General features: G+C 63.4%; 45 protein-coding genes and 1 pseudogene. 14 read left to right on the plus strand and 32 right to left on the minus strand.

What is annotated here, in order from left to right:
• The 3 genes from D3260_RS18195 to D3260_RS15690 all read left to right on the plus strand — a co-directional run.
• Positions 1 to 116, plus strand: a 116-nt coding sequence (locus D3260_RS18195; RefSeq protein ID WP_370456270.1) for an integrase core domain-containing protein, incomplete at its 5' end; no start/stop codon positions are given.
• A 10-nt stretch (positions 117 to 126) separates the two neighbouring features.
• Positions 127 to 1,017 (plus strand): TIGR01777 family oxidoreductase, encoded by an 891-nt coding sequence (locus D3260_RS15685; RefSeq protein WP_120099557.1) that lies wholly within the window; start codon positions 127 to 129, stop codon positions 1,015 to 1,017.
• Between the two features lie 13 nt (positions 1,018 to 1,030).
• Positions 1,031 to 2,464 carry an FAD-binding oxidoreductase gene (locus D3260_RS15690; RefSeq protein ID WP_120099558.1) on the plus strand — a complete coding sequence of 478 codons (1,434 nt, stop codon included), beginning with the start codon at positions 1,031 to 1,033 and terminating at the stop codon, positions 2,462 to 2,464.
• 123 nt (positions 2,465 to 2,587) lie between these two features.
• On the opposite strand, the gene nuoN is transcribed toward D3260_RS15690, so the two are convergent.
• The 13 genes from nuoN to D3260_RS15755 are packed head-to-tail and all read right to left on the minus strand — an operon-like array spanning position 2,588 to position 17,342.
• A complete protein-coding gene (gene nuoN / locus D3260_RS15695; RefSeq protein WP_120099559.1) occupies positions 2,588 to 4,051 on the minus strand; it encodes an NADH-quinone oxidoreductase subunit NuoN in 1,464 nt (487 codons plus the stop codon).
• Positions 4,052 to 4,063: 12 nt separating this feature from the next.
• Positions 4,064 to 5,599: an NADH-quinone oxidoreductase subunit M gene (gene nuoM, locus D3260_RS15700; protein WP_120099560.1), complete on the minus strand. Its 1,536-nt coding sequence runs from the start codon at positions 5,597 to 5,599 to the stop codon at positions 4,064 to 4,066.
• Positions 5,600 to 5,611: 12 nt separating this feature from the next.
• Positions 5,612 to 7,462 (minus strand): NADH-quinone oxidoreductase subunit L, encoded by a 1,851-nt coding sequence (nuoL, locus tag D3260_RS15705; protein ID WP_120099561.1) that lies wholly within the window; start codon positions 7,460 to 7,462, stop codon positions 5,612 to 5,614.
• Positions 7,459 to 7,767 carry an NADH-quinone oxidoreductase subunit NuoK gene (gene nuoK / locus D3260_RS15710; protein WP_120099562.1) on the minus strand — a complete coding sequence of 103 codons (309 nt, stop codon included), beginning with the start codon at positions 7,765 to 7,767 and terminating at the stop codon, positions 7,459 to 7,461. Before nuoK ends, nuoL begins: the two co-directional genes overlap by 4 nt.
• A complete protein-coding gene (gene nuoJ, locus D3260_RS15715) occupies positions 7,767 to 8,324 on the minus strand; it encodes an NADH-quinone oxidoreductase subunit J (RefSeq protein WP_120099563.1) in 558 nt (185 codons plus the stop codon). The genes nuoK and nuoJ overlap by 1 nt, the downstream gene beginning before the upstream one ends.
• 10 nt (positions 8,325 to 8,334) lie before the next feature.
• On the minus strand, positions 8,335 to 8,883 hold the full coding sequence (gene nuoI, locus D3260_RS15720; protein ID WP_120099564.1) for an NADH-quinone oxidoreductase subunit NuoI: 549 nt from the start codon (positions 8,881 to 8,883) through the stop codon (positions 8,335 to 8,337).
• A 57-nt stretch (positions 8,884 to 8,940) separates the two neighbouring features.
• A complete protein-coding gene (nuoH, locus tag D3260_RS15725) occupies positions 8,941 to 9,918 on the minus strand; it encodes an NADH-quinone oxidoreductase subunit NuoH (RefSeq protein ID WP_120099565.1) in 978 nt (325 codons plus the stop codon).
• Positions 9,915 to 12,605 (minus strand): NADH-quinone oxidoreductase subunit NuoG, encoded by a 2,691-nt coding sequence (nuoG, locus tag D3260_RS15730; RefSeq protein ID WP_120099566.1) that lies wholly within the window; start codon positions 12,603 to 12,605, stop codon positions 9,915 to 9,917. Before nuoG ends, nuoH begins: the two co-directional genes overlap by 4 nt.
• An 18-nt stretch (positions 12,606 to 12,623) precedes the next feature.
• The gene (gene nuoF, locus D3260_RS15735) at positions 12,624 to 13,943 is read right to left on the minus strand and encodes an NADH-quinone oxidoreductase subunit NuoF (protein WP_120099567.1); all 1,320 of its coding nucleotides are present in this window, start codon (positions 13,941 to 13,943) and stop codon (positions 12,624 to 12,626) included.
• 19 nt (positions 13,944 to 13,962) lie between these two features.
• The gene (gene nuoE, locus D3260_RS15740; RefSeq protein ID WP_120099568.1) at positions 13,963 to 14,430 is read right to left on the minus strand and encodes an NADH-quinone oxidoreductase subunit NuoE; all 468 of its coding nucleotides are present in this window, start codon (positions 14,428 to 14,430) and stop codon (positions 13,963 to 13,965) included.
• A complete protein-coding gene (gene nuoC, locus D3260_RS15745) occupies positions 14,430 to 16,178 on the minus strand; it encodes an NADH-quinone oxidoreductase subunit C/D (RefSeq protein WP_120099569.1) in 1,749 nt (582 codons plus the stop codon). The genes nuoE and nuoC overlap by 1 nt, the downstream gene beginning before the upstream one ends.
• Before the next feature lie 3 nt (positions 16,179 to 16,181).
• Positions 16,182 to 16,835: an NADH-quinone oxidoreductase subunit B gene (locus D3260_RS15750; protein ID WP_120099570.1), complete on the minus strand. Its 654-nt coding sequence runs from the start codon at positions 16,833 to 16,835 to the stop codon at positions 16,182 to 16,184.
• A gap of 33 nt (positions 16,836 to 16,868) precedes the next feature.
• Positions 16,869 to 17,342 (minus strand): NADH-quinone oxidoreductase subunit A, encoded by a 474-nt coding sequence (locus D3260_RS15755; protein ID WP_120099571.1) that lies wholly within the window; start codon positions 17,340 to 17,342, stop codon positions 16,869 to 16,871.
• Between the two features lie 301 nt (positions 17,343 to 17,643).
• Here D3260_RS15755 and D3260_RS15760 point away from each other — a divergent pair, with 301 nt between their 5' ends.
• On the plus strand, positions 17,644 to 19,575 hold the full coding sequence (locus tag D3260_RS15760; RefSeq protein WP_120099572.1) for an aconitate hydratase: 1,932 nt from the start codon (positions 17,644 to 17,646) through the stop codon (positions 19,573 to 19,575).
• 174 nt (positions 19,576 to 19,749) lie between these two features.
• Positions 19,750 to 20,358, plus strand: coding sequence for a class I SAM-dependent methyltransferase (locus D3260_RS15765; protein WP_120099573.1), 609 nt, complete (start codon positions 19,750 to 19,752; stop codon positions 20,356 to 20,358).
• Positions 20,359 to 20,816: 458 nt separating this feature from the next.
• Here D3260_RS15765 and D3260_RS15775 read toward each other — a convergent pair whose 3' ends face one another.
• The gene (locus tag D3260_RS15775; protein WP_147418237.1) at positions 20,817 to 21,176 is read right to left on the minus strand and encodes a hypothetical protein; all 360 of its coding nucleotides are present in this window, start codon (positions 21,174 to 21,176) and stop codon (positions 20,817 to 20,819) included.
• A gap of 372 nt (positions 21,177 to 21,548) precedes the next feature.
• A complete protein-coding gene (locus D3260_RS15780; protein ID WP_120099576.1) occupies positions 21,549 to 22,421 on the minus strand; it encodes an AEC family transporter in 873 nt (290 codons plus the stop codon).
• Between the two features lie 133 nt (positions 22,422 to 22,554).
• On the opposite strand from D3260_RS15780, the gene D3260_RS15785 reads away from it, so the two are divergent.
• Positions 22,555 to 22,857 (plus strand): antibiotic biosynthesis monooxygenase, encoded by a 303-nt coding sequence (locus D3260_RS15785; protein WP_120099599.1) that lies wholly within the window; start codon positions 22,555 to 22,557, stop codon positions 22,855 to 22,857.
• A 29-nt stretch (positions 22,858 to 22,886) separates the two neighbouring features.
• On the opposite strand, the gene D3260_RS15790 is transcribed toward D3260_RS15785, so the two are convergent.
• Positions 22,887 to 23,795, minus strand: coding sequence for a DNA ligase (locus D3260_RS15790; protein WP_120099577.1), 909 nt, complete (start codon positions 23,793 to 23,795; stop codon positions 22,887 to 22,889).
• 196 nt (positions 23,796 to 23,991) lie between these two features.
• Here D3260_RS15790 and D3260_RS15795 point away from each other — a divergent pair, with 196 nt between their 5' ends.
• Entirely contained in the window at positions 23,992 to 24,600 is a 609-nt protein-coding gene (locus D3260_RS15795) for a superoxide dismutase (protein WP_120099578.1), read from the plus strand.
• 318 nt (positions 24,601 to 24,918) lie between these two features.
• Here the strand turns inward: D3260_RS15795 and D3260_RS15800 are convergent, their stop codons facing one another.
• On the minus strand, positions 24,919 to 25,518 hold the full coding sequence (locus tag D3260_RS15800) for an NADPH-dependent FMN reductase (RefSeq protein WP_120099579.1): 600 nt from the start codon (positions 25,516 to 25,518) through the stop codon (positions 24,919 to 24,921).
• 66 nt (positions 25,519 to 25,584) lie between these two features.
• On the opposite strand from D3260_RS15800, the gene soxR reads away from it, so the two are divergent.
• Together soxR and D3260_RS15810 are read left to right on the plus strand one after the other, a co-directional pair.
• On the plus strand, positions 25,585 to 26,049 hold the full coding sequence (soxR, locus tag D3260_RS15805) for a redox-sensitive transcriptional activator SoxR (RefSeq protein ID WP_120099580.1): 465 nt from the start codon (positions 25,585 to 25,587) through the stop codon (positions 26,047 to 26,049).
• Positions 26,050 to 26,264: 215 nt separating this feature from the next.
• A complete protein-coding gene (locus tag D3260_RS15810; protein WP_120099600.1) occupies positions 26,265 to 27,155 on the plus strand; it encodes a polysaccharide deacetylase family protein in 891 nt (296 codons plus the stop codon).
• Positions 27,156 to 27,370: 215 nt separating this feature from the next.
• Here the strand turns inward: D3260_RS15810 and msrA are convergent, their stop codons facing one another.
• The 4 genes from msrA to D3260_RS15830 form a co-directional block, all read right to left on the minus strand.
• Complete coding sequence (msrA, locus tag D3260_RS15815) at positions 27,371 to 27,877, minus strand: peptide-methionine (S)-S-oxide reductase MsrA (RefSeq protein ID WP_120099581.1); 507 nt, start codon at positions 27,875 to 27,877, stop codon at positions 27,371 to 27,373.
• Positions 27,874 to 28,320 carry a peptide-methionine (R)-S-oxide reductase MsrB gene (gene msrB, locus D3260_RS15820; RefSeq protein ID WP_120099582.1) on the minus strand — a complete coding sequence of 149 codons (447 nt, stop codon included), beginning with the start codon at positions 28,318 to 28,320 and terminating at the stop codon, positions 27,874 to 27,876. Before msrB ends, msrA begins: the two co-directional genes overlap by 4 nt.
• A gap of 83 nt (positions 28,321 to 28,403) precedes the next feature.
• Entirely contained in the window at positions 28,404 to 29,438 is a 1,035-nt protein-coding gene (locus tag D3260_RS15825; protein WP_120099583.1) for a proline racemase family protein, read from the minus strand.
• Positions 29,439 to 29,489: 51 nt separating this feature from the next.
• Positions 29,490 to 30,617 (minus strand): zinc-binding dehydrogenase, encoded by a 1,128-nt coding sequence (locus tag D3260_RS15830; protein WP_233544109.1) that lies wholly within the window; start codon positions 30,615 to 30,617, stop codon positions 29,490 to 29,492.
• An 837-nt stretch (positions 30,618 to 31,454) separates the two neighbouring features.
• On the opposite strand from D3260_RS15830, the gene D3260_RS15835 reads away from it, so the two are divergent.
• Entirely contained in the window at positions 31,455 to 31,781 is a 327-nt protein-coding gene (locus tag D3260_RS15835) for a hypothetical protein (protein ID WP_120099585.1), read from the plus strand.
• Positions 31,782 to 31,852: 71 nt separating this feature from the next.
• Here the strand turns inward: D3260_RS15835 and D3260_RS15840 are convergent, their stop codons facing one another.
• From D3260_RS15840 to D3260_RS15850, 3 genes are all read right to left on the minus strand, one after another.
• On the minus strand, positions 31,853 to 32,848 hold the full coding sequence (locus D3260_RS15840; protein WP_120099586.1) for an NAD(P)H-binding protein: 996 nt from the start codon (positions 32,846 to 32,848) through the stop codon (positions 31,853 to 31,855).
• A 19-nt stretch (positions 32,849 to 32,867) separates the two neighbouring features.
• Complete coding sequence (locus D3260_RS15845; RefSeq protein ID WP_120099587.1) at positions 32,868 to 34,286, minus strand: dynamin family protein; 1,419 nt, start codon at positions 34,284 to 34,286, stop codon at positions 32,868 to 32,870.
• Positions 34,287 to 34,417: 131 nt separating this feature from the next.
• On the minus strand, positions 34,418 to 34,675 hold the full coding sequence (locus D3260_RS15850; protein WP_120099588.1) for a hypothetical protein: 258 nt from the start codon (positions 34,673 to 34,675) through the stop codon (positions 34,418 to 34,420).
• A 154-nt stretch (positions 34,676 to 34,829) separates the two neighbouring features.
• On the opposite strand from D3260_RS15850, the gene yghU reads away from it, so the two are divergent.
• Positions 34,830 to 35,717: a glutathione-dependent disulfide-bond oxidoreductase gene (gene yghU, locus D3260_RS15855; RefSeq protein ID WP_120099589.1), complete on the plus strand. Its 888-nt coding sequence runs from the start codon at positions 34,830 to 34,832 to the stop codon at positions 35,715 to 35,717.
• 77 nt (positions 35,718 to 35,794) lie between these two features.
• Entirely contained in the window at positions 35,795 to 36,775 is a 981-nt protein-coding gene (gene gnd, locus D3260_RS15860; protein WP_120099590.1) for a phosphogluconate dehydrogenase (NAD(+)-dependent, decarboxylating), read from the plus strand.
• Positions 36,776 to 37,059: 284 nt separating this feature from the next.
• Here the strand turns inward: gnd and D3260_RS15865 are convergent, their stop codons facing one another.
• From D3260_RS15865 to D3260_RS15895, 7 genes are all read right to left on the minus strand, one after another.
• Positions 37,060 to 37,518, minus strand: a complete 459-nt coding sequence (locus D3260_RS15865; RefSeq protein WP_120099591.1) for a DUF3429 domain-containing protein — start codon at positions 37,516 to 37,518, stop codon at positions 37,060 to 37,062.
• A 163-nt stretch (positions 37,519 to 37,681) separates the two neighbouring features.
• Positions 37,682 to 39,652, minus strand: a complete 1,971-nt coding sequence (locus tag D3260_RS15870; protein WP_120099592.1) for a hypothetical protein — start codon at positions 39,650 to 39,652, stop codon at positions 37,682 to 37,684.
• 289 nt (positions 39,653 to 39,941) lie between these two features.
• Positions 39,942 to 40,823 carry a sulfite exporter TauE/SafE family protein gene (locus tag D3260_RS15875; protein ID WP_120099593.1) on the minus strand — a complete coding sequence of 294 codons (882 nt, stop codon included), beginning with the start codon at positions 40,821 to 40,823 and terminating at the stop codon, positions 39,942 to 39,944.
• A gap of 120 nt (positions 40,824 to 40,943) precedes the next feature.
• Positions 40,944 to 41,597 carry a YceH family protein gene (locus D3260_RS15880; protein WP_120099594.1) on the minus strand — a complete coding sequence of 218 codons (654 nt, stop codon included), beginning with the start codon at positions 41,595 to 41,597 and terminating at the stop codon, positions 40,944 to 40,946.
• Between the two features lie 103 nt (positions 41,598 to 41,700).
• Positions 41,701 to 43,155, minus strand: a complete 1,455-nt coding sequence (gene sbcB / locus D3260_RS15885) for an exodeoxyribonuclease I (RefSeq protein ID WP_120099595.1) — start codon at positions 43,153 to 43,155, stop codon at positions 41,701 to 41,703.
• Positions 43,152 to 45,059 (minus strand): ABC-F family ATP-binding cassette domain-containing protein, encoded by a 1,908-nt coding sequence (locus D3260_RS15890; RefSeq protein ID WP_120099596.1) that lies wholly within the window; start codon positions 45,057 to 45,059, stop codon positions 43,152 to 43,154. The genes sbcB and D3260_RS15890 overlap by 4 nt, the downstream gene beginning before the upstream one ends.
• A 109-nt stretch (positions 45,060 to 45,168) precedes the next feature.
• On the minus strand, positions 45,169 to 46,593 hold the full coding sequence (locus D3260_RS15895; protein WP_120099597.1) for a DEAD/DEAH box helicase: 1,425 nt from the start codon (positions 46,591 to 46,593) through the stop codon (positions 45,169 to 45,171).
• Positions 46,594 to 46,782: 189 nt separating this feature from the next.
• Between D3260_RS15895 and moaB the strand changes: the two genes are divergently transcribed.
• Positions 46,783 to 47,301 (plus strand): molybdenum cofactor biosynthesis protein B, encoded by a 519-nt coding sequence (gene moaB / locus D3260_RS15900; protein WP_120099601.1) that lies wholly within the window; start codon positions 46,783 to 46,785, stop codon positions 47,299 to 47,301.
• Between the two features lie 121 nt (positions 47,302 to 47,422).
• Positions 47,423 to 48,973: an OprO/OprP family phosphate-selective porin gene (locus tag D3260_RS15905; RefSeq protein ID WP_120099598.1), complete on the plus strand. Its 1,551-nt coding sequence runs from the start codon at positions 47,423 to 47,425 to the stop codon at positions 48,971 to 48,973.
• 306 nt (positions 48,974 to 49,279) lie between these two features.
• On the opposite strand, the pseudogene D3260_RS15910 reads toward D3260_RS15905, so the two are convergent.
• Positions 49,280 to 49,405 (minus strand): annotated as a pseudogene (locus tag D3260_RS15910) (IS481 family transposase); the annotation flags it as partial.

Consider the following 49,405-nt stretch of genomic DNA (forward strand, 5'->3'; position numbering starts at 1 on the left):
TGCCGGCCTGGTTCGACGACTACAACAACACGCACCCGCACAAGGCGCTGAACATGCGCTCACCGCGGGAATTCAGACAGGCTCAGGCAAGTAAGAATGCGTGTCCGGTTTTATAGGGGCAACTCCATGAAGAAACTACTCATGACAGGCGGTACCGGCTTTGTCGGTCGCCATCTCATTCCGGTTCTACTCGACGACGGTTGGCAGATCGAAGTGCTGACACGAGACGCCGATCGCGCACGTCGGGTTCTGCCGGCCGATGTCACCCCGATCGAAACACTCGACTCAGCCACTCCGCCGCAGGCTATCGTCAACCTGGCCGGGGAGAATCTTGGCGACGGTCGTTGGACAGCAGCGCGCAAGCAGGAAATGCGTGATTCGCGTCTGTCGATCACCCGTAGGCTGGTTGCGTTCATTGCGGGAAGCAGTGTGAAGCCGGCTGTACTCGTCAGTGGGTCGGCCGTCGGATATTACGGCGCTCGCGGCGATGAGATTCTGGATGAATCCAGTGCCGCGAACGATGAATTCCAGTCCAAGCTGTGTGCGGACTGGGAGGCTGAAGCCCTGACCGCGCAGGACCACGGTGTGCGGGTGTGTCTCGTTCGGACCGGTGTCGTGCTCGGCGCAAACGACGGGGCGCTGGCGCAGATGGTCACGCCCTTCAAATTCGGACTTGGTGGGCGTTTCGGTTCCGGGGATCAATACATGCCCTGGATTCATATCGACGATGAGGTGGGGGCAATCCGGTTTCTTCTGTCGAACGAATCGGCCAGTGGCCCGTTCAACCTGACAGCGCCCGCACCGGTTACCAACCGTGTCTTCACCAAGACGCTGGGGCGTGTATTGAATCGCCCGGCGATCGCCTGGATCCCGGGACCGGCCTTGAAGCTGGCAGTGGGCGAAATGGCGCGTCTGTTATTGACCGGTCAGCGAGCGGTGCCGAAAGCGCTGGACGGGGCGGGCTACAGTTTCCGTTATACACAGCTTGAACCGGCACTCGCTGATCTGCTTGGCTAAAAAAGGGGAACCCATGGCGAATGCTGACCGTGCCGACTGGCACGCGGCGTTGTGCGCAATTGTTGGGCACACCCATGTGCTCGACAGTGACGACGAGGCCGCGCGCTCGTATCTCAAGGAATGGCGAGGTACGTTTTCGCCCGTTGCGCGTTGCATCGTTCGGCCCGAGTCCACCGAGCAGGTTGCTGCGGTTGTCCGCCTGGCTGCGGCGCATGATCTGTCGATCGTGCCGCAGTCTGGCAATACTGGCACTGTCGGTGGGACAGCGGCCGATGATGCCAACGGCCAGATCCTGCTCAACGTCGATCGCATGGAGGTCATCCGCGAAATCGACCCCGACAATGCGACGATGACGGTCGAAGCGGGTTGTACGTTGGGCAAGGCTCAACGTGCGGCTGCGGATGCCGGGTTCTATCTGCCGATTGCCCTGGCGTCGCGTGAGATGTGTTGTCTCGGTGGCAATCTGGGTAGCAATGCCGGCGGCCTTAACGTCATTCGGTACGGCAATACCAGAGACCAGGTGCTGGGCCTGGAAGTCGTCACTGCCGACGGACGCGTCTGGGACAACCTGAGCGGGCTTCGCAAGGATAACAGCGGTTACGATCTCAACGATCTGTTCGTTGGCTCGGAAGGGACTCTCGGCGTCATCACCGCGTGTGTGCTGGGCCTCGCGTCGCCGCCGCGTCAAAGGGCGGTCGCCTTCTGTGCGGTATCCGATGTCGAGGCTGCCGTACGTTTCCAGCGTCGAATCCGACAGGATACAGGGGATCAGGTCACCGGCTGCGAATTGATGTCGGCGCAGGCGCTGTCGTTGGCATTGGCCTACGCGCCTGACGCCGAATGCCCGATCGAGGCGTCGCAGGCCTGGTATCTGCTGATCGAGGTCGCGAGTGCCGCCCGCGGGCGTTGGCTGAGCGGGATTTTTGCCGAGGCGTTGACCGCCGGCCGCGACGCCGGTGAGATCACGGCATACGCCATCGCCGACGATGAACCCGGCATGGACGCATTATGGCACCTGCGTGAGTCAATTCCGCCGGCACAGAGCGCAGAAGGCGCTTCGATCAAGCACGATATTTCGTTGCCTGTGTCGCGCCTGCCGGCCTTCCTTCAGGTGGCGCTGCCGGATGTGGCGGCCGTGGTTCCGGGCATCCGACCCTGTGTATTCGGGCACGTCGGCGACGGCAATCTGCATTTCAACCTGACACGGCCCCAGGACATCACCGATGCGGATTTTCGTGAATACGAGGCCCATCTTCATCGCGTGGTGCACGATCATGTGGTGGCCATGCGAGGCTCCGTGGCTGCCGAGCACGGGGTGGGCCGCCTGAAAGTCGATGAAATTCAGCGCGTGAAATCGGCGGTTGAGATCGACATGCTGCGGGCCATCAAACGTGCGCTTGATCCGCATGGTCGGATGAATCCGGGCGCGGTCGTGCGTCTGACTTGAGCGGGGTCACAGGCTTTGGGCCGACAGCCCCAAAAGAAATATGGCCTCGGTTCACGCGGTGAACAGGTGCCAAAAAAAAGCCCGCTTTCGCGGGCTTTTTCGTGGGCTGCGGGCGTGGCGCCGTCAGGCGGGAATGACGATCCCGGCAGCCGATGCGAGCCAGATCAGCGGCGACGGATAGATGCCGATCAGGACGGTCAGGGCTGCCAGAAGCCAGATGATGAACTGGCCGTAACGCAGTCCGGGCGCATCGGCGACCAGTTCGCGGGCACTGGCCGGCCGATCCATGAACAGCACGGCCATCACACGTAGATAGTAGAACAGTGCGATGCCGCTGCCGATGATGATGGCGCCCGCCAGCCACCAGAGGCCGCTGGCCATGGCGACCGATAGGATGAAGAACTTGCCGATGAAACCCATCGTCAACGGGATTCCGGCCAGAGAGAGCATCATCAACGCCATCGAGACAGCCAGTACGGGGCGCTTGTAATACAGGCCGCGGAAATGGTCGATATGAGCCGCGTCCTTGCCCGAGAACGGACTGGATACGAGCGCGACGACGCCGAAGGCGCCGAGACTCGTGCCGACATAGGTCGCCAGATAGATCGCCACGGCCTCGATGGACAGCGGCGCACCGGCCACGATCGCGGTCATCAGATAACCGATGTGGGCGATCGAGGAATATCCGAGGATGCGTTTGACGTTGTCCTGACGCAGAGCGAGCAGGTTGCCGACCAGCATCGAGACGACCGCGATCACGCCGATCAGGAAGATCAGCCAGGTGTTGTCGGTCACCGGTGAGACAACGAAGAAACGCAGCAGCACGGCGAACACGGCGGTCTTGCTGACGGTGGCCAAGAACGCGCCCACCGGTGCCGGGGCCCCTTCGTACACATCCGGTGTCCAGATATGAAACGGCACGAGCGAGAGCTTGAACATCAGGGCGACGAGCATCATGCCGACGCCCATCAGCAGCCAGGCATCGCTGCTGGTGCCCAGACCGGCGGCCGCGGCCACTGACAGGCTGTGGTAGGTCAGCTGGCCCGAGGCGGCGTAGAGCAGTGCCATGCCGAACAGCAGGAACGCCGAGGCCGCGCCCGAGAGAATCAGGTACTTGAAGGCGGCTTCGAGTGCAGCACGCGTGCGGAAGGTGTAGGCGATCATGCCGTAAAGCGGGATCGACAACAGCTCCAGTCCGATGAACAGGCCGGCGAAATGGCGGCTGGCGATGAGCGCCATGGCGCCGAGAACCGACGTGACGAGCAGGATGTAGAACTCGTCTCGTCGGTCCTCGAACCCGGCGAGATACGGACGGGCGAAGGTGCTGCCCGCCAGACCGGCGATGAGGACCACGGCCCAGAAGAACAGGGCATAGGGGTCGACTTCGAAAAGCGGCCCGACCGCGATCGGCGCGAAAGCCACGAGGCCGATCAGCGATAGCAGGCTCAGGTTCAGCCCGACCACGGTCACGGCATGCGTGACGCGCGGATCCCGCTTGATCGTGACGGCAAGAAACTGCGCCAGAATCGTGATTGCTACGAAGATCGTCGGCAGTGCGCCGAGGACTTGGTTCCAGGTGTCGTTCATGTCGGCTATCGCTTAACTTGCCTGCGACGCGGCGATCACGCCCGCGGCGAACCAGTGAGAGATGTCGTTCATCGTGCCCTGTGTGACCGAGAGCACCGTGTTCGGGAACAACCCGACGATGAGCGTGATGACGACGAGAGCCATCATGATCGCGTACTCGCGAGCACGCATGCGGGCGATCGTCTCCTGACCCTGCGGCGTGCCCCAGTAGACCCGGTGCATCAGATACAGCGCGTAGACGGCAGCCAGGATCATGCCGCCGGAGGCGACGACGACAACCCACGGCATCACGCTGAAGGCCCCGAAGAGGATCAGGAACTCGCCGATGAAGTTGGCCGTCGCCGGCATGCCGAGCGAGGCCACGACAAAGATCAGCGCGAAGCCGGGCAGGGCACCGAGCCGTCCGAACAGGCCGCCGAGCTGACGCATGTCACGCGTGCCCATGCGCTCGTAGAGCTGGCCGGCCAGTATGAACAGTGCCGCGGTGGAGATGGCCGAGGCCACCACTTGCACGATCACGCCCTGGAGGGCGAGGAACGTACCGGCATACAGGCCGATCATCACGAAGCCCATGTGCGAGATGCTCGAGTACGAGATCAGACGCTTCATGTCGTTCTGGGCGAACGCCATGACCGCGCCGTAGTAGATCGAGATCAGGCCGAGCGCGATGGCGAACGGCGCAAACTGTGCCGAGGCTTCGGGGAATAGCGGCAGGGTGAAACGCAACAGGCCGTAGGCTGCTGTCTTGACCAGGATGCCGGACAGATCGGCAGCGCCCGACGAGGGCGAATTGGCCTGGGTATCGGCCAGCCAACCGTGGAAGGGCACGCTGGGCAGCTTCACCGCGAAGGCGATGAAGAAGCCCAGCATCAGCACGAATCCGAAGGTACCGGAGACATGCGCGCCGAGCAGCTGGTTGTAGTCGAAGGTCAGGATGCCGGTTTCGCTGTAGTAGGCGAAGACCAGACCGAGAATGGCCGCCAGCATCAACAGACCTGATGTCTGGGTATAGATGAAGAATTTGATGGCTGCCCGCATGTGGGCGCCGCGGTCGTATTCCTCATGCCCCCACAGGGCGATCAGGAAATACATGGGGATCAGCATCAGTTCCCAGAAGAAGAAGTACAGGAATAGATCGATCGCCAGGAAAATGCCAATGACGCCGCCGAGCGTCCACAGCAGGTTGGCGTGGAACAGCCCGACCCGGGACCGTACCGAGGACCACGAGGCCGCGATTGCCAGCATGCCGAGCACGCTGGCGAGCATCACCATGATCAACGACAGCCCGTCGAGACCCAGATGGAAGGCGATGCCGAATTGCTGGATCCACGGCACGCTGAGCTCGCGGTTCCAGTCCGGCGAGGCCGACAGATGCGACGGCAGGCTGAAGTCGCCGCCGAACCACAGGCTGAGTGCCGGAAGGAACACCAGCGCCATGCTCGCCAGGGCGATCCAGCGCGCAGCATTGCTGTCGGGATTGCGGCGGCTGACGAACCAGCATGCCAGGCCGCCGATGAAGGGGATGAATAATAGCCAGCAGAGGAGCATCGATCGTCCTTCTTATCCGAACATCAACAGCGCCAGAAGCACCGCGGCGCCGGCGAACATGACCATGGTGTAAGTGCGTACGCGCCCGGTCTGGCCGACCGTGAGGCCCGTGTTGAGTGCCGAGGCGAGCCCCGGAATCACGTTGACCACGGCCTCGATCCAGTCGCGACGATGAGCGCGCGTGACGGCGAGATAGGGTTTGACGAACACCCGGTCATAGAGCGCATCGAAACCGAGTGCGTTGTGGAAGAACTGCCACGCCTCGGCGCCGCGTCCCTTCGCGACGCTCTTCGTGATGAAGTCACGCTTGCCCAGATAGAGCGCCATGGCCACGGCCAGGCCGCCCAGTGCCACGAGGCTGGAGACGACTTCGAAGAACAGTTCGATCCACGGATGGCCTTCGACCACGCCGGACGGCAGCACGCCGGCCAGCGGCTGGCCGATCAAAGCGCCGATGAACGTCGACAACACGGCCAGTACGGCCAGAGGCACGTGATGGGCGAGCCCGCGACCGGCATGCGCTTCGGTCTTCTGTTCGCCATGGAAGACGATGAAGATCAGGCGGAAGGTGTACACGGAGGTGATGAAGGCGCCGATGATCGAGAACAGCCACAGCACCGCGTGGCCGTTGGCCAGCGACAGCCAGATGATGGCGTCCTTCGAGTAGAAGCCGGCCGTGACGAGCGGCAAGGCAGACAGTGCCGCGCCGCCGATCACGAACATCCAGTAATCAAAGGGCAGCTTCTTGCGGAGACCGCCCATCTTGAAGATGTTCTGCTCGTGATGGCAGGCGATGATGACCGAGCCGGCGGTCAAGAACAGCAATGACTTGAAGAACGCATGGATCATCAGATGGAAGATCGCCGCATGCCAGGCGCCGACGCCGAGCGCCAGGAACATGTAGCCGATCTGGCTCATGGTCGAGTAGGCGATCGCACGCTTGATGTCGGTCTGGGCCAGGGCCGCGAAGCCGGCGATCAACAGCGTGACGGCACCGATGATGCCGACCAGTTCATGGATGCCGGGGGCCAGCAGGAAGATGCCGTAGGTGCGGGCGATCAGATACACGCCCGCGGTGACCATTGTCGCGGCGTGAATGAGTGCGGAGACCGGGGTCGGGCCGGCCATGGCGTCCGCGAGCCACGTCTGCAGCGGGAGCTGGGCGGACTTGCCGCACGCACCCAGCAGCAGCATCAGTGCGGCGATATCGGCCAGCGTATCGCCTTCGCTCCAGACCTGCGGCGCGAGATGCAGGATCGCCTGGATGTTGAGCGTACCGAATACGGCGTAGAGCAGGAACAGACCGATCGCGAGGAAGACATCACCGATGCGGGTGATCAGAAAGGCCTTGAAGGCGGCCCAGGCGTTGGCCGGCGTCTCGTAGTAGTAGCCGATCAGCAGATAGCTGCACAGACCGACACCTTCCCAGCCCAGATACAGCAGCAGCAGGTTATCACCGAGCACCAGCAGCAACATCGCCACGATGAACAGGTTCATGTAGGCGAAGAACCGCGCCATGCCCGGCTTGCCTTCCAGGTCGTGGACCATGTACCAGGCGGCGAACAGGTGGATCAGAAAGCCCACACCCGTGATCACGCCCATCATGGTGATCGACAGGCCGTCGAGATACAGCCCGAAATCGACCTGGAAGTCGCCGACCGAGATCCACTGCCACAGCGTGGTGATGTACGGGAACCCGCCGGACCAGAACCAGAACAGGGCGACAAACGCCGTGCTCAGCGCCGACAGGCCCACCGAGGCCGCGCCGATGGTCCGAGCGGTGCCGTCGGCCATGCGCGGGAACAGGCTCAGCGAGATGGCGCCAAGCAGCGGAAAGATCAATGTAAAGACTAGAAGACTCATCCGTGCATCTCGCTCGCTGCGTCGATGTCGATGGTGCGGAACCGTTTCTGGAGCTGGAGCAGCAGCCCGAGGCCGATCGCGGCCTCCGCGGCCGCGACCGTGATGATCAGAATGAACATCACGTTACCGTCGGCCGCCTGCCACTGCGCGCCGGCGACGATGAACGCCAGGCCGGCCGCATTCATCATGATCTCGAGACACATCAGGATGAACAGGGTGTTGCGGCGGATCACAAGGCCCGCAAAGCCCATGAGAAACAGCAATGCGGCTAGGCCGATGCCGTAGGAAATGGGTAGTCCCGTCATCAATGGTCTCCCGGATGATTGGTCACGCGTTCACCGTGTTCGGCGCCTTCTGCGGCCAGATCACGATCTTCCCGGCCGATATGTGCGGCCACAGCCAGCGCGGCGAGCAACAGGAAGGCCGAGAGTTCGACGACCACCACATACGGGCCGAACAGCGCCATGCCGACTTCGTTGGCCGACAGCTCGGTGCCGACGATGCGACCGCTCGCCGGGCTGCCCGTGACCAGCGCCCAGATCATGGCCAGCAGCAACAGGCCCGCCGCGATCGACGGACCGGTCCACAGCTGCGGCCGCATCCAGCTCTTTTCGCGCGCCACAGTCTCGTTGTTGAGGTTGAGCATCATGACCACGAACAGGAAAAGCACCATGATCGCGCCGGCATAGACCACGACTTCCAGGGTCGCGGCAAAGGCCGCGCCCAGTGCATAGAAGTCCACGGCGAGCGCCAGCATCGACATGATGAGATAGAGCAGGGCATGTACCGGGTTCGCACAGGTGATCACCCGCAGCGTGGTCGCGAGCGCGATGATGCCTGCCAGAAAGAAGGTGAATTCCACGATGATCCTCTTACGGCAGCAGTGTCTTGATATCGACGGGCTTGGCTTCGTTTTCGGCCTCGCCCTTGTCCTTGCCACCGACTGCCATGCCGGCGACGCGGTAGAAGTTGTAGCCCGGACGCTTGCCGACGCCGGAGATCAGCAGATCGGACTTTTCATAGACCATGTTCTGACGATCGAACTCGCCCATCTCGAAATCGGGCGTGAGCTGGATCGCGTAGGTCGGACAGGCGTCTTCGCAGAAGCCGCAATAGATGCAGCGCGAGAAGTTGATGCGAAAGGTCTCGGGATACCAGCGCCCGGTTTCGTCTTCGGTCTTGACCACGCTGATGCAGTCGACGGGGCAGGCCACCGAACACAGGTTGCAGGCCACACACCGCTCGGCGCCGTCCGGATCGCGGGTAAGCACGATACGGCCGCGATAACGCGGTGGCAGGTAGGGCTTTTCCTCCGGGTACAGGATCGTGTCCCGCTTGCGGAAGGTATGCATGAACGTCATGCCGATCGTGCGCAGCACGCTCGACGTGGCGGAGAAAGCGTTTTGTGCGGCGTTTTTCATAAACGACTCGATGACGACTCGCAAGCGGACTGCCCGGCCGGCCGGGCAGTTCCCGGGTTAACTCTGTGCGACGACGATGGCGCCGGTGATGGCGACATTCAGAAGCGCGATCGGCAACAGCACCTTCCAGCCAAAGGCCATGAGCTGGTCATACCGCGGGCGCACGGTGGCCGCGCGCAGCAGGATGAAGAAGCACATGAAGAAGAAGGCCTTCAGGAAGAACCAGACGAAGCCCGGCAGCACAGGGCCGAGCCAGCCGCCGAAGAACAGCACGGTCACCAGGCAGGAGATCAGCACGATGCCGAGATACTCCCCGACGAAGAACATGCCGAACTTCATGCCCGAATACTCGGTGTGATAGCCGGCAGTGAGTTCCTGCTCGGCCTCGGGCAGATCGAACGGCGCACGGTGAATCTCGGCACAGCCGGCGATGAAGAAGATCACGAATGCCGGGAACTGCGGGATCACGTTCCACATGCCGCGCTGGGACTCGACGATGTCGCCCAGGTTGAAGCTGCCGGCCAGCAACACGACGCCGAGCAGCGACAGACCCATGAAGACTTCATAAGAAATCATCTGCGCGGCGGTACGCATCGCGCCGAGCAGGGCGTATTTGTTGTCCGAAGCCCAGCCGGCGAAGATCACCGAATACACACCGAGCGAACTCATCGCCAGCAGGAACAGTACGCCGACGTTGAGGTTGGCGATCGTCCAGGTGGGGGAGAACGGGATCACGGCAAACGCCAGAAGCGACGTCAGCATGATGATGGCCGGGGCCACGACGAAGATGAACTTGTCGGCGAACGGCGGGATCCAGTCTTCCTTGAAGAAGATCTTGATCATGTCGGCGGCGACCTGGAGCGACCCGAAGGGCCCGACCCGGTTCGGCCCGTAGCGATCCTGCCAGAGTCCGAGCAGGCGACGCTCGATCGGGATCATCAGAGCCGCCATGATGACGGCGCCCAGCAGAATCACGATCGTCTTGACGGCAGTGCCGACGATGCCAAGCACGTCGGCGTCGGTGAATTCCATCATTCGGGCTTAACTCCCACGGGCAGGCGCAGACCACAGACACCGTGCATGCCCACCGGCACACTGATCGTCTGTTTCGGCAGGGACGGGTCGACGGCCAGCGGGAAGCGATGCGTCTCGCCATCGATGCGCAGTTCGAGCGTCTCGCCGGGGGTGACGCCGAGTGTCTTCGCGCCGTCGGCGTTGACACGGAATTCGGCGGCCGGCATGCGCTCGGCGATCGCCGGAGCGCGCGCCGACTGCGATTCGCTGCCGAAGATGTGATACGCCGGTACGACCTGCCAGCCGTCGACGGCATGGACCTCGGCCGCGATGAAGTCCGGCGTACTGTCGCCGTTCTTGCGGACCAGATGCACCCCGGGGTCGCCCCCCTTGAGCGGGCCACCAACCTCGTCCTGGAAACGCGTGATGGCGGCCTGGTTGGAATCCCAGCCGGGCGACCAGGCATAGGCCAGCGTCGACGGCGGCTGCGATTCGCCGTAATAGCCTTCCATGGAGTAGGACAGCGGGCTATCGGCATCGACCGTCGGTCGACGCTCGCGCACGTCAACGTTGGCATACATCGCGGTGCGGCCCGAGAACCGATGCGGGCTACGCGGGAAGCGCATGCCGAACTTGCGGAACGACTGGCTCGGTGCCGCCTCCTCGATGCCGGCCAGTTGCGGGCAGTCGGCGACAATCTTGGCGATCAGATCGTCCATGCCCTGCCATTCGGGCTTGTGCCCGGCGACCTCGGCCAGATCCGCAGCCCAGCGCCAGCCTTCCTGCATCGGCGCATCGGGGATGAAAACCTGGAAGAAGCGCTGGGCACGGCCTTCATTGTTGACCAGCGTGCCGTCGGCCTCGGCGAAACTGCCGGCCGGCAACACATGGGTGGCTTCGCCGACGGTACGCGTGAAACTGTGATCGAGCACGACCACGTTCTTGGCCTGCTTGATGACCGCATCCACGCGCGACTTCGGGGCCCGCTCGTAGAGACAGTTCTGCATCACGACGAGTGTGTCGGCGGCGCCACTTTCGATGGACTCGAACGCGGTTTCTACGTCGTTGCCACCCAGCATCGCCAAGCCGAGGCTGTTGGCCTCGGCGAACGTGACGAACAGGCGAGCGGCCTCGTTGATCGCACTCAGCGCCTGCATGGCGTTGTTGGCGGCGTTGATGATCGCCGGGTCGCCAAGGCTCGTACCGGCGATGATCAACGGCTTCTTCGCGCTCTTGAGGGTCGTGGCAATGGCATCGACCAGCGCCTGCGTGTCCTTATCGAGCTGCTTGACCGCCGGCGCGGTGTTGTCGAGCGCATGGGCGACGGCGAAGCCGAGCTCGGCGATCGCGTCGGGGCGCAGACGCTGAGGCGACATGACGATATCGTCCAGACGCGTGGCCTGGGTCGTCGCCGAGAATATCGGGCTGTTGTTGTACTGGCCGATATCACGTACGGCGCGGGCATGCCATTTCGGAATCTTGTTGGCCGCCGCGTATTCCAGGTGCTTGTTGCGCCGCGCCTGGCGCAATGACAGGGCCACGCGCGCTGCGGTTTGCGTGAGGTCTTCACCGAGGATCAGCACCGCATCGCAGGACTCGATCTCGCGCAGCGTGGCCAGACGGTCGGCGTGGCTCTGCAGCGCCGCCAGACCGGCTTGGCTCGCGCGCTGATTGTGACCTGCCATGCCCGTGGCGAAATGTTCGGCGCCGACCAGATGTCGCAGGGCGAAGTTGTCCTCCAGCGAGGCACGGGGCGAGCCGATGCCGACCACGCCCTGGGCATTGGCGAACACATCGGTCATGACGTCGTGCATGACGTCCATTTCGCGCGGCTCGAGCACGCCGTCGGCGTTGCGAACCAGCGGCTGGCGGGGCCGATCCTCGCGGTTGACGAAGCCGGCGCCGAACCGACCGCGGTCGCACAGGAAATAGTGGTTGATTTCGCCGTGGTAACGGTTCTGGATGCGCTTGAGGATGCCCTGACGAGAGCCGGGGCTGGTATTGCAGCCCAGCGAGCAGTGGCCGCAGATACCGGGCGCGTTCTGCATGTCCCACTTGCGGTTGTAGTGGGCGCCGAGCGTCTTGTCGGTGAACACGCCGGTCGGGCAGACCTCGACGAGGTTGCCGGAGAACTCGTTGTCGAACGCGCCGTCGGACTCGCGACCGAAGTACACGTTGTTGTGCGAACCGAGCGCGCGCAGGTCGTCGCCGTCGGCGTAGTCACGGTAATAGCGCACGCAGCGATAGCAGGCGATGCAGCGGTTCATCTCGTGATTGATGAACGGGCCGAGATCCTGGTTCGTGTGCGTACGCTTGGCGCCGCGATAGCGACGCTGCGTGTGACCGGTCATCAGCGTCATGTCCTGCAGATGACACTCACCGCCTTCCTCGCAGACCGGGCAGTCGTGCGGGTGGTTGGTCATCAGCCATTCAATGACCTGCGCCCGCATTTCGGCGGCTTGCTCGTCATCGATCTCGAAGCGGCCGCCATCCGAGCAGGGCGTCATGCAGGCCATGACGATCATGCCCTGTTCGTCCTCGTCGTTGCGATACGACTTGACGGCACACTGCCGGCAGGCGCCGACGCTGTGCAGCTCGGGGTGCCAGCAGAAATAGGGCAGGTCGAAGCCCTTGGACAGGGCCACGGCCAGCAGATTCTCGGTGTCGTCGACGTCGAATTTCTGGCCGTCGATCGTGATTGTTGCCATGACTAAACCGTGCGCTGTCTAGAGAGGATTGGCATTGGCCGATTCGGTGAGCGACAACGTCTTCGCGTCATCGGGAATCAGAGCTGCCAGTTCTTCGCGGTAGTACTTCAGGCCGGCCTCGAGCGGGCCCATCGCGCCGGGCGCGTGGGCACAGAAGGTCTTGCCGGGGCCGAGCAGTTTGACGTGCAGATCGAGCAGCTCGATGTCGCCCGGCTGCCCGCGACCCTCCTCGAGTCCGATGAGCATCTTCTCCACCCAGGGCAGGCCGTCGCGGCACGGCGTACACCAGCCGCAGGACTCCTGAGCATAGAAATGTTCGAGATTTTTGAGCACCCCGACGATCGGCGTCTGGTCGTCGAAGACGATCATGGTCGCGGTGCCGAGCCGGCTGCCGGCGGCGCCGACGCCGTCGTAATCCATCGGCGTGTCGAGATGCTCGGGGGTGAGAAACGGCGTCGAGCCGCCGCCCGGCAGCAGGCCCTTGAGCTGGCGACCGTGGCGAATGCCGCCGAAGTGCTCCAGCACATCGCCAAGCTTCACGCCGAGCGGGAACTCGGCCAGGCCCGGCTTGGCAACGTGGCCGGAGGCGCCGAACAATTTCGTGCCGCCGTCCTTGTTCAGGCCAAGACCCTTGTACCACTCGGCGCCGTTTTTGACGATGTGGGGCACGTTGCAGATGGTCTCGACGTTGTTGACCGTCGTGGGCTGGCCGAACAGGCCGGACGCTGCGGGAAACGGCGGCTTGTGGCGCGGTACCGCGCGCCGGCCTTCGAGCGCCGACAGCAGGGCGGATTCCTCGCCACAGATGTAGCGTCCGGCACTCATGTGCAGATAGAGCTGCAGATTAAAGCCGGAGCCCAGGATATCCTTGCCGAGGAAGCCTTTTTCGTGCGCTTCGTCGATCGCACGCTGCAACCGGCGCTGGCACTCGACGTATTCGCCGCGGATGAACACGTAGGCGATGTCGGCGCCGATGGCATAGGCCGCGATGATCATGCCCTCGATCAGCTGGTGCGGATCGCCTTCCATGATCATCCGGTCCTTGAAGGTGCCGGGCTCCATCTCGTCGGCGTTGACCACGAGATAGACGTGCGCGGGGCGCTCGTCCGGGCGCTCCTCAAAGCGGGGCATGAAGGACCACTTGACGCCGGTCGGGAAACCCGCGCCGCCGCGGCCGCGCAATCCGGCTTCCTTGATCAACGGGCCGACTTCGGTCGGGCCGAAATCGGACAGTGCCGTTTTCAGTGCCTCGTAACCGCCCTCGGCCATGTAATCGTCGATGAAGACCGGCGAGCGGTCGGGACGAATGCGCTGGGTCAGTACTTTCGTCTCTTCCATTGCTTGTTCTCCGCGAGCCTTACTTGTACTCGGTCAGAATGGCGTCGATGCGTTCAGGCGTCAGATCACCGTGGTAATCCTCGCCGACGCGCATGGCCGGGCCGCGGTCGCAGTTACCGAGACAGCAGATCGGCAATAGCGTGAAACGCCCGTCTTCGGTGGTGCCGCCGAAATCGATACCAAGGCTCGATTTCAGGTGATCCCGCGCTTCCTCGTAACCTGTCAGATAGCACGAGATCGAATCACAAAGCATGATCACGTGTCGGCCCACGGGCTGGCGGAAGATCAGGTTGTAGAACGTGGCGACCGCTTCCATCTGCGTCGGGGTGACGCCCACGACCTTGGCCGCGGCGGCCATGGCTTCGTCGGAGACCCAGCCGCGGTGCTCCTGTACAACCTTGAGGGCCTCGATGGTGGCGGCACCCGAGTCCTCGTAGAGGGACATCTCGTGCTGGATGGCCTCGATTTCGCCTTGGCTGAGTTCCATTATCGATCCACGTCTGCCATTACAAAGTCGATGGAACCGATGATCGCGACCAGATCGGCCACCAGGCCGCCTTGCGAGATCAGCGGAATTTGCTGCAGATGCGCAAAGCTCGGCGTGCGAATGCGCGTGCGATAGCTCATCGTGTTCTTGTCGGAGATCGAGTAGTAGCTGTTCAGCCCCTTGGTCGCCTCGATCATCGTCGCCGACTCCATGGCCGGTACCACCGGGCCCCAGCTCACGGTCAGAAAGTGCGCGATCAGGGTCTCGATGTCGTGCATCGTGCGTTCCTTGACCGGCGGTGTGGTCAGGGAATGATCCGACTTGTACGGGCCCTCCGGCATGTTCTTCATGCACTGCTCGATGATGCGGCAGCTCTGGAACATCTCCTCGATGCGCACGTCGAGCCGGTCGAGACAGTCGCCGGCGGCCCCGGTCGGCACTTCGAAGTCGTAGTTCTCGTACCCGGAGTAGGGGCGGTCGCGTCGCAGGTCGAAGTCGAAACCGGTGGCACGCAGCCCCGGGCCGGTGATGCCCCAGTCGATGGCTTCATCCTGCGAGTAGGCACCGATGTGCTTGGAGCGCTCGACCAGCATGCTGTTGCGCGCCATCGCCTTCTTGTACTCGGCCAGGCGCTTGGGGAACCAGTCGAGGAATTCCTTGACCTTGCGATCCCAGCCGCGCGGCAGATCCATGGCCAGGCCGCCGATGCGGAAGAAGGCGGGATGCATACGAAAGCCACAGATGGCCTCGATGACGTCGTAGGCCTTCTGGCGATCCGAAAACATCCAGAAGATCGGGCTCATCGCGCCGATGTCCTGCACGTAGGTGCCAAAGAACATCAGATGACTGGTGATGCGGAAGAACTCCGACAGCATCACCCGAACGCACTTGACCCGTTCCGGGACCTGAATCCCCAGAACATGCTCGATGTTCATCACATAGGGCAGCTCGTTCATCACGCCGCCCAGGTAATCGACCCGGTCCGTGTAGGGGATATAGGTGTGCCAGGACTGGCGTTCCGCCATCTTCTCGGCACCGCGGTGGTGGTAACCGATATCCGGCACCGCGCCCACGATCTCCTCGCCGTCGAGCTGCAGCACGATACGGAAGACGCCGTGAACCGAGGGATGGTTCGGGCCCATGTTGAGGAACATGAACTCGTTGTCCTCGGACTGGCGCGCCATGCCCCAATCCTCGGGCTTGAACTGCAGGGCATCTTCCTCGATGTCCTGGCGTTTCGGGTCCAGATGCAGCGGCTCGAACTCGGTTGCTCGCGCCGAGTGATCCTTGCGCAGCGGATGCCCCTGCCAGGTCGGCGGCATCATGATACGGCGCAGGTTCGGGTGCCCGTCGAAGGTCACGCCGAACATGTCCCAGACTTCGCGCTCGTACCAGTTCGCGTTCGGCCAGACGCCTGTCGCCGTCGGCGTATTCAGATCGCCTTCGGCGAGGGCGACTTTAAGCCGGATTTCGGCAACCGGCTTGAGACTCAGCAGATGGTAGACGACCGTGAAATCGGATGCCGGCTGCCCGCGACGGAACTGACGGGCGCGCTCGTCGATCGCGGTCAGGTCGTAGAGCATCCGGTAGGCCGGGCTTGTGTCCTGGCGCAGATACTTCAGGACCTCGATGATCCTGTCGCGCCCCACCCAGAAGGTCGGGGTGCCATCGGCGGTGATCTGCGGGACGAGCGTGTCCTGGCCGAACCGGTCGGCGAGCTGCTGCTGAATATCGACGGTATCGAGCACGAATTACACCTCGTCCGGGGTGCGGAGCGTCGTCGTGGTCAGCCGGTCGGCGCGCTTGCTGTCACGCTGCGACAGTTTCGGCATTTTGGTCACGCCCTGCGGGCCGATCATCCACGACAGCGGGCGTTTTTCGGATGAAATCGATTCCTGCAACAGCAAAAGGCCTTCGAGGAAAGCTTCCGGCCGCGGCGGGCAACCCGATACGTAGACGTCCACCGGAATGAACTTGTCCACGCCCTGGACGACGGAATAGATGTCGTACATGCCGCCGGAATTGGCACACGACCCCATTGAAATGACCCAGCGCGGTTCCATCATCTGTTCGTACAGACGTTGGATCACGGGTGCCATCTTCAGAAAACAGGTGCCGGCAACGACCATGACATCCGACTGACGCGGCGTGGCGCGGATCACCTCCGAGCCGAAACGTGCCATGTCGTGCGGCGCGGTCAGGGCAGTGGCCATCTCGACATAGCAGCAGGACAGCCCGAAGTTGAACGGCCAGAGCGAGTTCTTGCGGCCCCAGGCGATCATATCGTCGAGCTTCGCAGTGACCACGTTGCGGGCCATCGCGTCCTCGATGGTGCCGCCGTCGTCGCCGGGCGTGCCCGAGCCGGGAGTGGGTTTGGAGTCAACGCTGGTAAGTGACCAAGCCATGGCTTGCTACCGTTTGATGCAAATTTAGTGGCGTTACGAGCCCATGGGAACGTCGTTTTCGGCGTTCTCGCTGGGCAGATTGCGACGCTTGTTACTTTCGATGGCGGCCAGCCGGAACTGGCGGGGCGCACGCGGCGACCAGTCGAGCGCGCCGATACGCCAGGCATAGGCAAGCCCGAGCGCGAGATCGAAGAGGAAGGTCAGCAGCGCTTCGTAGCCGGTCCAGCCGAGCTCCGGTGCCGCGATGGCCCAAGAAAATATGAAGACCACTTCCAGATCGAACAGAACGAAGATAATCGCCACCAGATAGAATTTGGCGGAGAACTTCATCCGGGCGTCGCCGGTCGGTTTGATGCCTGACTCGTATGGCTGATTGCCCAGGCGCTCGTCGTGTCGGCCGCCCAGCATGTAGGACAGACCGAGCATCAATGAGACGAGGCCGAGTGCAGCGACGAGGAACAGGATCAGCGGCCAAATCACGACGGCGTGTTGCGCAGCGGGTTCCATAGCTGTCTCTATCATACGCGACGCCCGCGCACTGGATGCAGCGCGCGAAACGCCTGGCTAGTAGTGGTCGGGTCCGGAGGGTGGGCCGGGCCAATGTCCCGTGGGCGTCCCTCGCTGTTGTATATCCAACATAGCCGAAGTCGCATTGTCTTGGCGAGCCGGCAACGCGGAAGCCCATGAAACCGTGCGATTAAATGCGAATGATTCGCAATCAGCGCAAAAGCCCTGGATTTCTTTCATTTCGTCCAGCCCGCTCGGCGAGCTAGAGTTGTCTGATCGCTCTCATGGAGGATCTCAGACCATGGCTCGGAACGTTACCCAGAAGCTCATTGAATCCCATCTTGTCGACGGCGAGATGACCGTCGGCGAGGAAATCGCCCTCCGCATTGATCAGACGCTCACCCAGGATGCGACGGGCACTCTGGTCATGCTCGAGCTCGAGGCCATGGAACTCGATCGGGTCAAGACCGAGATCTCGGCGCAGTACGTCGATCACAACCTGATCCAGGAAGACAACAAGAACCCGGACGATCATCTGTTCCTGCAGTCTGCCTGCGAACGTTTCGGCGTGCATTTCTCGCGGCCCGGCAACGGTATCTCGCACGCCGTGCACATGGAGCGTTTCGGTCGCCCGGGCAAGACGCTGCTCGGTTCCGACTCCCACACGCCGGCCGGCGGGTCGATGGGCATGCTGGCCATCGGCGCTGGTGGGCTCGAGGTCGCCATGGCGATGGCCGGCGAGCCACTCTATACCAAGATGCCGCAGGTCTTCGGGGTGAAGCTCACGGGCGAGTTGCCCGACTGGGTCTCGGCCAAGGACGTCATTCTGGAGATGCTGCGCCGGCACGGGGTTTCGGGCGGCGTGGGCAAGATCATCGAGTACTACGGCCCGGGGCTGGACAACCTCGATGCCATGGACCGTCACGTGATCGCCAACATGGGGGCGGAGCTCGGTGCCACGACGACCGTGTTCCCGGCCGATGACGAGATCCGGCGTTTTCTCAAGTCACAGGGGCGCGAAGACGAATACGTCGAACTCGTCGCGGACGCGGATTGCGAATACGACGCACATGACGAGATCGATCTGTCCAGGCTCGTGCCCCTGATCGCCAAGCCGACTTCGCCCGGCAACGTGGTGCCGGTCGAGGAACTGGCCGGCGAGGATCTGTATCAGGCGTATATCGGATCATCGGCCAACCCCGGCTATCGCGATTTCGCCATGGCCGCCGAGATGGTTCGCGGACGACAGGTCTCAAAGGATGTGTCGTTCGATGTGAACCCGTCATCGCGTGCCATGCTTCAGACGCTGGCCCGTGACGATCGTCTCGGTCTCTTGATCGGTTCGGGGGCGCGTATCCATCAGGCCGGCTGCAACGGGTGCATCGGCATGGGGCAGGCGCCGGCCTCCGGCCGCAACAGTCTGCGCACGACACCGCGCAACTTCCCCGGCCGGTCGGGCACCAAGGAGGACTCGGTCTTTCTGTGCTCGCCGGAGACCGCCACGGCCTCGGCACTGATGGGCTGTATCACCGATCCGCGCACGCTGGACTTCGACTACCCGCAGGTCACCAATCCGGATGACCCGGTCATCAATGACCAGATGATCGAGAAGCCGCTGTCGGTCGAAGACGCGCGTCAGGTCGAGCTGGTCAAGGGCCCGAACATCAAGTCGCTGCCTGACTTCGAGGGGCTGCCGGATGCCTTCGAACTGCCGGTGCTGCTCAAGGTCGGCGACGATATCTCGACCGACGAGATCATGCGTGCCGGGGCCGAGGTCCTGCCGTTTCGTTCCAATATTCCGGCGATCGCCGAGTTCGTCTACGACGTCGTCGACGAGGATTATCCGGCACGTGCCAAGGATACGGGCGATCACGCGATCATCGGTGGGTCCAACTACGGCCAGGGCAGCTCGCGCGAGCATGCCGCGATCGCGCCGCGCTATCTCGGTCTGCGTGTGGTCGTGGCCAAGGACTATGCCCGTATCCACTGGCAGAATCTGGTCAACTTCGGGATCCTGCCGCTGACGTTCGCCGACGCGGCTGACCTCGACAATCTCAAGCAGGGCAGCAAGCTGAAGGTCAGCGGCCTGCACGAGGCCTTGGAACAGGGCGATACCGTCGAACTGACGGTCGAGGGCGGCAGCCCGATTGCATGTCGCCATGCGTTGTCGGCACGACAGATCGAAATACTGCGCGCCGGCGGCTTGATCAACTGGAAGCGCGATCAGGGCTGAGCAAGGTTGACCCGGTGGATTCCCTTGCTTGATCAGTGCGTGGCCCGCCTCGACGTGGCTTGGGGCGGGTCACTGTTTGAGAAAAGATGCTTTTTTTTGTCACAAGGCGCGGTTCGGCGTATTCTCCGGCAGCTTGGCCCGAGGCCGTGACTCGAACACCAATAGGTATGCGCCATGGATGAACGCTCTGTCGTGACGGCTTACCGACGTCTGTCAGGCACTTATGACCGCTTTTTCGGTCCTGTCTTCGAACAGGGGCGGCAAGTCGCCGTCGACCGCATGGGCTGTGAAGCCGGAGATCGCGTGCTCGAGGTCGGCGTGGGCACCGGATTGTCACTGGCGCATTACGCAGACGGCGTCGATGTCGTGGGCATCGATGTTTCTCCGGACATGCTCGAGCATGCGCGCAAGCGCGTGAACGGCAACGCCGAGCGCGTCACGCTGGAAGTCATGGATGCCCAGTCCATGGATTTTCCCGACAACAGCTTCGACAAGGTCGTAGCGATGTATGTCGTTTCTGTCGCGCCCGATCCCAAGAAGGTCGTCGACGAAATGAAGCGGGTATGCAAGCCCGGGGGCGATATCTACATCGTCAATCACTTCAGCCAGAAAGGCCCGATGGCTCGACTGGAGCGGCTGGCCTCGCCGCTGTCGAAGCTCGTGGGTTTCCGGCCGTCGTTCCCGTTGGATGATTTCCTGGCCATGGCCGAACTCGACGTCATCGAGCAGAAGCCGGTCAATGCGTTCGGTTACTGGACCTTCATCCACGCGCGCAATATCTAGGGCCCGTTAACACGTCCCGCGTGCGCCGCGCCGGCGCTCGTTTTTTGCAAGACAAGGCATCGGGCGCGTACGGCCGTCATTCTGACGTCGCGAACGACAATGCCGGATTGCCGTAAAACAGCACTTGTCCCGAAGGGTTGGGCCACAAATCGCGCCCGGCGGCGTTGCGAGCCTTGCCGGACACACTGTGGTCTCTCGACGAAAAGGCGCTCGAACGAAACCTCAACAGGCCCGAGCACGCGTCGGGTTGGAATCAGGACGCGGAAAGAGCCGGCGTTTGCCGGCTTTTTCGTTTGCGCATCGCGGGGGGGGGCCCGGATGTGATGGCCCGGAAGACGCGCGCGGCGGTCGACGAAAGAGTCGCTCACTCGGTGATATGAACGCCTTCGTTTGCAGTGCGGTTTGCCTGAAACGCCGCGCTGTGGACGCGTTGGCGATTGCGGGCATGAGAGAACGGGCTATGTGCCTGTCACCACGACGCCCGGAAAGAGCGCGGACGCCCAGGATTGCAGTTCGTCGATCGACGAGCATGAAACGAAACGGCCGTCTTGTGGGCGGTAAAGGGAGAGTGACGCGCCGGTAGCCAGGCGATTGGCCAGAACACGAAGCTTGGCTTCAACCCAGCCCACCGTGCTGGCGGCCCCGTATCCGTAAGCGTCGTCGAGGCGAAAGTAGAGCGCTGCCGACACGATGCCAGTGGCGAAGAGCTCGGCATCCAACTGTTTGTTGAACTGGCTAGGGCCTGTTGATGTTTCGTGCGAGCCCGCGCCAAGCGCTGTTCTGCGGCAAGACGAGGCGTAGCAGGCATAGCGTGTCATTCTGCGCCAGCCTGCTAGAACGCTGTATTGCCGCAAAACAGCACCTGTCCCTTCGGGTTGGGCCGCAAATCGCGCCCTGCGGCGTTGCGAGTCTGGATCGTGGCACGCCACGATCGGCAACTCGCGCCTTGCAGGACACGATTTGCGGTCTCCAACGCGGCGCTCGCACGAAACATCAACAGGCCCTAGTGTCCATGGCAGTCCGACAATTGATAGCGCGCCGTCGCCGGACAGTCGCGTGCGATACCGCGGGCGCATTGGATCGCGAAGGTGGCGCGGATCGGCCTGCTCGGTATGTCGCCCTGCCAGCATAGTGATCGCGCCAGCGTCCAGCAACGCTTGCCGGTGCTGACCGCTGGCCTTCGGTGTTGTTTACAGCACAAAGGCCAGCGTGAGCGGGATGCTCGCCAGCGCCACGACATGGCCGACTGCCACGATCGCTGCCACCTGTTCCGGGTCGACATCATATTGCTCGGCCAGCATGTAATTGAGCACGGCCGGTGGCATGACGCCGAAAATGATCACGAGGGCGGCCAGCGGCGCATCCGGCCGGGTCAGTGCGACGAAGGGGATGGCCACGGCCAGCCCGACGATCGGAGCCGCCAGCCCGCCGATGAGCCCGGCACGCCACTGTCCCTTGGCGCCGGCCGACAGGCGCACGCCCAGGGCGATAAGCATCAGCGGGATCGAAACCTCGCCAAGCATCTTGATGGCCGGTGCGATCATGGCCGGGGCGTGCCAGTCGAAGGCCATGCAGGCCAGTCCGGCCACCGTCGCCAGTATCATCGGATTGGAGGCCAGTCGTCGGGGCGACATGCGCTCGCCGAGCAGCCAGAGCCCAACGGTGAACTGCAGCGTGTTCTCGACCACCATCAGTACGACCATCAGCGCCAGTCCCTGATTGCCGAAGGCCAGGTGGGCGACGGGCAGGCCGAGATTGCCGCAGTTCGGAAACATCAGCGGCGGCAGATAGACATCGGCGCGTCGCCCGGTGGCACGTACCCACAGCCAGCCCAGCGCACCGGCGCCGAATACCACCACCAGAGCCGCCACGGCCGCCAGGCCGAGCGAGAGCTGGCCGCCGGCGCGCTCGGTCAGCGCATAGAAGATCAGGGCCGGTGTGAATATCGTGATGTTCAGGGCGTTCGCGTCGCGCACATCGATACGACGGGTGCGGCCATACAGATAGCCGAGGCCGATCACGCCGAACACCGGCACGATGATTTCCAGAATACGTAACAGCAAGAGCAGGCAGAGCGGGCGAACGGAGGGGATGGGCATTGTACGACTTGCGTCGCATAGCGCGAGTCAGGATCCGTTGGGGCGATCGCGGCGTGTTTGCGTACAATCGCAACGACAATCGATGCAGGAGAGCGCGATGTTCGTCGCGATGAACCGTTTCTTCATCAAGCCCGGTCACGAAGAGACTTTTCTGGAGATCTGGCGCAACCGGGATTCCCATCTCAACGAGGTGCCGGGGTTCAAGCAGTTCAACATGCTGCAGGGCCCGACCACCGAGGAGCACACGTTGTTCGTGTCTCATTCCTACTGGGAGTCGCGCGAGGCCTTCGAGGCCTGGACCCACTCGGAAGCCTTTCGCAAGGCGCACGCCGGAGCCGGCGGTTCGCGTGAGATCTATCTTGGACCGCCCAAGTTCGAGGGCTTCGACATCAAGCTGTAGTACCACTCGGCGCCCGATGGACGCCGCGATCATGGTGTGGCGGCCTGGGCGCCCACCTCCGGTGGTGGGCCGCCCGGGCGCCGATGCAGGAACCGCGCGAAACGCGGCAGGCCGGTCGCTGTGTGCCCCTGATAACGATAGCTGATCCAGCTGCCCACCGGTGGCGGATCGGCGCGCTGGGCATCCGTGAAACCGGATCCGATGGCAAAGCGGCGGCCGTCGGGCGTGCGCACTTCGAGAGAGCCCATCAAGCCTTCGAGTCGTCCCGAGCCCGGGTTGTAACCGATCACGCGGGCTTCCGCGTCCGCGTACGGTTTGACCTTGAGTAACCCGGCATGGCGACCGGACACGTAATCCCGATCACCGCGATGCATGACCAGACCTTCGCCGCCGTGTGCCACGACATCGGCCATGCGCTGTTCCAGCGCGGCCTCGTTGGCGACATGGAACTGCCGGATCGTGACCACCCATGGATCGCCGATCGCCGCGATTGCCTTGCGTATGGCCGGAACGCGAGCGTTGAAATCGCCCGGATGTTCGGGCAGATCGAACACGAGATAGGATACGTCATGCCAACGCGGGTCATCCGGACCGGCGGTTCGCACGATCGTCGAAGCACGAGAGAATTCGTGATAGCCGGTCCACAGTTCGCCGTCCAGGGCGATGTCCGGGAAGTGCGCCGTGAACCATTCGGGTAACGGAATCACGGTGCCGGCCCGGGTGCGCATGCGCTGGCCGTCCCAGTAGCCGCGTACGCCGTCGTATTTCTCGGAAATCCAGTAATCGGCGGGATCGACCTGGCCGTGATAGACATCGACCAGCTCGACGGCCGGCGGTGTGCCGGCCCGGGCAGCGCCGGCATATAGCGATGCCAGCAGCGCCAGAACGAGACACGCCGCCGCGGCAGCAGAGCAAACGAACCTGGTGTTGTCGTGCATGTGTTCCCCCAAACACATTCGATATACAACGACTGTAAGCGTTGTCGGGCCGTCACGCGAATACGAGGCCGGCCTGGCGGTCGCGACACCGCTTTTGTCCGTCAGAGCGCTTGACCTCAAGCGAGGTTGAGGGCTGAGGGTGTGACGTCATCCGAGCGATTCAGCCGGATGAGGCGATACCCAACCGGCGACCGACATGGCATTCGAACTGCCCGATCTGCCCTACGATTATGACGCGCTCGAACCGCATATCGATGCGCGCACGATGGAGATCCATCACACCAAGCATCACAACGCCTATCTGACGAAGTTCAACAAGGCCATCGAAGGCACGCCGCTGGAAGACCAGGATCTCGAGACGATTCTGGCCAGCGCCGGCCAGCACGGGGCCGGCGTGCGCAACCAGGGTGGCGGTTACTACAACCACATCATCTTCTGGGAAAGCATGTCGCCCGACGGCGGTGGCAAGCCGAGCGGCAAGCTGGCCGAGGCCATCGATTCGGCCTTCGGCTCGTTCGATGACTTCAGGGAACAGTTCACGGCGGCCGCGACGGGTCTGTTCGGCTCCGGCTTCGTCTGGCTCGTCGTCGATGCAGGCCAGCTCAAGATCGTGTCCACGCCGAACCAGGACAATCCGGTCATGGACGTGGTCGCCGAGTCCGGCAAGCCGATCCTCGGTCTGGACGTCTGGGAGCATGCCTTCTATCTGAAGCATCAGAACAAGAAGCCGGACTACGTGGATGCCTGGTGGCACGTCGTCAATTGGGACGGTGTGGCGAAGAAGTTCGAGTCGGCCAGCTATTAACCCGGCATAAAAATAGATGATTTTTCGGGTTGATAACGCGCGTGTGCGAAAGCACGCGCGCCACGGCCAACGGCCGTGAAGCCATTGAAAATAAAAAGACGGACAAGTGCCGGCATTTATTCTTCGATGGCGTTGAAAAAAGCTGACGTCGTCAGCTGTTTTGGTGCCGGATTAATAAGCGCCGGCCCGCCGTCAGGCGAACGAGGCCCCGTCGCATTGCGGCGGGGCCTCGTCTCATTCGGCGAAGTATTGTCGGATTGCATTCATGCGGTGCTCGTCGGCATACCGCCTGACAGCGCCTGCCGCGGCGCGGCCGTGTCACATCGATGTCGGCGTCGTCCGTTCCTGATCCGCCTCGGTATCGACTGGGGCATGACGGGCCGGCGCAAGCGCGTCATGCCACCAGTCGAGCCGCTTGATCAACCGGTCGAGCTGGCGGCCCTGGGCCGGCGTGGCCTGCAGGGCACCATCGGTGTCGATCAACTGATTGATGTGGGCCAGGCTCACTTCCGGGCTCAACGGCATGGCTTCGAGCGCGGTGATCACTTGTCGAAGCTGCATGAGCGCTCGCAGACCGCCGGATTGCCCGCCGTAGCCGACGAGGCCGACCGGCTTGGCGCACCAGCTCGCCGATGAAGCGTCGATGAGCTGTTTGAGGGCGGCGGTGTACCCGTGGTTGTATTCCGGGCTGACGATGAGCATTGCTTCGGCATGATCAAGCCGGGCTTCGAGGTTGGCCCAGCTGGCCCGTGGCAGGGGCTGGTCGATGAACGACAGGGCGAGTCGCTGCGGGTCGATGATTTCCACAAGCCAGTCGGAGTTGGCTTCGATGCGATGACGGACCCAGGCGGTGACCGCATCACAACGACGGCCGTGGCGGGCGCTTCCCATGACGAGCGCGAGCGAGCGATAGGACATGATCGATACCGGCAGCTTGAGCTTGATTTGCTATTGTCAAACCTCAACGAAACTTGAGGTCAAGCGATGAGTGCACCGCTCGATCCGAAGAAGAAACAGCTTTCGGTCGGCGAGGTTGCCGATCGTTGTGGCGTTGCGGTCTCGACGCTGCATTTCTATGAACGCAAGGGATTGATCGCCTCGCAACGTAATGCCGTCAACCAGCGTCGCTATACACGAGATGTGTTGCGCCGTGTCGCCGTGATCCGCACGGCTCAGCGTGTCGGCGTGCCGCTGGCCGAGATCGGCGCCGCTCTCGCCACGCTGCCGGATTCACGTACCCCCAATGCGGTCGACTGGGCCCGTCTGTCGCAGATCTGGCGCCGCGATCTGGACGCCCGGATTGCGCATCTGGTCGAGCTGCGCGAACAACTCGACGGCTGTATCGGATGCGGCTGTCTGTCGCTGGCGGCCTGTCCACTGCGTAATCCCGACGATGTGCTGGGCCAGCGGGGCAGCGGTGCCCAGCGATTGTCCCCGGAGCCGGAATGAGGCAACGGCCCGCGCGGCATGTCGAGGACAGGCCGGGGTCGCGCGCGGCGCTTGTATGATGAGCTGGCGCATGAGACGCCGTCATCGTGTTGCCGACATGGCTTGGCTGAGGGGGTCCGGATCGACGGCGAGAAAGCCCGACACGCCGGGAATGGGCGTGTGCCGATTCGCGACACGCCCTAGAATGGAGCCAACCCACGTTCTTGAAGGTCGCCATGTCGACTCATCTTGCCCAGCACGGGCGCTACGACTACGTTGCGATCAACGATCGCCCGGATTTCACATGGCCCGAAGGCAAGCGTCTTGCGGTCTATATCGGCCTGAATTTCGAGCATTTTCATTTTGGGTCGGGGTATGGTCCCATGCTCGTGCCCGGGCGGCACGAGCCTGATGTGCTGAATTATTCGTGGCGCGATTATGGCAATCGTGTCGGGGCGTGGCGGATGTTATCGCTGTTCGAGTCGCTCGGTCTGCCGGCCGGGCTGATCGTTAACGCCGCCATTGCCGATTACTGCCCGGAACTGATTCGAGCATATCGCCAGAAGCTCTCCAGCGAGCTCATCGCACACGGACGAACGAACAGTGAATCCCAGAATGAATTCGATGAAGCCGGTGAGGCGGCGCTGATCGCCGAGTCGCGGGATCGACTCATATCGGCCTTCGGCGAGCGACCGGTTGGCTGGCTCGGCCCGTGGATCGCCCAGAGTCGGGCGACGCCGGATCTCTTGGCCGAGGCCGGTTTCATCTATCACATGGACTGGGCTCACGACGACCAGCCGATCTGGATGGACACCCGCGGGCGCGGCGAGATTCTCTCGGTGCCTTATCCGCAGGAAATCAACGATATCCCAGCGATCGTTCCACACCGTATCGATCATCGCGAATTCGAGGCTCGCATCGTCGATCAGTTCGACGAGATGCTGTTCCAGTCGCGACGTCAGTCGCTGGTCATGGGCATCGCGCTGCATCCCTACATCAGCGGGCAGCCGTTTCGCCTACGGGCACTGCGACGAGCGCTCGAGCATATCGCAGCCCATCGAAGTCAGATCTGGTTGACCACGCCGGGCGCGATCGCCGAGCACTATTCCGGATTATTCTCTGGCTGAAACGTCGGCGCGACGATAGCCCCGGTAGCTGTCCGGCCACGGCCGGGCAGGTGTGCTCGCCAAGCGACAAGGCCCGGCGGTGACATGAACGTCGTGCCGGTCCCGGATCCGGTCAGGCCGCAATGGCAATCGGTGTCTGCCGAGGAATCGGCCGCCGCAGGCGCGCGGAAACGCCACTGTGTCGACCGCGTGGGCGACACAGTGCGCCGGCCGTATCAGCCTGTCTTTCGACGTGGTAGTACCCAGTCGGCGCGCGGAAAATGGCAGGTGTAACCGCCGGGAACCTTCTCGAGATAATCCTGGTGGTAGTCTTCGGCCTCCCAGAACGTGCCGGCCGGTGCGACTTCGGTCACCACGGGGCCGGGCCAGATACCCGAGGCCTCGACGTCTGCGATCGTATTCTCGGCGACTTCGCGCTGTGTTTCGTCCAGATAATAGATCGCCGAGCGGTAAGACTCGCCGATATCGTTGCCCTGACGGTTGCGTGTGGTCGGGTCGTGGATCTGGAAGAAGAACTCAAGCAGGCGACGATAACTTGTCCGGGCATCGTCGAAGACAATCTCGATGGCTTCGGCGTGATGGCCGTGATCGCGATAGCTCGGGTATTTCATGGTGCCGCCGGAATAGCCCACCCGCGTGCCCAGGACGCCGTCCTGTCGCCGGATGAGATCCTCCATGCCCCAGAAACAGCCGCCGGCGAGAATGGCGCGTTGCTCGCTCATACGTCCTCCACCTGATTCATATAGTCGCCGTAGCCGCGCGCCGTCATTTCATCCTTGGGGATGAACTGGAGCGCGGCCGAATTGATGCAGTAACGCAATCCGCCCCGGTCGCTGGGGCCGTCGGGAAAGACGTGGCCGAGATGGCTGTCGCCGTGGGTAGAGCGGACTTCGGTACGCACCATGCCCATGCTGTTGTCGGACAGCTCGTTGACATGCGCCGGCTCGATCGGCTTGGTGAAGCTGGGCCAACCGCACCCCGATTCGTATTTGTCCGACGAGGCGAAAAGCGGCTCGCCGGAGACCACATCGACGTAGATGCCGGCCTGCTTGTTCTCTAGATACTCGCCGGTCCCCGGACGTTCCGTGCCATTGTTCTGTGTAACCCGATACTGTTCCGGGCTCAGTTGCGAAATCGCGTCCTGGTTCTTTTCGTACTGCGCCATAGCCTGCGCTCTCTTTATCAAGACTTGATCTAATAAATAGGATTGCGTGCCATCAAATCAAGCATGGTCGCGCGGTTTCGCGTTCAGCGGGGCGCCACGATCGCATCGAGCGACAGATGCGACAGCATCGGATCGTCCGTGTTGGCGATGATCTGAGACTCAGCGATCACATAGGCCCGGCCTGTGATGGTGTTTTCGACCACATTGTGTCCGTCGACACGATCGCGGCCCGTGAACTCGCCGACGAAACGCGTATCCCGCAGCGAGACGGTCTCCAGCCGGTCGCCCGGTACGATCTCGCCGCGCTGATTCATCAGGGCCAGACGGGCCGAGGTGCCGGTCCCGGTGGTACTGCGACAGATCACGCCGGGGTGCACGTAGGTCGCCGAGCGGGATCGGTAATAGCCCGGGCCGACGGTCTCGGTTGGGCCCATGAAATGCAGGAAGGACAACGGGCCGACGTCGCCAAGGCTGTAATGTGCAAACCGGCGTTCGTCGCGAATGGCCGTGACGATGGCATGCGCCGTCTCGGCCAGCTGGCGTTCTTCGTCCGGTACCAGGGCAAAGCCCAGCGCCGCGGCGTCGACGAGCGCATAGAAGCCGCCGCTGTAGGCCACGTGATAGTCGACGAGGCCGATGCCCGGCACATCGACCCGGGCATCGAGGGTATCGATATAGCTCGGCAGTCCGGCGCACGTGATCGACCGTACCACCCCGTTGTCGATCTGGGCGACGATATCGACCGGCCCGGCCGGTGATTCGAGCATGAAACGCTGTTGCCCCTCCTGTTTTTCGATGAGGCCGGCTTCGAGCACGGCCGTGGCGGTACAGATCGTGTTGGACCCCGAATAGATCGGATAACCCATGACCTCCATAATGATGTAGCCGGCTACCATGCGTGGATCGTTCGAGGCCACGATCAGGTCGACCGACATCTCGGGGATGCCATAGGGCTCTTCCAGCAGCAGGCGGCGCAGATCGTCGGCCTCGTCGCGAAGATGCGTCATCCGGGCTCGCACGGTATCGCCCGGCAGGTCGTAGGTGCCGCCGAGCACGATACGCGAGACATCGCCGCCGGCATGGGTATCCATCAGGCGCAAGGCGAATTGTTGGTTCATTTTCAAAGTCCTTGAGAGCGGGCGCTTTCAATAAGCGGCGACGGTGCTCGATCAGGCCAGCGCAAACGGCGCCCCGTGTGTTGCCCACTGTGCATCGGGCACGACCACGACCTTGCCCAGATGGCCCGCCGCGCGGTCCACGAAGTAGCGCTCGCAGTCATGGATCGCCGAAAGCGGGAAAGCGGCCTGGAGTACCGGCCTGAGTCGGCCGGCCCGAATCCAGTGCACAAGCTGTTCGGCCTCGGCCCGCGTGCCATGCGAAACGCCGACGATCCGGACCTGATAGAGATAAATCAGCGTCCACGGGATCTCCGACACATTGGATTCGCTGGCACCGGCGATCGACAGTCGCGGATACGTTGTGCGGGCGACCATGTCGAACGTCATGGCCTCGATGAACCGTCGCGTCGAGGCGCCGCCGACGAGATCCATCACGGCGTCGAACGGGACGCCCCCGGTCGCCGCGGCCGTTCGGGCCACGAAATCCCGTGTATCGCGGCGATCGAAAACGGCTTGTGCGCCGAGTTCGCACAATGCCGGTGCCTTGGCCGGCGTCGAGCTGGCGTAAGGAATCGCGCCGATGATTCGACAGAGCTGGATGAGGGCTGTTCCGACACCGCCGCTGGCCCCGGTGATCAGCACATGCTCGCCGGGGTGGATATCGGCCGCGGTCAGCATGTGATATGCCGTCTGGTAAGAGCACATTCCGAGTGCGGCCAGCTCGGCATCGGCCAGCGTCGGATCGGTCACGGCATGAAATTGATCGTCCGGTACCACCACGTATTCGGCGAAACCGCCGTCGGCACCGTGGCCGAAGTAATCCGGTACGAGGTTGATATCGCGACGGCCAGTGCCGTAGATATTGAAATCCAGCAGGCCGCGTTCGCCCAGGCGTGCCGGATTCATGCCGTCGCCGACAGCCGCGACGGTGCCCACGACATCGGCCCCCTGAATGCGGGGGAACGTCAGCGTCGGCTTCCCGCCGATCGCGAACGAGACCGCCTCGTCGTCATCGCGGGTCGAATAATGGCCTTCGCGTGCCTTGCGATCGGTGTTGTTCTTGGCCGTGGCTGTGACCTGCACGAGCACCTGTCCGGCCTCGGGCCGGGGCACCGGCACATCGTCGCGATAGACGAGCCTGTCGAGTCCGCCGTGGCCGGTGAGCAGCACGGCCGACATCGTTTGAGGTATTGGGTTCGGCATGGCGAGTTGCCCTGGGATCCAGGTTGCCATGCTAGGGCCTGTTGAGGTTTCGTTCGAGCGCCTTTTCGTCGAGAGACCGCCGTGTGTCCGGCAAGGCGCGAGTCGCCGTATCGTGGCGTGCCACGGTCAAGGCTCGTAACGCCGCCGGGCGCCCATCGTCGATTTTTCATGGGCGGCCCAACCCGAAGGGACAAGCACCCCAAAATCAAGGATACGACGGCAATCCAGCGTTGTCGCCCGCGGGTGCAGCATGACGGCACGGCGCGCACGACGCCTCGTCTTGCCGCCCATCGTCAATTTCAGGGCGCGCTTGGCGCGGACTCGCACGACATCTCAACACGCCCTAGGGCCTATCCATATGGGATGCGAGCCGGCCGGTCATTGGCGGCGCCACCGTTGTGGTCCGCCGCGTCGTCCGATCGGCGCGTCTGACCGGTCGAGCCGATAGGCGACGCCGGTTCGATGCCAAACGACGGCGTCTATGCGTTCATCGATCCCGCCGGCAGTCGTTGTATCGGCGTTGGCGATAACGCAGACGATGTCGCTTTGGCGTCGGTCCGAGCCATTCTGCCCGATTCATTTGCGCGCAACCGAAGAGCGCGGCTGGCGTGTCGTTGTTCTGAGCCGGTCGTACATGAGGGCCGTCTCTCGGCCGCTATTTTATAAGTCACTGACTATGGATGCCTAATCAAACAAAAGCATAAAGCTATCGGTGTTATTAAACTTTAGTCGTAAGAAAACGGTTGAAAGGCGGCCATCCGCTGGCACTATGTGCGACATACAACGAAAGTCGAATATCACCGAGAGGTCATCATGAAACAGCTCCACGCTTCAAAATTCGCCTTGTCTGCGGCTGTTGCCGTCGCGCTGGGTTTCGGTGCCGTCAACGCCGATGCCGCCGTCCAGAGCGGTAACTACCAGACGCATGTGCTGCCCAGCACTACGCGCCATGTGAGTGATCATCAGACAGCCGTGAGTGCGGCGTCCGATCACGGTGATCGAGTGGTTGCCGGCAACTACCAGACACATAACTCGCCTTCCAGCACGCGTCATACCGACGCCATCGCAGGTCACGAGTCGCGGCACAACTTTGCCGCCAACGATCGGGCTGGCGCTGAAAACGATCACTGGCAGCAGTGATGTATTGTCGATTGAACGAAAAACCCGGCCCCGGCCGGGTTTTTTTTTGGCCGCTCGGGGCGAGCCGACGGTCAGCGCCGTGTCCTGTTCCGATCGAACAAGGCCTGTTCGCCAAGCGCTTGATCGATCGCGCCATGCCGCCAGGCCTGTCGATAGAAAGTCGAGAGCGTCTCGTGGCCGAATCGTTGGGTCGCAGCGGCTGAGGGCTCGCCCGAGGCGGGATCGAGGGCCAGCAGCGGCCGGGTGGCGTAGAAGCGGGCGATGCGCGCGAACTCGGCACCGTTGGCAGCACGCCCGGACACACCGGAGACCGCCGTCAGCCCGTGAACGGCCGTATGCAACAGCGCCAGCGGAATCCGGCGGAAACGGGGCGGGCGCCCAGCGAGTTCGAACAACATGTCGCCGCGTTGTCGCGGCGTGATGGGCTGGCCGGGGCCGCCGACATTGAGCACGCGGCCGTGCAGCGCGGTGTCGGTGAGCGTATCGGCGATCAGGCGTGCGGTATCCGCCTCGCTGATCGGTAGGCACGGGGGGCCATCGTCGGGGCCGAACAACAGGAACGGCTTGCCCGAGCGCACTCGCTCGATCTGGCCGGCCAGTGATTTGAAGAATGCGCTGGGTCGTACGATCGACCAGCGCAGTTGCGGGTCGGCTCTGAGAATGCTCTCGAAAGCCTGTTTGGCGCGCTGGAAGGCCAGCACCGGCGTTTGGACACAAAGCGCCGAAAGCAGAGAGAAATGCCGCACACCGCCGGCGCGTGCGGCATCGAGCAGAATGCGATTGGCGTTGTACTCGACATGCCAGGCATCTGCCGGTTGCCCGGAACGCGAAGCCAGACAGGAGATCACCGCATCGACAGGTGCCGGGGCGAAGATCTCGGTTTCGAGTCGCTTCGGGTCATCGACGGGACAAACGCGAATATCCGCCCCGTGCAGTCGCGCAGCCAGAAAAGTGTTCTCGACCGGCTGGCGGCGGACAACGGCGATGACGCCATGCCCGCGAGCATTGAGCTCGGCCACGACCTGTCGACCGATATAACCACTGGCACCAGCGACGACGACGCGCATTGACGGGCGAGACAGGCGATCAGCCGGAGGGCTGGGCGAACCGGTCGTTGAGCCGGCGGACCATGGTTTCCTGCTTGTCGAGAATACGCCGGACCCGCTTGCGCGCGAACATCGTCCAGCCCTTGGGCTGCAACAGAAAGATGCTCCGCCACCAGCGCGTGTTGCGTACGAATGCCCCGCGCAGATCCATTGCGAAGACCTGCATCGAGGCCGGTTTGATGCTGGCCGCAATCTGGCGGGCGGCAAGGCGGCGCGCGCTGAAATGGATCGCGCCCAGCACGATCGCCACCAGCGCGACCACGACCCAGCCGAAGGTGCTGCCCTGCATCACCTCGCTGACCACCTGGTGGGTGGTATTACCGGCCCAGACGAAGCCGGCGACCAGTAGTGCAATGAGCGGTGCGATGCCGGCCAGGTCGTAGAGCGCGACCCGCTGGCGCCAACGGCCCAGATACTGCTTGAGCCGGCCGACGCCCTCCGCGCCGGACAGCCGGCTGGCTGCCCCGGTCATCAGTTCAACCACGCGATAGGCGCGGTCGACTTCCACGCCGACCATGCGCCGCTGGATCTCGGCCAGATCCTCGTCTTTCTTCTGCTTGAAGCGCGCTGCCAGCGATTCGTCGCGGATCGGGCCTGCTGCTTCCTCGTCATAGATCCGCAGGAAACGGCCGGCGCTCAGGCCCGCCGAGGCCAGCGCCCGTTGCCAGGCGGCGACCACGTCCTCGGGATTGTCTTCGCCGGCGGTGGTGTCGATCTGGTTGAGCACGAAGACGAACTTACTCGCGTCATCGCGATCGATGGTATCCGTGACCAGATGCTGGAGCGTGTCGCGCATCGCGCCCGGTTCGGGATGTCGAGCATCGAAGAAGACCAGCACCAGATCGGACAGATCGATGATGCGGTCGGTGATCTGCAGCGTCGCGGAGCGCTGGCTGTCGGCGTCGAAGCCGGGCGAGTCGAGGAGGATCTTGCCGCGGATCTTCTCCGAGTTGCAGGTCTTGAGCTGCAGGTAATTGTTGATCCGCCGGCCTTCGCCGGCCGCGACGTCCTCGATGTCGCCACTGATGCGATAGAAGGGGAAACGCAGGTCGGCATCGAGTGCCGTGCCGGGTAGCGTACGGGCCTCTTCAGCGTCGCTGTAGCAGATCACCGAAAACCGATCGTCGACGGCCTGGTTGCCGGTCCGTTGCAGGGCCGTCCCCAGGTAGCCGTTGATGAAGCTGGACTTGCCGGCCGAAAACGTGCCGAGCAGCGAGATCACCGGCCACCACGACACCCGGCGTGTGAAACTCTCGCCCGGGCCCAGCATGCGCATGCGATGCGCGATGCGATCGAGGCGTCGGAACTCGGCGAGTGGCTCGAGCAGCAGCGGATTCTCGCGTTTGAGATGCGATTCCAGCGAGTCGGTGCGAGTTGGCTGCTTCCGCTTGTTGCTCATGCAATCCCCTGGGGCTCGAATCCATCGCGCGAGCCCTGATCCGCGCAAAACGTCATTCTATGCCAAGCGTGACACGACATGGGTCACGCCTGCTGTATCCCGTCATGCACGGATCATGCGAGCACGTGGGTTCACTGCCTGTCGGCGTTATCGGTACGGTCGGTGCGGCCGCTCTCGTCACGAGACGGATCACGCACGACCGGCGTCTGTCCCTTGTAACCGCCGGCGCTGTCCTGCTTGACCGGTGACTGTACTTCATAGCCATGTTTCTTGGCCTCGTAGCCGCCGGCCGCGCCCGCGGCCCCGGCAGCGGCCAGAACACAGCCCTGGGTCCCGGCAAGCAGCGTCAGGGCGCCGGCCATCGTCAGCATGCGTGTTGTCTTGTTCATCTGTTTCTCCTGTCGGGCCGCGGTACGAGCGCGGTCTGCCGGGCATCGTGCCCATGCCGGCGTGATGTTTGCTGAACAAATCCGGCAAAGGGTCGAGCACGGGGCCGACGAAGCGTTAGACTATTTGTCTATAACATGGATTTCGACACGGATCATGAGCGAAAAACAGTCGAATTACACGGTTCCGCGCGTCTGGCGCCACGACAAGCAAAGCGGTGGTCAGTTCGCTGGTATCAACCGGCCCTACGCCGGGGCACGCTATGATGTCGAGCTGCCGGTCGGCGAGCACGATTACCAGCTCTATTCGCTGGCCACGCCCAATGGCGTGAAGGTCACGGTGATGTTCGAAGAGCTGCTCGAGGCCGGCCACGCCGCCGAATACGACGCCTGGCCGATCAACATCGGCGACGGGGAGCAATTCTCTTCCGGGTTCGTGGCTGTCAATCCGAACTCCAAGATACCGGCGCTGGTCGATCGCAGCGTGGTGCCAGCACAGCGTCTGTTCGAATCCGGCTCGATGCTGTTGTACCTGGCCGAGCGTTACGGCGCCTTCATTCCGGGCGAGTCCGCCGCGCGCACCGAGACATTGAACTGGCTGTTCTGGCAAATGGGCTCGGCGCCCTACGTCGGCGGTGGGTTCGGCCATTTCTACAACTATGCGCCGGAGCCGATCGAGTACGCCATCGATCGATTCACCATGGAGACCAAGCGCCAGCTTGATGTCCTGGATCGACGGCTGGCCGAATCGGCCTACCTGGGTGGCGCCGATTACTCGATCGCCGATATCGCCACCTGGCCGTGGTACGGCGCGCTGGCCCTCGGTCGCCTCTATGATGCCGGCGAGTTCCTGCAGGTCGACGAATACGAAAACCTGCAGCGCTGGGCCCGGGCGATCGACGCCCGGCCGGCGGTGCGTCGTGGTCGCATGGTCAATCGCCTGTGGGGGGATCCCAGCGAGCAGCTGCGCGAGCGTCACGCGGCCAGCGATTTCGAGCATCGCACGCAGGACAAGATCGAGGCTGCATCGCCGACGCTTGACTGAATGGTCGGCCGGCGATGAATCACGTTGTCTGAGCCTGTCGCCAGCGCGTGGCAGGCCGTCTACAAGGAGAAGCGATAGTGAAGATCGGAGTGTTGGGACTGGGTCGCATGGGCGCGAACATCGCGCGGCGCCTGATGGACGACGACCACGAATGCGTGGTCTACGATCAGAACGTCAAGGCCGTCGAGGCTGTCGTCGCCGACGGCGGCGAAGCGGCGGAATCGCTTTCCGATCTGACCGCGCGCCTGACGCCACCCCGCACGATCTGGCTGATGTTGCCGGCCGGCGACATCACCGAGCGCACCATCACCGAACTGTCGAGCCTGCTCGAGGGCGGCGATACCGTCATCGACGGTGGCAATGCCAATTTCAAGGATGATGTGCGACGCTCGAAGCAGTTGGCCGAGCACGATATCCACTACATGGATGTCGGCGTTTCGGGCGGCGTCTGGGGTCGTGAACGCGGTTACTGTCTGATGATCGGCGGTCGTCAGGACGACTTCGAACGTCTGGATCCGGTCTTCTACACGTTGGCCCCGCATGTCGGTGAGATCGATCGCACGCCCGGCCGCGACGGCCTGGACAAGCGGGCCGAGCAGGGGTATCTGCATTGTGGTCCGGTTGGCTCCGGCCATTTCGTCAAGATGGTCCACAACGGCATCGAGTACGGGATGATGGCTGCCTATGCAGAAGGCTTCGATATCCTCAAGAATCGGGCGAAGGAAGAGCTGCCGGCGGATGAAAGATACGATCTGAATCTGGCCGATATCGCCGAGGTCTGGCGGCGCGGCAGCGTGATTTCGTCGTGGCTGCTGGACCTGAGCTCGATCGCGCTGGCCGAGGACGGTGAGCTGTCGGAATTTTCCGGCTACGTCTCGGATTCCGGCGAAGGGCGCTGGACGATTGATGCCGCGGTCGAGCAGGCGGTGCCGGCCAACGTGCTGGCTTCGGCCCTGTTCTCGCGTTTCCGCTCACGCGTGGACGATGGCTTCGGCGATCGACTGCTGTCCGCGATGCGCAACCAGTTCGGCGGCCACGTCGAATCGCATAACGAGTAAGCCGGTCCGGTCGTACGCTCGACCAGGGACTTCCACAAAACCCCGGGGCATGGCGTCACGAGATCGGCAGTCGCATTGCCCCGGCCGGTCGTGTCAGGTAAGGCGCGGGCTGCCGCGCGTGGCCCGCGCCTCGCTCAAGGCTGGCAATCCGACGGGACGGCGGTCATTTTCCGCAATTCGGCGTTGTCGTCGGCAACGGCAAAATGACTGCCGTACGCGCGCGATGCCTTGTCTTGCAAGAAAATGATCGCCGGCGCGGCGCACGCGGGACGTGTTAACAGGCCCTAGAAGAGCAGTGCGAGCAGGATCGAGGTCATCGACAACGCGGCCAGCCCCATCTGGGGTGGCCGCAGTATGCGGAAGAAGGCAGGTACTTCGCCGCGCCGTGCGGCATGCGGATCGATGACCGCAACGCCCAGAAAGCCGAGCGCCGCGAGTGCGACAGCGATACCGGCATAGGGCATCAGAAAGATCACCAGGCCGAGGGCGAACAGTAGCCCCATGGTGATCAGCTGGGCCGGTTGGGGGCCGCCTTCGGTGAAGAAGCTCAGACCGCGTCGTACCCCGGCCAGGAAAAAGAACAGAATCGCCGACCAGTAGATCGCGCCGGCCGTGATGAAGGCCATCGTGACCGGACCGACAAACCAGACCATGATGCCGGCTGCCACGAGCGGCACGATCGGCAGATAACCCAGAATCCAGCTGCGGGTCGGGATGGTATCGGCACGGGGGAGTAGCGACATGTCAGGCGTCTTCGTTTTCCGATGGGTCGAGCATACCGAGTCACGACGCGTTCGTGCGTCACGTCATGGGTTGACCGTAGCCGGATTTAAATGACCGGCCGCTGACGCGGCCGATACGACACCGTCAGAGGGGTCGGGCGCGGGCGCTCGCACGCCCAGCGGTTTACTGAAATGCCTCGCCCCAGCTCTGCTCGGCCAGAGCGACCGCTTGCAGGACCTCGGTTTCCGGTACGTTGTCCGGATCGCCTTTTTCCAGCGGATCGAAATGGTAGACGAATAACCGTGAGGCGAATTCGGTGAACGGCAGGCTCGCTTCCCCGTGATACTCGCCGTGGCCATGTGTCGAGGTGACCACGCCGAGCCCCCAGTCCTGCCCGCTGTCGTTGTTCGGGTTGAAGAAATAGACTCGCATCACGCCTTCGGGGTCGAGGGCGACCCGCAGGATCGTGATGGCATGACGGCCGATGTAGCGGCCGGCGCTGTCGGTGGCGGCAATCCCGGCCGGCTGAGGATGGATGACCGGCAGCCGGTTGTTGTATTCGGGGTGATAGCTGGCATAGAACTGCCGCACGAAATCGGCGTGGGCCACGATGCGGTCGGTCATGGGATCGGCGACCACGCGGAATCCCTGGCCGACCCACCAGCCGTAGAACTCGGGGTGTATCCAGCGATGCAGATCGTCGTCGCGTTCGCCGCACAGGCGACCCATCTCGATATAGATCCGGTCGAGATGCGGGACCAGGATCATCGATACCGGATCGACATCCAGCGGCCGGCGCTTGGCCAGCCCGGCGGCCAGGCCCTTCGACGAGATCGTTTCGCCCTCGAATCGAAACAGGATCTCGTCGTCCCGGGCAGCCCAGGTCAGAAGCTGGAGCAGGTAATCCGGATCGTTGGCGGCCCACATCGAGACGCCGATCACCGACTGGCAGGTCGGATTGTTACCCTGGCCGACGCCGAGCGGCTGACCGAGCAACGACAGCACGCCGGCCAGCAGGAAGACACGCGGGGCCAGGGCATCGCCGAAGGCCGCGCGCAGCGTGCTCCGGGTATCCTCCGACAGCGGCAGTTGTATCTGACGCCAAAGCCCGGCCGCGACCGGTTCGCTATAGAGCACGCCGCGCTCGAGCAGACACGCCAGACCGTAGATTGCCTGCGCCGTTTCGGCGTAGATGCATTCCGTGATCAGCGCGTAGACGAGCTGGGCATAACAGCCCAGCGCATCGCGCCCGGTGCTGGACAGCCCGAGCGCTGCCGGAATGAGGGTCTTGCCAGCGTCATCGAGTGACAGCAGATGACGCAGAAAGATGGCGTGATAGTCCGACACCAGCCCCGTGGCGTGCATCGCCTCGGCGAATCCGGCGGCCTCGTCGGCCAGCGCGCCCGGCTGCATGTCGGCCAGTCGGTCGTTGTAGACCGACAGGCCCGGGTCCTCGCGGCATCCCGGGGTGGGCGAGAACAAGCTGTCGACGAGGGCGGCGGCTCGGCTGTTCTCGGTATCCAGCAGACGATCGTACAAACAGTGGGCGATCTGGATCACCATGCCGCGTGCTTGATCGACATCAATGGGCCGCTGGTCGAGGATGCGCCAGACCTCGGCGACCAGGCTGTCCAGAATGCTCTCGTAGCCCATCGTCGCCAGTTCGAAGGCGTAGAGCGATGCGACCGCGGGGCCGAGATCGTGACTGCGTTCGCGGTCGGCCTCGTTCAGGCGGCCGTCCATGAGGTCCAGATTCAAGGCCATGACCTGGGTCATGAATTGATGCGCGCGTCGGGCGGTGATCCGGGGATGCTTGTAGTCGCCCTTGGCGACGGCCAACAGACGCAACTGACTCAGGGCCTCGATGGTCGTGGTCTGCCAGTCGCCGGTCCGCAGCGAGATCTTGGCGATATCCGCCTGCAGAATGACCGGTTCATTCCAGTCGGTACCGGCGAACACGCCGGCCGATTCCAGACGGCGCACACGTTGATAAAGCAGATCGGGGCCGTCGGGCTCGGCCAGAACCGCGCAGGCCGCGGCCAGTACATTCGTATTCGGTGCGTCCGGATGCGCCTGGCGCATCTGGCCGAGTCCCATGATGGCCTCGTCGAGCTGGGCGACGGCGGGTCGGGCCTGCGGAGAAGTCGTGGACATGAACGATGCCGGGATCAAATGGTGCAATCGGCTCGATCCGTGCTCGCCGGTTGCACCGATAAGATACACGGATTGTCGTGGCCCTAGGGCGTGTCGTCACGAGAGAGGCAGGGGCAACCCGAAGAGCCAGCGGCCAGGCAACGACAGTCCGGCGTTATCGCGCGCTCACGTGGCTTGGCCACGCCAGACGCGCGATGCCCTGTCTTGTCGCCGCGTGGCCGCGGGAGCGACGGTCTATCTCGTGACGACGATACGCCCTGGGGAGATGTTGTGACGCGTCGGGTGCGGTTCAGGTATTCGACGAGGCCGGGGTGCGCCGTGCCTGACGATGCTGGCGCACGGCGGCGAGAACCAGCGTCGCCCACAGAGCGAGGCCGACGATGAGCACGCCGCGACTGATGTCGGCATCGAGACCGGCACTGTGCATCAGTGTCCGGGCGTTGGTCATGATGATCGCGCCGCCGACCACGGCGGCCAGCACATCCGAGGGCAGATAACGCACCACGGCCGCAGCGACCGGGGCCGCCGCCAGCCCGCTCGCGGCGAATACGCCAACCCAGAGCCAGTTCACGCCGCCGATGCCCAACGTCAGCAGAAAGCCGAACGTACCCGCAATCGTGATCGCGAACTCGCTGGTATCGACCGAGCCGACGACCTTGCGTGGGTCCATCCGCTTCTGGGCCAGCAGCGTCGGAGTCGCGATCGGGCCCCAGCCCCCGCCGCCGATACTGTCGAAAAAGCCTGCCACCAGCGACATCGGAACCAGCGTCCAGGACGACAACCGCCCGGGCCGCGGTTCGCGCCGCTGCGATAACAGATAGCGCGTGACCACGTAAAAGCCGAGGATCAGCAGAAAGCTCGCCACGAACGGACGCATCGCATCCCCGGGCAGGCTGGTCAGAAACACGGCGCCGGCGAACGCGCCGATGGCCCCGGGGCCCATCATGCGCTTGACGAGCCCTGTGTCGACGTTGCCGAACCGATAATGCGATACGCCCGAGGCTGCCGTCGTCGCCACCTCGGCCAGATGGATCGATGCCGAGGCCACGGCCGGCGTGATGCCGATGGCCAGCAGGATCGAAGAGGAGGTCAGGCCGTAGCCCATGCCGATCGCGCCATCGACCAGTTGCGCGATGAAACCGGCGATGCCGAAAAGAACCAAGCGTTGCATGGCAAGAGCGCCCGAACCGGGCCCGGTGGAAATCGTCGAGCTAAGTTAACGAGGTCTGGTTCTAATAAAAAAGAATAAATAATATTCCGTTTATTGCTATAAAGAATATGACGTCGGCTCTCAGCGGGTTGCCAACCGAGCGCGCAGGTCAGCGTTCTCGGCCTCGAGTTCGGCGATGCGTCGTTCGAGCTCGGCGACACGCGAGGCCGTGCCCGAGTCCGCTGCGGTATCGGATACGAGCGTATCCGGGTCGATGCGGCCACACAGTTGATGCGCGAATTCGGCTTCCTTGCGGCCGTGCCGCCGCGGCAACGTGACCAGTAGCGAGTTCTCGGGATCATCGGTTTCGATGAGGTCGGCGGCTGCCTCGGCCACGGCCTGATTGTCGGTGAATGTGTGCAGTCGGCCGGCGCGCGAACGTAGTTCACCCGGTGTGGCCGGGCCGCGCAGCAACAACAGCGTCACAATCGCGAACTGCGGCGCATCGACACGGATATCGGCGAAGCTCGAGGCGCCGAACAGCCGCTGTTTGTATTTCTCGACGCCGTTCTTGAAATTCTCTTCGATGTGAATCAGCCGTCGTTCGGCCAGGGCGCGGGCTGCCCGCTGGACTTCGATCCGGGTCAGGGACATGACCGGTTCACGCGAGGATTTCTGGTTGGCGGCGTTGGTCAGCGCATTCAGTGTCAGCGGATACTGGTCGGGCGTCGTGACGGATTTCTCCATCAGACAGCCCATGAGGCGGGCTTCGGTCGCGGTCAGTTCGGGCAGCATGGCAGGCGGCAGCACAAGGGATTTGTCCCCATTCTAGGCCTTTGTCACCACAAGATAGACATCGGCACGGCGTTGCCGAGTGGCGCCGACTCGCACCAAACGCCTAGAGCTGGCGACGCTGACGGTCGCCCCAGGCCTTGAGATCCAGCAACAGCTGTAGTCGGGCCGGGTCGCTGCCCACGCGTTCCATGAGGGTCGCGACGGTTTCGTCGTATTCATCCAGCGTCAGACCACCGTCGGGGGCGAATTCCAGCCGCTTGGCGACCCAGTTGCGCCAGTCATCGCGTTCGGCATCGGCCAGCGACGCCGGATAATGACGCGCCCGATAACGAAACAGCAGCTCGTTGAGGCGGTTGTCAGCGAAGACGATGTGGCCGTCGGCCAGCGCTTCGGGGCTGGCCGTGTGGACCTGGCGCGCCTTGTCGCGATCCGCATTGTCGATGAAGCCGTCGTACAGGCCGGCCTCGACGTCCGAGGCGTTGTCGAACACGCGGGCCTCGAACACGGCCGTGGCCTTGGCTGCGACTTCGCTCATCCGGTCGTGAATCGCCTTCCAGTGACGACGACAGGTATTGATATCCAGGTTCAGGCGCGCCGCTTCGGACTCGCGCATCATTTCGAACGGTGCGAGCACCGGGCACTTGTTCACGTGTACGCCCTTGAGCGCAATGCGGGGCGTATCGTCGGGCAGATCTTCGCTAGGCGTGAACAGGCGGTCGAAGATTTCGTCCGGCGCCAGTTCGAGCAATGGCTCGGGATCGCTGCGCAGATCGTAGGTGATGATGCAGTTGCGATTGACCGGATGCCGGGCGATCGGCATCACGGGCGACAGGCAGCCGTTGGCTGCCGGGAACTTCGACGAGGCGTGCAGGGCCGGCTTGTGAGTATCGAGATCGAGCAGCGCCGCCGCGCTGGCCTTGTCGCGATGCGTGACGACCCATTCGAACAGGCGTGGCTGATGCTCCCGGATCAGGCGGGCCAGGGCAATGGTGGCATGCACGTCGGACAGCGCATCGTGGGCCCTTTCCTGGGCAAGACCGTTGGCCGCGGCCAGGTCTTCGAGCCGGAAGCTCGGGGCACCGTCCTCGCGCTGCGGCCATTGGATGCCGTCGGGACGAAGTGCATAGGTCAGGCGGACCATGTTGATCACGTCCCAGCGCGAGCAGCCGTTCTTGTATTCGCGCTCGTAGGGATCGAAGAAGTTGCGCCAGAGCGTGTGACGCGTGACCTCATCGTCGAAGGCCAGATTGTTGTAACCCACGCTGCAGGTGCCGGGGCGCGCCATTTCCGAGACGATGGCCGCGATGAATTCGGGCTCGGGCACGCCGTGTTCGAGCGCATGCTGCGGTGTGATGCCGGTGATCAGCGTGGCTTCTGGATGCCCGAGCATGTCCGATGGCGGCTGACAGTACAGCGTGAGCGGCTCGCCGATGATGTTGAAGTCGGCGTCTGTGCGGATACCGGCGAACTGGGCCGGCTTGTCGCGCTTGGGATCGGCGCCGAAGGTCTCGTAGTCGTGCCAGAAATAACTGAAACGATCGTCGTTCTGTCGGCTCATGCCGGGCTCGCTTGCGCCGACAGGTTGTCGAGCTGCTCGGCGGCGTCCATCCACCGGGCCTCGGCGTCCTCGAGTTGGCGTGCAAGCGTGTCGCGCTCGCTGGTTACGCGTGCTGCCTCCGCCGGATTGGAGTAGACGCTGGCCTTGCCGAGTTCGGCGTCGAGCGCTTCGATCTTCCGACTGAGACGGTTCATTTCCTCTTCGGCCTTTTTCAACGCGTTGCGCAGCGGTTTCTCGCGCGCGCGCTGGTCGGCGGCGTGACGTCCGCTACCGGATTTCTTGCGTGACGCGTCGGGCTTGTCCGCGCCCTTGGCCTTGCTGCCTTCGCGGGCGTTGTTCTGGCGCGACAGCCACTTGGCGTAGTCGTCCAGGTCGCCGTCGAAGGGTTCGAGCGCCCCGTCGGCCACGCGCCAGAGCTGATCGCAGGTCGCATCGATCAAATGACGATCATGCGCGATCATGACGACAGCGCCGGTATAGCCGGCCAGCGCGGTTTCCAGGGCATGGCGCATGTCGAGATCGAGATGGTTGGTCGGCTCGTCCAGCAGCAGCAGGTTGGGGCGGGCGTGCACGACGAGCGCCAACGCCAGGCGGGCTTTTTCGCCGCCGGAAAACGGGGCGATCGGCTCCAGGGCCTTGTCGCCGGTGAAGTCGAAACCGCCGAGAAAATCGCGGATGTGCTGCTCGCTGGCCTTGGGATCCTGGCGCTGCAGGTGGGTGGCCGCACTCGCGGTGTCATCCAGGACTTCCAGCTGATGCTGGGCGAAGTAGCCGACCTTCAGATACTTGTCGCGATGCACTTCGCCGTCCAGCGGTTCGAGCGCGCCGGCGAGCAGCTTCATGACCGTGGACTTGCCGGCGCCGTTGCGCCCGAGAATCGCCAGACGATCGCCGGGCACGAGCCGGAGTTTGACGTCGCCGACCAGCGGCGTGTCGTCATAGCCGACATCGGCATCGTTGACCCGCAGGATCGTCTCCGGCAGACGATCGGGCGCGAGAAACTGAAAAGAGAAGGGGGTATCCCAGTGGGCCGCCTCGACTTTTTCCATGCGCTCCATCTGCTTGAGCTTGGACTGAGCCTGTCGGGCCTTGGTGGCCTTGGCCCGGAATCTGTCGACGAAATGCTGAAGCTGGGCGAGCTGCTTCTGTTGATTCTCGTAGGCGGCCTGTTGCTGGACCTTGGCCTCGGCGCGCATGAGCTCGAAGGCAGAATAGTTGCCGGTATAGAGCGTGGCGCGGCCGTGTTCCAGATGCAGCGTGTGGGTGGCCAGTGCATCGAGGAAGTCACGGTCGTGCGAGATGATGACGAGCGTGGCCGGGTGAGCCGCCAGATAGTCCTGGAGCCAGAACACCGCGTCCATGTCGAGATGGTTCGTCGGCTCGTCGAGCAGCAGCAGATCGGCGCGATGCATCAGCGCAGCGGCCAGATTCAGTCGCACCCGCCAGCCGCCGGAGAAATCGTCGATCGGCGCCTCGTGCGCGGACGGCGCGAAACCCAGTCCGTGCAGAAGCCGGGCCGCCCGCGCCCGCGCGGCATAGCCGTCGATTTCGGCCAGTCGGCCGTGCAATTCGGCCATTACGTTGCCGTCGCCCTCGGCTTCGGCTGTGGCCAGCTGCGTCTCGATGGCCCGCAATTCGGCGTCGCCGTCGAGCACGTATTCGATGGCGGGTTGGTCGCCGGATGGCGCGTGCTGGCGCACGGTGGCGATATCCAGATGGGCCGGGATTTCGATATCGCCGGCATCGGGCGACAGCTCACCGAGCATCATCGCCAGCAGACTGGACTTGCCGGTGCCGTTGGCGCCGACGATGCCCACGCGCTGGCCGGCCTGAATCCGCAGGTCCACGTCCTCGAGGAGTTTCCGGGGCCCGCGACGGAGAGAGAGGTGCTTGAACGCGATCATGGCGTCATTGTAAAGCAAGGCCGGCGCGCGAACGGGGGATACCGTGCCATGGCCTGTGGATGTTTCGTACGAGCGCCGCGTTGGCGCCCGCACGAAACCTCAACAGGTCCTAGTTCGAGGTGTTGTTGCCCCGGTTGCGCTGGCCGCTGCTGCGCCGCGCGCCCCCACGACGGTTGTTGCGTTTCGGTCGGTTGGTGCCACTGTCCTTGCCGGCGGCACCGGCATCGTTGCCGCTCGGCTTGTTCTGCGCGCGTCGACCGCGTTTTTCGGCGTTCTGCCTGGGCTTGTTCGCGCCCCCGCCGGCCGGCTTGTCCGACGCGCCCTGAGCTTGGTTGCCGTTGCCCTTGCCGCGCTTGCGCGAGCCGTTGTTGCCGCGACCGGCGGGTTTGGTCTCGGGTTCGGCTTCCGGATTGCCGACATCGACGCCGTCGACCGTCATGCGCTCGATGCGATGGCCGATCAGTTTCTCGATTGCCTTGAGATAGCTGCGCTCCTCGGCACCGACCAGCGAGATCGCCTCGCCGGCCGCGCCCGCTCGGCCGGTCCGGCCGATCCGGTGGACATAGTCCTCGGCCACGTTGGGCAATTCGTGGTTGATTACGTGCGGCAGGCCGTCGATATCAATGCCGCGGGCTGCGATATCGGTGGCGACCAGTACCCGGATCTCGCCACTCTTGAACCCGCTGAGCGCCCGCGTGCGGGCATTCTGCGATTTATTGCCGTGTAGCGCTGCGGCGCTCAGCCCGTCGGTTTCGAGTTGTTTGACCAGTCGATTGGCGCCGTGTTTGGTCCGGGTGAAGACCAGCACCTGGTGCCAGTCGCCTTCGGTGACGAGATGCGAAAGCACCGCGCGCTTGGCCGATTTCTCCACCATGACCGCGCGATGAGTGACGGCTTCGGCCGTGGCATTGCGCGGGGCGACATCGATCTCGACCGGATTCTGCAGCAGCGAGCCCGCCAGCTTGCGGATATCGTTCGAGAAGGTGGCCGAGAACAGCAGCGTCTGGCGCTTGGCCGGCAGATGCTTCATCAAGCGCTTGATGTCGTGGATGAAGCCCATGTCGAGCATGCGATCGGCTTCGTCGAGCACGAGCACTTCCAGCGCGCTGAAGTCGATGCGGCCCTCGGCCAGATGATCGAGCAGCCGGCCGGGCGTGGCGACGACGATGTCCACGCCGCGCTTGAACGCGGCGATCTGGGGTTGATAACCCACGCCGCCGAATACGACGGTGTGCTTGAGCGGGGTCTGCTTGCTGTAGGTCGCCACCGACTCGCCGACCTGGGCGGCCAGCTCGCGCGTGGGTGTCAGTACCAGGACGCGCGGCTTGGCGGCACGCTCGGTGCCGAGCCGTTCGAGAATCGGCAGCACGAAGGCCGCCGTCTTGCCGGTGCCGGTCTGGGCCGCGCCGAGGACGTCAGCGCCGTCGATGACAGCCGGGATAGCCCGGCTCTGGATCGGCGTGGGACGGGTGTAGCCCGCGTCGGCGATCGCCGCGAGCAGATGCGGCGACAGGCCGAGGGTGTCGAAAGACATGTTGTATCCTGATCGGTGGGGTGCCGGGCGTACAACAGCGTCGTGAAGACGTGGCGGCCGGCGGAATGAGGTCGCCGCGAAACGCTGGCGACACCACGTATTATAGCGGTATTGGCGGTCGCTGTAATGGCATCGCCCGCATCCGCACTATGGCAGAGTGGTGCCTTGTTCCCCAGCTGGCTGAAATCAATGGCCGACGTGGCGTTCAAGCCGCTGCATATCGCCGTGCTCACGGTCTCCGACACGCGTACCGACGACACGGACAAGTCCGGCGGGGTACTGGCCGAGCGCATCCAGGCCGCCGGCCATGTGCTGCACGACAAGCGGATCTGCCGCGACGACATCTATGCGTTGCGCGCCCTGGTGTCCGGATGGATCGCGGACGTTGCACCGGCGGTGGTGATCACCACTGGTGGCACGGGGCTGACCGGGCGTGATGTCACGCCGCAGGCGCTGTCCGTGTTGTTCGACCGGCAGATCGACGGTTTCGGCGAAATGTTTCGCTGGCTGTCCTACGCAGACATTGGCACCTCCACGTTGCAATCCCGGGCGCTCGCCGGTGTGGCCAACGGCACGTTCATCTTCTGCCTGCCGGGGTCATCCGGGGCCGTGGCCGACGCCTGGGACAGGCTCATTGCCGCACAGCTGGATGCCCGGACCCGACCCTGCAATCTGGTCGAACTGTTGCCTCGCCTGACCGAACGCTGAGCGTCGCCGGCCGTCAGGCGGGACCGCGAGCGCCTGCCTTGAACGAAAGACGCATAGGGGCGCATGCCACTGCCGGCTAACATCGTCATCCGAGCCGATCAGCAAGCCACAGGGGGCGAAGATGGCGACAGGGAGAAAGCGGCGCATCGGGCTGATGACGGCCGTGGTGGCGAGTGCGAGTGTCTACGTCCCGGCGGCGTTCGCCCAGACCGCGCCGAGCAACGCCGATCTGGCGCGTTTGGTACGACAGCAGGCCGCACAGATCGAGCGACTGAATGCCCGTATCGACCAGTTGGAACAGGATCGGCACGACGGGCAGGCGCAGGCTTCCAGCCAGACGGCGCGCACGGCCTCGTCGGGCGACAAGTCGCCGCGCCAGAGCGAGTCGGGCACGCCGGGCGGTGAGGCAGCCGAACAGGCCGTGGCCGGCCGATCGGCGGATCAAAGGCCCGGTAGTTCGTTATCCGAGCGGATCGCGCGGCTCGAAGAGAGTGACGTCAAGGTCGACTGGTCGGATGGCGCCCCCGAATTCTCCAGCCCGAACGGCGCCTTCACCTTCGGCATCGGCGGACGCATCCAGTACGACTTCTCGTCGACCTTCAACTCGCGCTACGACGGCCAGGATCGTTATGCCGACAGTGACTCGCGCAACATTACCGGCTCGGAGTTCCGTCGCGTGCGTCTGGATGCACACGGCAAGCTGAACAACTGGGTGTTGTACAAGCTCGAGCTGGATTTCGCCGACAACCAGGTTGGACTGCGTGATGCCTATCTGGCCGCCGAAAAAGATTTCGCGCTCGGCAACGGCGTGGTCTATCTCGGCAGCAAGTTTGCCGATCGCAGTCTGGATGGCCGAGCCTCGTCGAAATGGACATGGTTTACCGAACGCAACACGGTCGCCAACGGTATTGCGCCGCAGCCGGGGGCCTACCTGACCGGTATCACCGGCGAGTTCTACGGCAACAACAACTGGCATGCCTCGCTCGGCGTGAACAAGGGCTCGAATACCGGCGACAACACCGAGAGCAACAACTTCACGGTGCTCTCGCGCGCGCACTGGGATCCGATCGCCACCGATCGCTACATCCTGCACGTCGGGGCGAATGGCTTCTACGAGAACTTCGAGGGTGATCAGGCCACGGCGCCGAGCGTGACGATCGGCGGCCATTACAACGACAACCTGCGCGTGCGCAGCGCGGCCATCGATGCCAGTACCAGCACGGCCTATGGTCTGGAGCTGGCCGGTCTGGCGGGTCCGTTCGCCGCCGGCGCCGAGTACGGGCATCGGCGGATCAAGGGGCGCTTCAATACCGATAATACCGATTACGACGCCTATTCGGCACAGGTCGGCTATGCGCTGACCGGCGAGCGGTTCGGGTACTCGACCAAGCAGGGTGTCTGGACACGGCCGGAGATCCTGCATCCGGTGACCGAGGGCGGTATCGGCGACTGGGAGCTCGTGGCGCGCTACGAAGCGATCGATTTCGAGAACAGCAATGCGTTCGTCGGCGGCACCGGCCATGGCACCTCGATCGGTCTGAACTGGTACCTGAACAAATTCACACGGATGTTGTTCGACTACACGGACTGGCGTACGAACAATCGGAGCGGAAGCTACGCGCTGCCCGACGACGGCCAGAGCATCAACGCACGGGCGCAGGTGGTTTTCTAGGGCCTGTTGATGTGTCGTGCGAGTCCGCGCCAAGCGCGCCCTGAAATTGACGATGGGCGGCAAGACGAGGCGTAGCAGGCATAGCGTGTCATTCTGCGCCAGCGTGCTGGAACGCTGTATTGCCGTCGTGTTTTTGATTTTGGGGCGCTTGTCCCTTCGGGTTGGGCCGCCCATGAAAAATCGACGATGGGCGCCCGGCGGCGTTGCCAGTCTGGATTGTGGCACGCTACGATCGGCGACTCGCGCCTTGCCGGACACACGGCGGTCTCTCGACGAAAAGGCGCTCGCACGAAACATCAACAGGCCCTAGGTGTGTAAACCCACCACATTGTTCACGGATAAGCCCAGCCGGCTGATCGGCGGTTGATGGTTCAGGCTGGCATGCGGCCGGTGCCAGTTGTAGTCATGCAGCCAGTACGGCAGATAGTTCGC

This window comes from Salinisphaera sp. Q1T1-3 (assembly GCF_003602005.1).
Taxonomy (GTDB): Bacteria; Pseudomonadota; Gammaproteobacteria; order Nevskiales; family Salinisphaeraceae; genus Salinisphaera.

Excerpts from the sequence above, each read along its gene's own strand:
- D3260_RS15760 (WP_120099572.1), top strand. The coding sequence starts at position 17,644 with ATGGCTCGGAACGTTACCCAGAAGCTCATTGAATCCCATCTTGTCGAC.
- D3260_RS15845 (WP_120099587.1), bottom strand. The coding sequence starts at position 34,286 with ATGAGCAACAAGCGGAAGCAGCCAACTCGCACCGACTCGCTGGAATCG.
- D3260_RS15810 (WP_120099600.1), top strand. The coding sequence starts at position 26,265 with ATGTCGACTCATCTTGCCCAGCACGGGCGCTACGACTACGTTGCGATC.
- D3260_RS15895 (WP_120099597.1), bottom strand. The coding sequence starts at position 46,593 with ATGTCTTTCGACACCCTCGGCCTGTCGCCGCATCTGCTCGCGGCGATC.
- D3260_RS15865 (WP_120099591.1), bottom strand. The coding sequence starts at position 37,518 with ATGTCGCTACTCCCCCGTGCCGATACCATCCCGACCCGCAGCTGGATT.
- D3260_RS15850 (WP_120099588.1), bottom strand. The coding sequence starts at position 34,675 with ATGAACAAGACAACACGCATGCTGACGATGGCCGGCGCCCTGACGCTG.
- D3260_RS15790 (WP_120099577.1), bottom strand. The coding sequence starts at position 23,795 with ATGCACGACAACACCAGGTTCGTTTGCTCTGCTGCCGCGGCGGCGTGT.
- nuoG (WP_120099566.1), bottom strand. The coding sequence starts at position 12,605 with ATGGCAACAATCACGATCGACGGCCAGAAATTCGACGTCGACGACACC.
- msrA (WP_120099581.1), bottom strand. The coding sequence starts at position 27,877 with ATGAGCGAGCAACGCGCCATTCTCGCCGGCGGCTGTTTCTGGGGCATG.
- D3260_RS15755 (WP_120099571.1), bottom strand. The coding sequence starts at position 17,342 with ATGGAACCCGCTGCGCAACACGCCGTCGTGATTTGGCCGCTGATCCTG.
- D3260_RS15785 (WP_120099599.1), top strand. The coding sequence starts at position 22,555 with ATGTTCGTCGCGATGAACCGTTTCTTCATCAAGCCCGGTCACGAAGAG.
- D3260_RS15835 (WP_120099585.1), top strand. The coding sequence starts at position 31,455 with ATGAAACAGCTCCACGCTTCAAAATTCGCCTTGTCTGCGGCTGTTGCC.
- yghU (WP_120099589.1), top strand. The coding sequence starts at position 34,830 with ATGAGCGAAAAACAGTCGAATTACACGGTTCCGCGCGTCTGGCGCCAC.
- D3260_RS15690 (WP_120099558.1), top strand. The coding sequence starts at position 1,031 with ATGGCGAATGCTGACCGTGCCGACTGGCACGCGGCGTTGTGCGCAATT.
- nuoM (WP_120099560.1), bottom strand. The coding sequence starts at position 5,599 with ATGCTCCTCTGCTGGCTATTATTCATCCCCTTCATCGGCGGCCTGGCA.
- D3260_RS15800 (WP_120099579.1), bottom strand. The coding sequence starts at position 25,518 with ATGTCCTATCGCTCGCTCGCGCTCGTCATGGGAAGCGCCCGCCACGGC.
- soxR (WP_120099580.1), top strand. The coding sequence starts at position 25,585 with ATGAGTGCACCGCTCGATCCGAAGAAGAAACAGCTTTCGGTCGGCGAG.
- nuoK (WP_120099562.1), bottom strand. The coding sequence starts at position 7,767 with ATGACGGGACTACCCATTTCCTACGGCATCGGCCTAGCCGCATTGCTG.
- D3260_RS15685 (WP_120099557.1), top strand. The coding sequence starts at position 127 with ATGAAGAAACTACTCATGACAGGCGGTACCGGCTTTGTCGGTCGCCAT.
- D3260_RS15830 (WP_233544109.1), bottom strand. The coding sequence starts at position 30,617 with ATGTCGGCCGTGCTGCTCACCGGCCACGGCGGACTCGACAGGCTCGTC.
- sbcB (WP_120099595.1), bottom strand. The coding sequence starts at position 43,155 with ATGAGCCGACAGAACGACGATCGTTTCAGTTATTTCTGGCACGACTAC.
- D3260_RS15775 (WP_147418237.1), bottom strand. The coding sequence starts at position 21,176 with ATGACACGCTATGCCTGCTACGCCTCGTCTTGCCGCAGAACAGCGCTT.
- D3260_RS15905 (WP_120099598.1), top strand. The coding sequence starts at position 47,423 with ATGGCGACAGGGAGAAAGCGGCGCATCGGGCTGATGACGGCCGTGGTG.
- D3260_RS15840 (WP_120099586.1), bottom strand. The coding sequence starts at position 32,848 with ATGCGCGTCGTCGTCGCTGGTGCCAGTGGTTATATCGGTCGACAGGTC.
- moaB (WP_120099601.1), top strand. The coding sequence starts at position 46,783 with ATGGCCGACGTGGCGTTCAAGCCGCTGCATATCGCCGTGCTCACGGTC.
- nuoI (WP_120099564.1), bottom strand. The coding sequence starts at position 8,883 with ATGAAAAACGCCGCACAAAACGCTTTCTCCGCCACGTCGAGCGTGCTG.
- D3260_RS15890 (WP_120099596.1), bottom strand. The coding sequence starts at position 45,059 with ATGATCGCGTTCAAGCACCTCTCTCTCCGTCGCGGGCCCCGGAAACTC.
- D3260_RS15880 (WP_120099594.1), bottom strand. The coding sequence starts at position 41,597 with ATGCTGCCCGAACTGACCGCGACCGAAGCCCGCCTCATGGGCTGTCTG.
- msrB (WP_120099582.1), bottom strand. The coding sequence starts at position 28,320 with ATGGCGCAGTACGAAAAGAACCAGGACGCGATTTCGCAACTGAGCCCG.
- D3260_RS15795 (WP_120099578.1), top strand. The coding sequence starts at position 23,992 with ATGGCATTCGAACTGCCCGATCTGCCCTACGATTATGACGCGCTCGAA.
- D3260_RS15870 (WP_120099592.1), bottom strand. The coding sequence starts at position 39,652 with ATGTCCACGACTTCTCCGCAGGCCCGACCCGCCGTCGCCCAGCTCGAC.
- nuoN (WP_120099559.1), bottom strand. The coding sequence starts at position 4,051 with ATGAACGACACCTGGAACCAAGTCCTCGGCGCACTGCCGACGATCTTC.
- nuoE (WP_120099568.1), bottom strand. The coding sequence starts at position 14,430 with ATGGAACTCAGCCAAGGCGAAATCGAGGCCATCCAGCACGAGATGTCC.
- nuoL (WP_120099561.1), bottom strand. The coding sequence starts at position 7,462 with ATGAGTCTTCTAGTCTTTACATTGATCTTTCCGCTGCTTGGCGCCATC.
- D3260_RS15825 (WP_120099583.1), bottom strand. The coding sequence starts at position 29,438 with ATGAACCAACAATTCGCCTTGCGCCTGATGGATACCCATGCCGGCGGC.
- nuoF (WP_120099567.1), bottom strand. The coding sequence starts at position 13,943 with ATGGAAGAGACGAAAGTACTGACCCAGCGCATTCGTCCCGACCGCTCG.
- D3260_RS15750 (WP_120099570.1), bottom strand. The coding sequence starts at position 16,835 with ATGGCTTGGTCACTTACCAGCGTTGACTCCAAACCCACTCCCGGCTCG.
- D3260_RS15875 (WP_120099593.1), bottom strand. The coding sequence starts at position 40,823 with ATGCAACGCTTGGTTCTTTTCGGCATCGCCGGTTTCATCGCGCAACTG.
- D3260_RS15765 (WP_120099573.1), top strand. The coding sequence starts at position 19,750 with ATGGATGAACGCTCTGTCGTGACGGCTTACCGACGTCTGTCAGGCACT.
- nuoH (WP_120099565.1), bottom strand. The coding sequence starts at position 9,918 with ATGATGGAATTCACCGACGCCGACGTGCTTGGCATCGTCGGCACTGCC.